This window comes from Paraburkholderia sp. MM5496-R1 (assembly GCF_050436205.1).
In the GTDB taxonomy this organism is placed as follows: Bacteria; Pseudomonadota; Gammaproteobacteria; order Burkholderiales; family Burkholderiaceae; genus Paraburkholderia; species Paraburkholderia tuberum.
This window is the reverse complement of record NZ_JBNDLT010000002.1, coordinates 2,800,771-2,857,353: the sequence shown is the minus strand read 5'-3', so window position 1 is coordinate 2,857,353 and position 56,583 is coordinate 2,800,771. Positions and strand designations below refer to the sequence as shown.

General features: G+C 60.1%; 58 protein-coding genes, 4 tRNA genes and 2 rRNA genes (1 of these 64 only partly in view). 6 read left to right on the top strand and 58 right to left on the bottom strand.

The features are described from left to right. Nucleotides 1-258, bottom strand: partial view of a pilus assembly protein PilM gene (gene pilM / locus OKW38_RS20185; RefSeq protein WP_090802137.1) — the beginning only. It extends 732 nt beyond the left edge of the window; the window shows 258 of its 990 coding nt (coding positions 1-258); it begins with the start codon at nt 256-258; its stop codon lies off the left edge, out of view. Between the two features lie 270 nt (nt 259-528). Here pilM and OKW38_RS20180 point away from each other — a divergent pair, with 270 nt between their 5' ends. Then, nucleotides 529-2,925, top strand: a complete 2,397-nt coding sequence (locus OKW38_RS20180; RefSeq protein WP_090802139.1) for a penicillin-binding protein 1A — start codon at nt 529-531, stop codon at nt 2,923-2,925. A gap of 94 nt (nt 2,926-3,019) precedes the next feature. On the opposite strand, the gene cyaY is transcribed toward OKW38_RS20180, so the two are convergent. Next, nucleotides 3,020-3,340, bottom strand: a complete 321-nt coding sequence (gene cyaY, locus OKW38_RS20175) for an iron donor protein CyaY (RefSeq protein WP_429362813.1) — start codon at nt 3,338-3,340, stop codon at nt 3,020-3,022. A gap of 35 nt (nt 3,341-3,375) precedes the next feature. Between cyaY and lptM the strand changes: the two genes are divergently transcribed. Then, the gene (gene lptM / locus OKW38_RS20170; RefSeq protein WP_429335407.1) at nt 3,376-3,720 is read left to right on the top strand and encodes an LPS translocon maturation chaperone LptM; all 345 of its coding nucleotides are present in this window, start codon (nt 3,376-3,378) and stop codon (nt 3,718-3,720) included. A gap of 9 nt (nt 3,721-3,729) precedes the next feature. Next, nucleotides 3,730-4,992, top strand: coding sequence for a diaminopimelate decarboxylase (gene lysA / locus OKW38_RS20165; protein WP_429362812.1), 1,263 nt, complete (start codon nt 3,730-3,732; stop codon nt 4,990-4,992). A gap of 111 nt (nt 4,993-5,103) precedes the next feature. Here lysA and msrQ read toward each other — a convergent pair whose 3' ends face one another. From msrQ to OKW38_RS20140, 5 genes are all read right to left on the bottom strand, one after another. Further along, nucleotides 5,104-5,805, bottom strand: coding sequence for a protein-methionine-sulfoxide reductase heme-binding subunit MsrQ (gene msrQ / locus OKW38_RS20160; RefSeq protein WP_090802144.1), 702 nt, complete (start codon nt 5,803-5,805; stop codon nt 5,104-5,106). 10 nt (nt 5,806-5,815) lie between these two features. Next, nucleotides 5,816-6,811, bottom strand: coding sequence for a protein-methionine-sulfoxide reductase catalytic subunit MsrP (msrP, locus tag OKW38_RS20155; protein WP_429362810.1), 996 nt, complete (start codon nt 6,809-6,811; stop codon nt 5,816-5,818). Between the two features lie 206 nt (nt 6,812-7,017). Beyond that, the gene (ccsB, locus tag OKW38_RS20150) at nt 7,018-8,229 is read right to left on the bottom strand and encodes a c-type cytochrome biogenesis protein CcsB (RefSeq protein ID WP_090802147.1); all 1,212 of its coding nucleotides are present in this window, start codon (nt 8,227-8,229) and stop codon (nt 7,018-7,020) included. A gap of 4 nt (nt 8,230-8,233) precedes the next feature. After that, entirely contained in the window at nt 8,234-10,444 is a 2,211-nt protein-coding gene (locus OKW38_RS20145) for a cytochrome c biogenesis protein ResB (RefSeq protein ID WP_429362808.1), read from the bottom strand. 118 nt (nt 10,445-10,562) lie between these two features. Continuing rightward, nucleotides 10,563-11,216 carry a c-type cytochrome gene (locus OKW38_RS20140; protein ID WP_429362807.1) on the bottom strand — a complete coding sequence of 218 codons (654 nt, stop codon included), beginning with the start codon at nt 11,214-11,216 and terminating at the stop codon, nt 10,563-10,565. A gap of 220 nt (nt 11,217-11,436) precedes the next feature. Here OKW38_RS20140 and yihA point away from each other — a divergent pair, with 220 nt between their 5' ends. Together yihA and hemB are read left to right on the top strand one after the other, a co-directional pair. Continuing rightward, nucleotides 11,437-12,099 (top strand): ribosome biogenesis GTP-binding protein YihA/YsxC, encoded by a 663-nt coding sequence (gene yihA / locus OKW38_RS20135; RefSeq protein WP_429362805.1) that lies wholly within the window; start codon nt 11,437-11,439, stop codon nt 12,097-12,099. 313 nt (nt 12,100-12,412) lie between these two features. Then, on the top strand, nt 12,413-13,378 hold the full coding sequence (hemB, locus tag OKW38_RS20130) for a porphobilinogen synthase (RefSeq protein WP_429363787.1): 966 nt from the start codon (nt 12,413-12,415) through the stop codon (nt 13,376-13,378). A 123-nt stretch (nt 13,379-13,501) separates the two neighbouring features. Here hemB and dsbD read toward each other — a convergent pair whose 3' ends face one another. The 36 genes from dsbD to recQ all read right to left on the bottom strand — a co-directional run bounded on the left by dsbD (nt 13,502) and on the right by recQ (nt 37,288). Beyond that, nucleotides 13,502-15,382: a protein-disulfide reductase DsbD gene (dsbD, locus tag OKW38_RS20125; protein ID WP_429362804.1), complete on the bottom strand. Its 1,881-nt coding sequence runs from the start codon at nt 15,380-15,382 to the stop codon at nt 13,502-13,504. Next, nucleotides 15,375-15,707 (bottom strand): divalent-cation tolerance protein CutA, encoded by a 333-nt coding sequence (cutA, locus tag OKW38_RS20120; protein ID WP_429335412.1) that lies wholly within the window; start codon nt 15,705-15,707, stop codon nt 15,375-15,377. Before cutA ends, dsbD begins: the two co-directional genes overlap by 8 nt. Nucleotides 15,708-15,896: 189 nt before the next feature. Then, complete coding sequence (gene rplQ / locus OKW38_RS20115; protein WP_013090750.1) at nt 15,897-16,289, bottom strand: 50S ribosomal protein L17; 393 nt, start codon at nt 16,287-16,289, stop codon at nt 15,897-15,899. Between the two features lie 191 nt (nt 16,290-16,480). Then, a complete protein-coding gene (locus tag OKW38_RS20110; RefSeq protein ID WP_007730697.1) occupies nt 16,481-17,458 on the bottom strand; it encodes a DNA-directed RNA polymerase subunit alpha in 978 nt (325 codons plus the stop codon). A 124-nt stretch (nt 17,459-17,582) separates the two neighbouring features. Further along, the gene (rpsD, locus tag OKW38_RS20105; protein WP_090802157.1) at nt 17,583-18,206 is read right to left on the bottom strand and encodes a 30S ribosomal protein S4; all 624 of its coding nucleotides are present in this window, start codon (nt 18,204-18,206) and stop codon (nt 17,583-17,585) included. Between the two features lie 148 nt (nt 18,207-18,354). Beyond that, nucleotides 18,355-18,759 (bottom strand): 30S ribosomal protein S11, encoded by a 405-nt coding sequence (rpsK, locus tag OKW38_RS20100; RefSeq protein ID WP_006052224.1) that lies wholly within the window; start codon nt 18,757-18,759, stop codon nt 18,355-18,357. A 28-nt stretch (nt 18,760-18,787) separates the two neighbouring features. Further along, a complete protein-coding gene (gene rpsM / locus OKW38_RS20095) occupies nt 18,788-19,153 on the bottom strand; it encodes a 30S ribosomal protein S13 (protein WP_013589830.1) in 366 nt (121 codons plus the stop codon). Between the two features lie 41 nt (nt 19,154-19,194). After that, nucleotides 19,195-19,311 carry a 50S ribosomal protein L36 gene (gene rpmJ / locus OKW38_RS20090; protein WP_004199844.1) on the bottom strand — a complete coding sequence of 39 codons (117 nt, stop codon included), beginning with the start codon at nt 19,309-19,311 and terminating at the stop codon, nt 19,195-19,197. A gap of 20 nt (nt 19,312-19,331) precedes the next feature. Next, nucleotides 19,332-19,550, bottom strand: a complete 219-nt coding sequence (infA, locus tag OKW38_RS20085) for a translation initiation factor IF-1 (protein WP_004521905.1) — start codon at nt 19,548-19,550, stop codon at nt 19,332-19,334. An 8-nt stretch (nt 19,551-19,558) separates the two neighbouring features. Further along, nucleotides 19,559-20,905: a preprotein translocase subunit SecY gene (gene secY / locus OKW38_RS20080; protein WP_090802158.1), complete on the bottom strand. Its 1,347-nt coding sequence runs from the start codon at nt 20,903-20,905 to the stop codon at nt 19,559-19,561. Between the two features lie 46 nt (nt 20,906-20,951). After that, nucleotides 20,952-21,386, bottom strand: a complete 435-nt coding sequence (gene rplO / locus OKW38_RS20075) for a 50S ribosomal protein L15 (RefSeq protein WP_018420156.1) — start codon at nt 21,384-21,386, stop codon at nt 20,952-20,954. A 29-nt stretch (nt 21,387-21,415) separates the two neighbouring features. Further along, entirely contained in the window at nt 21,416-21,598 is a 183-nt protein-coding gene (gene rpmD / locus OKW38_RS20070; RefSeq protein WP_008923335.1) for a 50S ribosomal protein L30, read from the bottom strand. A gap of 11 nt (nt 21,599-21,609) precedes the next feature. After that, nucleotides 21,610-22,128, bottom strand: coding sequence for a 30S ribosomal protein S5 (gene rpsE / locus OKW38_RS20065; protein WP_075303262.1), 519 nt, complete (start codon nt 22,126-22,128; stop codon nt 21,610-21,612). A 14-nt stretch (nt 22,129-22,142) separates the two neighbouring features. Beyond that, the gene (gene rplR, locus OKW38_RS20060) at nt 22,143-22,508 is read right to left on the bottom strand and encodes a 50S ribosomal protein L18 (RefSeq protein ID WP_134169729.1); all 366 of its coding nucleotides are present in this window, start codon (nt 22,506-22,508) and stop codon (nt 22,143-22,145) included. A gap of 12 nt (nt 22,509-22,520) precedes the next feature. Next, on the bottom strand, nt 22,521-23,051 hold the full coding sequence (gene rplF / locus OKW38_RS20055; RefSeq protein WP_090802160.1) for a 50S ribosomal protein L6: 531 nt from the start codon (nt 23,049-23,051) through the stop codon (nt 22,521-22,523). Between the two features lie 18 nt (nt 23,052-23,069). Continuing rightward, nucleotides 23,070-23,465 carry a 30S ribosomal protein S8 gene (rpsH, locus tag OKW38_RS20050; RefSeq protein ID WP_006052216.1) on the bottom strand — a complete coding sequence of 132 codons (396 nt, stop codon included), beginning with the start codon at nt 23,463-23,465 and terminating at the stop codon, nt 23,070-23,072. 14 nt (nt 23,466-23,479) lie between these two features. Next, nucleotides 23,480-23,785, bottom strand: a complete 306-nt coding sequence (gene rpsN / locus OKW38_RS20045; RefSeq protein WP_090802162.1) for a 30S ribosomal protein S14 — start codon at nt 23,783-23,785, stop codon at nt 23,480-23,482. A 7-nt stretch (nt 23,786-23,792) separates the two neighbouring features. Next, complete coding sequence (gene rplE, locus OKW38_RS20040) at nt 23,793-24,332, bottom strand: 50S ribosomal protein L5 (protein WP_090802163.1); 540 nt, start codon at nt 24,330-24,332, stop codon at nt 23,793-23,795. A 16-nt stretch (nt 24,333-24,348) separates the two neighbouring features. Next, nucleotides 24,349-24,657, bottom strand: coding sequence for a 50S ribosomal protein L24 (rplX, locus tag OKW38_RS20035; RefSeq protein ID WP_008923340.1), 309 nt, complete (start codon nt 24,655-24,657; stop codon nt 24,349-24,351). Between the two features lie 9 nt (nt 24,658-24,666). Continuing rightward, a complete protein-coding gene (gene rplN / locus OKW38_RS20030; RefSeq protein ID WP_006998478.1) occupies nt 24,667-25,035 on the bottom strand; it encodes a 50S ribosomal protein L14 in 369 nt (122 codons plus the stop codon). 290 nt (nt 25,036-25,325) lie between these two features. Next, nucleotides 25,326-25,598, bottom strand: coding sequence for a 30S ribosomal protein S17 (gene rpsQ, locus OKW38_RS20025; protein ID WP_007180129.1), 273 nt, complete (start codon nt 25,596-25,598; stop codon nt 25,326-25,328). After that, nucleotides 25,595-25,789, bottom strand: coding sequence for a 50S ribosomal protein L29 (gene rpmC, locus OKW38_RS20020; RefSeq protein ID WP_007180130.1), 195 nt, complete (start codon nt 25,787-25,789; stop codon nt 25,595-25,597). The genes rpsQ and rpmC overlap by 4 nt, the downstream gene beginning before the upstream one ends. Nucleotides 25,790-25,799: 10 nt before the next feature. Then, the gene (gene rplP, locus OKW38_RS20015; protein WP_008923342.1) at nt 25,800-26,216 is read right to left on the bottom strand and encodes a 50S ribosomal protein L16; all 417 of its coding nucleotides are present in this window, start codon (nt 26,214-26,216) and stop codon (nt 25,800-25,802) included. A gap of 2 nt (nt 26,217-26,218) precedes the next feature. Further along, the gene (gene rpsC / locus OKW38_RS20010) at nt 26,219-27,016 is read right to left on the bottom strand and encodes a 30S ribosomal protein S3 (RefSeq protein ID WP_074766158.1); all 798 of its coding nucleotides are present in this window, start codon (nt 27,014-27,016) and stop codon (nt 26,219-26,221) included. Between the two features lie 11 nt (nt 27,017-27,027). Then, nucleotides 27,028-27,357 (bottom strand): 50S ribosomal protein L22, encoded by a 330-nt coding sequence (rplV, locus tag OKW38_RS20005; protein WP_004199272.1) that lies wholly within the window; start codon nt 27,355-27,357, stop codon nt 27,028-27,030. 12 nt (nt 27,358-27,369) lie between these two features. Then, nucleotides 27,370-27,645: a 30S ribosomal protein S19 gene (gene rpsS / locus OKW38_RS20000; protein ID WP_006998484.1), complete on the bottom strand. Its 276-nt coding sequence runs from the start codon at nt 27,643-27,645 to the stop codon at nt 27,370-27,372. A 10-nt stretch (nt 27,646-27,655) separates the two neighbouring features. After that, nucleotides 27,656-28,483, bottom strand: coding sequence for a 50S ribosomal protein L2 (gene rplB, locus OKW38_RS19995; RefSeq protein ID WP_018420149.1), 828 nt, complete (start codon nt 28,481-28,483; stop codon nt 27,656-27,658). 2 nt (nt 28,484-28,485) lie between these two features. Continuing rightward, on the bottom strand, nt 28,486-28,800 hold the full coding sequence (gene rplW / locus OKW38_RS19990) for a 50S ribosomal protein L23 (protein ID WP_008923345.1): 315 nt from the start codon (nt 28,798-28,800) through the stop codon (nt 28,486-28,488). Further along, on the bottom strand, nt 28,797-29,417 hold the full coding sequence (gene rplD / locus OKW38_RS19985; RefSeq protein WP_090802165.1) for a 50S ribosomal protein L4: 621 nt from the start codon (nt 29,415-29,417) through the stop codon (nt 28,797-28,799). The genes rplW and rplD overlap by 4 nt, the downstream gene beginning before the upstream one ends. Further along, nucleotides 29,417-30,076: a 50S ribosomal protein L3 gene (gene rplC, locus OKW38_RS19980; protein WP_090805499.1), complete on the bottom strand. Its 660-nt coding sequence runs from the start codon at nt 30,074-30,076 to the stop codon at nt 29,417-29,419. The genes rplD and rplC overlap by 1 nt, the downstream gene beginning before the upstream one ends. A 201-nt stretch (nt 30,077-30,277) precedes the next feature. Continuing rightward, the gene (gene rpsJ / locus OKW38_RS19975) at nt 30,278-30,589 is read right to left on the bottom strand and encodes a 30S ribosomal protein S10 (RefSeq protein WP_006998489.1); all 312 of its coding nucleotides are present in this window, start codon (nt 30,587-30,589) and stop codon (nt 30,278-30,280) included. A 127-nt stretch (nt 30,590-30,716) separates the two neighbouring features. Continuing rightward, nucleotides 30,717-31,907: an elongation factor Tu gene (gene tuf, locus OKW38_RS19970; protein ID WP_090802167.1), complete on the bottom strand. Its 1,191-nt coding sequence runs from the start codon at nt 31,905-31,907 to the stop codon at nt 30,717-30,719. 48 nt (nt 31,908-31,955) lie between these two features. Further along, the gene (fusA, locus tag OKW38_RS19965) at nt 31,956-34,058 is read right to left on the bottom strand and encodes an elongation factor G (RefSeq protein ID WP_090802169.1); all 2,103 of its coding nucleotides are present in this window, start codon (nt 34,056-34,058) and stop codon (nt 31,956-31,958) included. Between the two features lie 131 nt (nt 34,059-34,189). Further along, nucleotides 34,190-34,660 (bottom strand): 30S ribosomal protein S7, encoded by a 471-nt coding sequence (gene rpsG / locus OKW38_RS19960; RefSeq protein ID WP_006053291.1) that lies wholly within the window; start codon nt 34,658-34,660, stop codon nt 34,190-34,192. A 181-nt stretch (nt 34,661-34,841) separates the two neighbouring features. Next, nucleotides 34,842-35,222 carry a 30S ribosomal protein S12 gene (gene rpsL, locus OKW38_RS19955; protein ID WP_006053290.1) on the bottom strand — a complete coding sequence of 127 codons (381 nt, stop codon included), beginning with the start codon at nt 35,220-35,222 and terminating at the stop codon, nt 34,842-34,844. 218 nt (nt 35,223-35,440) lie between these two features. Next, nucleotides 35,441-37,288, bottom strand: a complete 1,848-nt coding sequence (gene recQ / locus OKW38_RS19950) for a DNA helicase RecQ (RefSeq protein ID WP_429335413.1) — start codon at nt 37,286-37,288, stop codon at nt 35,441-35,443. 248 nt (nt 37,289-37,536) lie between these two features. Between recQ and OKW38_RS19945 the strand changes: the two genes are divergently transcribed. After that, on the top strand, nt 37,537-38,913 hold the full coding sequence (locus OKW38_RS19945) for an IS4 family transposase (RefSeq protein WP_090800641.1): 1,377 nt from the start codon (nt 37,537-37,539) through the stop codon (nt 38,911-38,913). Nucleotides 38,914-39,048: 135 nt separating this feature from the next. Here the strand turns inward: OKW38_RS19945 and rpoC are convergent, their stop codons facing one another. From rpoC to OKW38_RS19870, 15 genes are all read right to left on the bottom strand, one after another. After that, the gene (gene rpoC, locus OKW38_RS19940) at nt 39,049-43,287 is read right to left on the bottom strand and encodes a DNA-directed RNA polymerase subunit beta' (protein WP_090802172.1); all 4,239 of its coding nucleotides are present in this window, start codon (nt 43,285-43,287) and stop codon (nt 39,049-39,051) included. Nucleotides 43,288-43,308: 21 nt separating this feature from the next. Next, nucleotides 43,309-47,415: a DNA-directed RNA polymerase subunit beta gene (gene rpoB / locus OKW38_RS19935; protein ID WP_090802173.1), complete on the bottom strand. Its 4,107-nt coding sequence runs from the start codon at nt 47,413-47,415 to the stop codon at nt 43,309-43,311. 369 nt (nt 47,416-47,784) lie between these two features. After that, the gene (rplL, locus tag OKW38_RS19930; protein ID WP_018420143.1) at nt 47,785-48,162 is read right to left on the bottom strand and encodes a 50S ribosomal protein L7/L12; all 378 of its coding nucleotides are present in this window, start codon (nt 48,160-48,162) and stop codon (nt 47,785-47,787) included. Nucleotides 48,163-48,225: 63 nt separating this feature from the next. After that, the gene (gene rplJ, locus OKW38_RS19925) at nt 48,226-48,729 is read right to left on the bottom strand and encodes a 50S ribosomal protein L10 (protein ID WP_062129470.1); all 504 of its coding nucleotides are present in this window, start codon (nt 48,727-48,729) and stop codon (nt 48,226-48,228) included. Between the two features lie 303 nt (nt 48,730-49,032). Then, nucleotides 49,033-49,731, bottom strand: a complete 699-nt coding sequence (rplA, locus tag OKW38_RS19920) for a 50S ribosomal protein L1 (RefSeq protein WP_090802175.1) — start codon at nt 49,729-49,731, stop codon at nt 49,033-49,035. Further along, nucleotides 49,732-50,163 carry a 50S ribosomal protein L11 gene (gene rplK, locus OKW38_RS19915; RefSeq protein WP_008922976.1) on the bottom strand — a complete coding sequence of 144 codons (432 nt, stop codon included), beginning with the start codon at nt 50,161-50,163 and terminating at the stop codon, nt 49,732-49,734. Nucleotides 50,164-50,324: 161 nt separating this feature from the next. Next, the gene (gene nusG / locus OKW38_RS19910; protein WP_075303275.1) at nt 50,325-50,882 is read right to left on the bottom strand and encodes a transcription termination/antitermination protein NusG; all 558 of its coding nucleotides are present in this window, start codon (nt 50,880-50,882) and stop codon (nt 50,325-50,327) included. Nucleotide 50,883: 1 nt separating this feature from the next. After that, the gene (gene secE, locus OKW38_RS19905) at nt 50,884-51,264 is read right to left on the bottom strand and encodes a preprotein translocase subunit SecE (RefSeq protein WP_090802176.1); all 381 of its coding nucleotides are present in this window, start codon (nt 51,262-51,264) and stop codon (nt 50,884-50,886) included. Between the two features lie 34 nt (nt 51,265-51,298). Beyond that, a tRNA-Trp gene (locus OKW38_RS19900) sits at nt 51,299-51,374 on the bottom strand. Nucleotides 51,375-51,438: 64 nt separating this feature from the next. After that, a complete protein-coding gene (tuf, locus tag OKW38_RS19895; RefSeq protein WP_090802167.1) occupies nt 51,439-52,629 on the bottom strand; it encodes an elongation factor Tu in 1,191 nt (396 codons plus the stop codon). A 62-nt stretch (nt 52,630-52,691) separates the two neighbouring features. Beyond that, nucleotides 52,692-52,766 (bottom strand) — tRNA-Thr (locus OKW38_RS19890). A gap of 16 nt (nt 52,767-52,782) precedes the next feature. Continuing rightward, nucleotides 52,783-52,856: transfer RNA gene (locus OKW38_RS19885), tRNA-Gly, on the bottom strand. A 40-nt stretch (nt 52,857-52,896) separates the two neighbouring features. Continuing rightward, nucleotides 52,897-52,982, bottom strand: a tRNA-Tyr gene (locus OKW38_RS19880). Between the two features lie 156 nt (nt 52,983-53,138). Beyond that, a 5S ribosomal RNA gene (gene rrf / locus OKW38_RS19875) occupies nt 53,139-53,252 on the bottom strand. 227 nt (nt 53,253-53,479) lie between these two features. Next, nucleotides 53,480-56,361, bottom strand: a 23S ribosomal RNA gene (locus tag OKW38_RS19870). Nucleotides 56,362-56,583: the final 222 nt, after the last annotated feature.

Here is a 56,583-nt window from a genome sequence, read left to right as displayed (position 1 = left end):
GTGCGTCGCGCATACGCGCGGCAAACCGGCGAACGCATCGCGCAACGCCCGCGCGACGGCCTGCCGATCGACGATCTCGGCGCCCGCCATGGTGCCGGCCGCGAACGGCACCGTGCTCATATGTTCGAGATGCAGCGCGCCTCGGGCGCGTTGACTCACCACGACGAGACGCACGTTTTGCGAACCGACATCGATGCCGGCGGCGAAACGCTGCCGGCCCTCCCGCACCGCCTGAAGCCACGAATTTTTATAGGCCATACCGCCCTCCCTCTGACTCACGCGACGAACCATTCGAACGCGAGTAACGAGGGATCATTGTCGGCAGACGCACGTCCTAACGACATTCAGCCGAATGGCTAACGCGGATGCGAAGCCGCCCCGAGCGACATCAAAGCGACTACAGTTGGGACTACAGCGAAGTCATTCCCGCGCCGCCTGGCGTGTGCCGATTGCGCGTCATTCGTAAGCTTGTCGAAAGCAGAAAAACCCTGGCGGCTATAATCGCGGGACTGTTTTTCCGGTACTCCTATGCAAGCCACGTCTCCTACGTCCCCGCCGCCCGCGCCGAAACGGCGCAAACGTCCGTTATGGCTGAAGCTGATCCTCGGCTTTGTCGGGTTGATCGTGGCGGGCATCGTATGCGTGGCGCTGGTGCTCGGCTATGCGCTCGTCGTCGCGACGCCGAACCTGCCGTCACTCGATGCATTGACCGACTATCAGCCCAAAGTGCCGCTGCGAATCTATACGGCCGACCACGTGCTGATCGGCGAATTCGGCGCGGAGCGGCGCGACATCGTGCACATCCAGGACGTGCCCGACAGCCTGAAGAAAGCGATTCTCGCGATCGAGGACGCGCGCTTCTATGAGCACGGCGGCGTCGACCTCACCGGCATCGCGCGAGCCGGCTTCGTCGCGCTGACCAACGGTCATGCGACGCAAGGCGCGAGCACGATCACGATGCAGGTCGCGCGCAACTTCTTTCTGTCCAGCGAGAAGACGTACACGCGCAAGATCTACGAGATGCTGCTCGCGTACAAGATCGAGTCGAAGCTGAGCAAGGATCAGATTCTCGAGGTGTACATGAATCAGATCTATCTCGGTCAGCGCGCGTACGGTTTCGCGAGTGCCGCGCGCGTGTACTTCGGCAAGGATCTGAAGGACCTGACGCTCGCCGAATCGGCAATGCTCGCCGGTCTGCCGAAGGCGCCCTCCGCGTATAACCCGGTCGTCAATCCGAAGCGTGCGAAGGTGCGCCAGGAGTACATCCTGCAGCGCATGTACGAATTGCACTACATCACTCAGGAACAGTACGACGAGGCGAGCCGGCAGCGGCTCGTCGTGAAGGGCATGGGCAAGGAGTACAGCGTGCACGCGGAATACGTCGCGGAAATGGTGCGGCAGATGATGTACGCGCAGTATCGCGAGGAAGCCTACACGCGCGGCCTGAACGTCGTGACCACGATCGACTCGGCCGATCAGGACGTCGCCTACCACGCGGTGCGCAAAGGCTTGATGGACTACGAGCGCCGTCACGGCTATCGCGGCCCGGAGGCGTTCATCGATCTGCCGGCCGACGCCGACGAGCGCGAGCAGGCCATCGACGACGCGCTGCTCGAACATCCCGACAATGGCGAAATCATCGCGGCCGTCGTCACGGCGGCGAGCCCGAAGCAGGTCCAGGCGGCGTTCATCGACGGCAATGTCGCGACCATTCAGGGCGACGGCCTGCGCTATGCGCAGTTCGCGCTCGGCCCTCGCGCGCAGCCGAATCAGCGCATCCGGCCCGGCGCGATCGTGCGGCTCGTGAAGAACGACGAGGGCGACTGGTCGATCACGCAATTGCCCCAGGTGGAAGGCGCGTTCATCTCGCTGGTGCCGCAGGACGGTGCGATCCGCTCGCTGGTCGGCGGCTTCGACTTCAACAAGAACAAGTTCAATCACGTGACGCAGGCGTGGCGTCAGCCGGGCTCCAGCTTCAAGCCGTTCATCTATTCGGCGTCGCTCGAAAAGGGCCTCGGGCCCGCCACGATCATCAACGACGCGCCGCTCTTCTTCAGCGCCGCCGAAACCGGCGGCCAGGCGTGGGAGCCGAAAAACTACGGCGGCGGCTTCGACGGTCCGATGACGATGCGCACCGCGCTGCAGAAATCGAAGAACCTCGTGTCGATCCGCATCCTGAACCAGATCGGCCCGAAGTACGCGCAGCAATACATCACGCGGTTTGGCTTCGACGCGGACCGCCATCCCGCCTATCTGCCGATGGCGCTTGGCGCGGGCCTCGTGACGCCGCTGCAAATGGCCGGCGCGTTCTCGGTGTTCGCCAACGGCGGCTATCGGATCAATCCGTATCTGATCGCCGAAGTCACCGATCAGCGCGGCATCGTCGTCGCGCACGCGCAGCCGCTCGTGGCCGGGCAAAGCGCGCCGTTCGCGATCCAACCGCGCAACGCCTACGTGATGAATAGCCTGCTGCAAAGCGTCGCGCAGCACGGCACCGGGGCGAAGAGCAACGTGCTCAAGCGCACCGATCTCGCCGGCAAGACCGGCACGACCAACGATTCCCGCGACGCGTGGTTCGCCGGCTATCAGCACACGCTCACCGCGATCGCGTGGATCGGCTACGACAACCCGCGCAGCCTCGGCGACAAGGAAACCGGCGGCGGCCTGGCGCTGCCGGTGTGGATCGAGTACATGGGACGCGCGCTGAAGGGGGTGCCCGAGTACAAGATGCCACGCCCCGACGGCGTCAGCGAAATCGGCTCGGAGCTTTATTTCGACGAGTTCACGCCGGGCCACGGCTTCATCGCGACGGTCGGCGTCAGTCAGGCGACGCTCGATGCGGAGGCGAGCGCGGCAGCCGCCGCTCCGGAACAGGTTGGCGAACAGGAAAAGCAGGACATCATGAATCTGTTCCGCGGGCACTGAGGCTGCGTCGATGTCCCGCTAGAAAAGAAAAAACCGCCGCGTTCGTTACGCGGCGGTTTTGTTTTGAGAGCGTCTCGCGCTGATTACACCGCGCTCATAGCGCGGCGATCCGCACCGGGTCGCCAGCCTGCTGCGTCGCATACTGCGACAGCGCCGCGAAAAACTCCGCGCCGCTGCGCGTGTCGCGCCATTCACCGTCGACGAAACGGAAGTGGAAACCACCGGCTTTGGCGGCGATCCAGATCTCGCTCATCGGCGGCTGAAGGTTGACGATGATCTTCGTGCGGTTCTCGAATTCGAGCGTCAAAACGTTGCCGCTGCGCTCGAGCTCGATGTCGGCGTCGATGTCGTCGAGCGCGCTCTCGATGGCGGCCAGCACGGCTTCCGCACGGGTCAGGTAATCACTATCGGACATGCTAAACTCCATCGATTATTCATTCAGGGACAGTCATGCGAGTCGTAACTCGGATGCGCGCGGCAGCGCCCGGCCGCGCGATTGTAGCGGTTTTAGTCATTCTCGCAGGTTGTGCGCTTACCGGCTGCGGCCAACGCGGCTCACTCTATCTGCCGACCGTACCGCCGATGCCTGCCCCGCCGGCTCACCGCACGCAAACGCCATCGACCGATCGAAGCCAACCGGCTAGCGGCAGCGCGGCCGACACGGGTTCGATCCCGGACACCTCGGGCACGCCGCTCACGCTCGCCCCCGAAGACCAGCTCGCGGCGCCGCCCGCTTCGGCGGCATCGGCTCCCGCAGTGCCGCTGCCCGCCTCTGCCGTCCCTTCCGTTCAATAAGACTTTCGCATGACTCGATCCGCATTTGACTACGTCGACGGCGTATTGCACGCCGAAGGCGTGTCCGCCGTTTCCCTCGCCGAGCAGTTCGGCACGCCGCTCTACGTCTATTCACGCGCCGCGCTCACCGCTGCGTGGAACGCCTATGCGGGCGCCTGCGCGGGGCGTCGCGCGAGCGTGCACGTGGCCGTCAAGGCCAACAGCAATCTCGCGGTGCTGAACGTGTTCGCGCGCCTCGGCGCGGGCTTCGACATCGTGTCGGGCGGCGAGCTCGCGCGCGTGCTCGCGGCTGGCGGCAAAGCGGAAAACACCGTGTTTTCGGGCGTTGGCAAGCAGGCAAGCGAAATGCGCGACGCGCTCGCGGCGGGCGTCAAATGCTTCAACGTCGAATCGATTCCCGAACTCGACCGCCTCAATTCGGTGGCGGGCGAGATGGGCAAGAAAGCGCCGGTGTCGCTGCGCGTGAATCCCGATGTCGATGCGAAAACGCATCCGTACATTTCCACCGGACTCAAGACCAACAAGTTCGGCATCGCGTTCGAAGATGCGCGTGCCACCTACCAGGCGGCCGCGGCGATGTCGAATCTCGAGGTGATCGGCATCGACTGCCATATTGGCTCGCAGATCACTGAAGTCGCGCCCTATCTCGACGCGATCGACAAGGTGCTGGAACTCGTCGAGCAGATCGAGCAGGACGGCGTGTCGATTCGCCATATCGACGTCGGCGGCGGTCTGGGCATCACCTACGACGACGAAACGCCGCCGGAAATCGGTGAGTTCGTGCGCACGGTGCTCGATCGCATCGAAGCGCTCGGCCACGGTCACCGCGAAGTCTATTTCGAGCCGGGCCGCTCGCTGGTCGGCAATGCGGGCGTGCTGCTCACACGTCTTGAGTTTCTGAAGCCGGGCGAGGACAAGAACTTCGCGATCGTCGACGCGGCGATGACCGATCTCGCGCGCCCCGCGATGTACGACGCCTATCACGCCATCGAGCCGGTCGTGAAGCGCGACGTCCCCGCGCATGTGTACGACGTGGTCGGCCCGGTCTGCGAAAGCGGCGACTGGCTCGGCCGCGAGCGGCTGCTCGCGATCGAACCCGGCGATCTGCTCGCGATCCGCTCGGCCGGCGCGTACGGCTTCGTGATGAGCTCGAACTACAACACCCGTGCGCGCGCCGCCGAGGTGATGGTGGATGGTACACAGGCGCATGTGGTTCGCGCGCGCGAAGAGGTCAAGCAGCTGTTTGCGGATGAAACGATACTGCCGGCGTAAACGTCAGTCCCTGCGGCAGAGCGCGAAGGTCGAGCGCAGCAACGAAAATGGCGATGCCACGGTGGCATCGCCATTTTTATTTGAAACAGCGTGACGCCAATAAACTCGCCATCATCGTCGGCGCGTTCCCATCCTCCGCTCACGTATCCACACCACCAGTCGCCATCCCAGCAACGCGATCATCACCGCGCCGTAGATCTTCGGCAGCAGCAGGTCGTGCTTGCCCGCCTTCATCCACCAGAAATGCAGGATCGCGAGCACGCCGATCGCATAGATCGCGCGATGCAGCGTCTGCCAGCGACGTCCGAGCTTGCGCACCATCGCGCGCGGCGACGTGACCGCGAGCGCGATCAGCAGCACGAACGCGGCGAAGCCCACCGTGATGAACGGCCGCTTGCCGATGTCCTTCAGAATCTCGGCAACATCGAACCACTTGTCGAACCACAGGTACGTGGTGAAATGCAGCGTCGCGTAGAAGAACGTGTAGAGCCCGAGCATGCGGCGCAAACGCACGAACGCGGCGACGCCGGTCAGACGGCGTAGCGGCGTCACCGCGAGCGTGATGCACAGGAACACGAGCGTCCACAGGCCGGTCGAGCGCGTGATGAATTCAATCGGATTCGCGCCGAGCCGGTCGGTCAGGCCGAACAGCACGAGGCGCGCGAGAGGATAGAGCGCCGCGATGAAGACCGCGACTTTGGTGGGCACGACCCAGCGCGCGCCGCCGGTGGAACGCGGCTTCGCCGCCGACGCCGACGAGGTCCGCCGCGTCGCAGGCTCGGTGCGGGTGACAGTTTGCGTATCGGAAACCATCGCGCTCGCCCTAGAAGTTCTTCGTCAGGTCCATGCCCTGATAGAGCGACGCGACCTGATCGCCGTAACCGTTGAACATCAGCGTCTTGCGTTTCGGCGTGAAAAAGCCGTCTTCGCCGATGCGCCGTTCAGTGGCTTGACTCCAGCGCGGATGATCGACATTCGGATTCACGTTCGAATAAAACCCATATTCGTTCGACGCGTACGTGTTCCAGCTCGTCGGCGGCTGCTTCTCGACGAAGCGGATTTTTACGAGCGACTTCGCGCTCTTGAAGCCGTACTTCCACGGCACCACGACGCGCACCGGCGCGCCGTTCTGATTCGGCAGCACCTGGCCGTAGAGGCCCATCGTCAGTAGCGTCAGCGGATGCATCGCCTCGTCCATCCGCAGGCCTTCGGAGTAAGGCCAATCGAGTATGGGTGCCGACAACCCTGGCATCTGCGACGGATCGGCGAGCGTGATGAACTGCACGTACTTTGCATTGCCGGTCGGTTCGACGCGTTTGATCAGCTCCGACAGCGAGACCCCGATCCACGGCACCACGATCGACCAACCTTCGACGCAGCGATGCCGGTACACACGCTCCTCGAGCGGCGCGAGCTTCAGCAGATCGTCGATGTCGTACACCTTCGGATTCTTGATCTCGCCCTCGACGCTCACCTTCCACGGATGCGGCCGCAACGTGCCCGCGCGCTGCGAGGGGTCGGATTTACCGGTGCCGAACTCGTAGAAATTGTTGTAGGTTGTGATGTCCTTGTACGGCGTGATCTTGTCGAGCGCGACGAACCTGGTGTTGGTTTTCGCCGCGAGCTTCTGCGCCTTCGGATCGGGCGACGAGTAGGTCGCGAGCGCCTCGCCGCTCACGCCGATCAGGCCGCCGAGCGCCATCGCGCCCGCCGCCTGCAGGATGCGTCGCCGGTTTTCGAACACGTGCCGCGGCGCGATTTCGCTGCGCGCGATGTCATCGCCGGTCAGTTGAATTCTGTCGCTTCGCTTGATCCACATCGTGCTACTCCTTGCCGGCCCGCCGCGTCGCGCGCGTTGCGGAGCCTTATTGATGATCGCCCCTTTGGGGGCGTCTGTCATCCACGGGTAGTTGCTCAGGTGCTCGACTGGCGAACACCGGGGAGCAACGAATATTCCATCGGCCATAAAAAAACCGCCGGTGCGAAAGCACGCGGCGGTTCTTAGTCGGTTCAGCGCGGCGGATCTTACAGCTTGCCGTAGCTATGCAAGCCCGACAGGAACATGTTCACGCCGAGGAACGCGAAGCTCGTGACCAGCAGCCCGGTCAGCGCCCACCACGCGGCGAGCGCGCCGCGCAGGCCCTTCATCATACGCATGTGCAGCCAGGCCGCGTAGTTCAGCCACACGATCAGCGCCCACGTCTCCTTCGGGTCCCAGCTCCAGTAGCCGCCCCAGGCTTGGGCGGCCCACAGCGCGCCGAGAATCGTCGCGATCGTGAAGAACGCGAAGCCGACCGCGATCGACTTGTACATCACGTCGTCGAGCACGTCGAGCGCCGGCAGACGATCCGCGAGCACGCCGCGTTCCTTCGCCAGATATGCGACGCCGACCATCGCCGACAGCGCGAAGCTGCCATAGCCGATGAAGTTCGCCGGCACGTGAATCTTCATCCACCAGCTTTGCAGCGCCGGCACGAGCGGCTGGATCTGCTGCGCGTCGCGCGCGACCGAGTACCACATCAGGAAGCCGACGGCTGCGCTGATCACGAGCAACACGAACGCGCCGAGCGCGCGCGTGTTGTAGTGCTGCTCGTAGTACAGATAGAACAGCGCGGTGATCAGGCTGAACAGCACGAACACTTCATAGAGGTTCGAAATCGGAATATGGCCAACGTCCGCGCCGATCAGATACGACTCGTACCAGCGCACCATCATGCCGACGAAGCCCATCAGCACCGCCGCCCACGTCATCTTCGAGCCGATCGCGGCGCCGGTCGGCGAGCGCGACAGCAGCGCGATCCAGTAGAACCCGGTCGCGAATACGAAGAGCGCGCTCATCCACAGGATCGCGGACTGGCTCGACAGGAAATACTTGAGGAAGAAAGCGTTGTCGGCGCGGCTCAGATCGCCGTGGTAGATCTGGATTGCGAGCAGCGACAGCGCGGCGATTCCCACCATCAGCGGACGCACCGGCTTCCAGCGCCAGCCGAGCACGACGAAAACCGGCACCGAGCACATCAGCACCAGTTTGTCGTAGTAGTTCATGAACGGGTAATAGCGCGACAGCGCGAACCCGGCGCCCCCGACGAGCGCGAGCGCGAACAGCCAGTCGACGATACCCAGGCGTTTCAGGAACGGCCGTTCGTCGAAGTTCGGGAGTTCGGGCGTGCTGCTCGCAAACGCCTTGTCGGCGCGTGAAGCAGAAGAAGAGGAGGAGGAAACCTGAGTCAAGTCCATGATCTTACCGGGTCGAATCCTGTGAGCTTGCCGACGCAGCGGCGGCCTGGCCGGCCGGGCTGGCATCGGCTGCTTCGATGAGTTTCGCGCCCAATGCGGCGCTCACGGCGGCCCGCGTCTGGACGAACTCTTTCTCGAAGTCTAGCGTCTTACGCGCGCTCGACATCGCCATTACGACGCTCGTGCCGTGGTCCGTGTCCTTGAGCCAGAACCACAGACGCCGTTCGCGAACGTAGAACATCGAGAAGATGCCCAATACGAGAAGCAGGCTGCCAAGATACACGACTTTTTTGCCCGGCGCGCGCGTCAACTGAAATACCGAAGCTTGCACCTGCTTGAATGAGTCAAGCTGCAAATAGACCGGCGATCCATACAGAAAGCTGTCGGAAATCGCATTAAGCGAACTCTGGATGAAGCGGCTCGTGTCCGCATCGGCCGGCGCGGCGGGCTCGCCGAGCCGCTGGCGCGACAGTTGCCACAAGTCCCACGTCACACCTTCGAGCATGCGAAGCAGCAGGCCCGCGGCCTTTTCCTGCTCGCCCTTCGGTACCGAGCGGTCGATAAACCCAGCGACCGCCTGGAAGCCGCCGAGCGTTTCGCCATTCGGCATCTTCATGCTGCCGTCGGCGCCCGCAAAAAGGGTCAGCACCCGCAAGGCGCTTTCCTGCAGATGTTGCTGCAACTCCGCATTTGAACCCGGCACCGAACGCTGCGCGAATTGATGAGCGGCGATGGCCCGTTGGTTCGGGTCTTCCAGCGTGGCGCGCAGATTCATCCATTCCTTGAGCGTGCCGCCGCTATCGGCGGGAATTCGCAGATAGCGGAACGGGTCATCGGGATTCAAGCGCATGCCGGCGAGGAACATTTTCTCGCCGTTCACGTCGACGGGCAGCATGTAGTTGTTGTACTCGCGCGCCTGGCCATCCTTGCCGCGAATCTTGTACTGCACCGACGGGCCGACGTTGTGCAGATCGAGCGGCTTCGACGTTTTCGCGCCGGAGCCGAGGCGCTCGTCGAACGCTTCCTTCAGCGAGTGCTGCGCGACAACCCCGCGCGCATCGTTCTGCCCGTTGCCGTTCGAGATGTTTTCGACGTTGATCGCGCGGAAGTCGGTGAATTCGACGGTCTGGCCATCGGCCAGCGGCGTGGCCGAGCTCAACGGCGCGCTGCCGCCGATCGTGCCGCCAAACGGCGCGGGCTTTGCACTCGGGCCGGACATCGGGAAGGCAGTCATCTGCATCTGCGAGCCGCCGTCCTGGAAGCTCGATTGATAAATCGACACGCCGTCGTATTCGAACGGCTTGTTGACCTCGACGCGCGCCGGCACGCGCGCGCCGGTCTTGTGATCGATCACGACGATGTCGCTCGCGAACAGCTTCGGCATGCCTGTCGAGTAGTAATCGACGATGAACTTGTTGAGCTCGATCGAAAACGGCAGGTCCTGGATCAGCGAACCATTGGGCTGATTCAGGATCGCGGTCGACACGTGCTGCCCCTCGGGTACCCACGCGTAGCCGCGGAACGTCGGGTTCGATTGCGACAGCCGATGCTCGGGCGAAATCTCGTTGATCACCGTGTTCGAGTTGATCGGCGACTTGTCGAACAGCCACATTTGCAGCTTGATCGGCAGATTGCTGTCGAGCAGGCCGCCGAGGCAGATCACGACGATCGCGAGGTGCGCGGAGATGTAGCCGAACTTCGTCAGCGCGCCACGCTTCGCGGCGATCAACGTCGCGCCGTCCGACTCGCGCGTGACGAACTTGTAGCCGAGCTTCGCCGACAACCTTGCGAGCACCGCCGCCGACTGCGCGCGCGTGCCGTGCACCGCGAACTCACCCTTGTGATGGAACGCGCGCAGGCTGCCTTCTCGAACCTTGTCCTTCCAGCTCTTCACGTCGGCGACCATCTTCGGCGCATTTCGGATCACGCAGAGCAACACAGACACCATCAGGAAGCCGAGAATCAGCATGAACCACCACGAGCTGTACACCGTGTAGAGGCTCAGCGCGCGGAAGATGTCCGCCCAGAACGGACCGAACTGGTTGACGTAGTTGGGATACGGATCGTCCTGCGTGAGGACGGTACCGATGATGCTGGCGATCGACAGAATGACGAGCAGCGCAATGGCGAAACGCATCGAGCTCAGGAGCTCGATGGCGCTGCGCATGACGCGATTGCCCGACTTCGACTGCAGACCCGACGTGGTGACGCTCATTCAATCTCCGACTGAACAGCAAAAAAGGGTGAAGGGCTGTCGTAGCGACGACACCCTCACCCTTTTCTTGTTTTTCACCGGCCTCGCCGGGCCGGTTGGATTTGCGCGGACGAAGCGCTTAATGCAGGCCCGCGATGTAGTCGGCAACCGCTTTGATTTCGTTGTCCGACAGACGCGATGCTATCGCATGCATCGCGTCGTTGTTATTACGAGCGCCCGGACCTTGCGTGAACGCGGTCAATTGCGTGACCGAGTACTCGGCCCACTGCCCCGACAGGCGTGGATACTGGATCGGAATGCCCTGCCCCGTGGGCCCGTGACAGGCCGCGCAGGCCGGCACCCCGCGGTCAGCAATCCCACCGCGATAGATCTGCTGCCCCACCGCGACGGTCTTCTTGTTGTGCGCATAGCCTGGCTTGGGCGTCTGCGTCGAGAAGTAAGCCGCGACGTTGATCATGTCCTGATCGGAAAGCGCGGCGGCCATGCCCGCCATGATCGCATTGTTGCGCGCGGCCTGTTTGGCGCCCGGCTGCGGCTTGAAATCTCTGAGCTGCTTGACGAGGTACTCAGGATGCTGGCCCGCCAGTTTCGGGTATGCGCCGCCGGCACTGTTGCCGTCTGCGCCGTGACATGACGCGCATACCTGTACCGCGATTGCCTGCCCCCGATTGATGTCCGGCTTTGCCGGATCTGCTGCTCGTGCCTGAATTGCCAAACCTGAAAGAGCTGCCGTTACATGAAGCACCATCAGAGTCTTGCACAGTCGATTCATTCGCACACCCTGTCTCGTCTTGTGGGATTTTAGATGTTCTGCAAAGTACGACGACGGCGACCGAGTGACCGCCAGGAGCCGCCAAGGCACGTGGGGCGGCCTCCTAAGGTTTTCAGTAAACCATCGTATTGTACAATAACTCGCTAATCGCTTAGACGCCAGTCGGGCTTGACCCCGTTCCCGCTGCGGGCTCCGCAGCTTCTCCAATCTGGCTTCCACCATGCCCTTCCTGCTCCACGAATCCCGCTTCTATACCACCGTCAATCATCTGCGCGACCTGCCGTCCACCGCGCAGCCCGAGATCGCTTTCGCGGGACGCTCGAACGCGGGCAAATCGACCGCGATCAACGTGCTCTGCAATCAGAAGCGACTTGCATTCGCAAGTAAGACGCCTGGCCGCACGCAGCACATCAATTATTTTTCGGTTGGCAAGGCGGATGAGCCGACCGCCTATCTGGTCGACCTGCCGGGCTACGGTTATGCGGAAGTGCCGGGTACGGCGAAGGCGCACTGGGAAGCGCTGCTGTCCACGTATCTGCAATCGCGCTCGCAACTGCGCGGCATGATCCTCATGATGGATTCGCGCCGCCCTCTGACGGATCTAGATCGGCGCATGATCGAGTGGTTCGCGCCGACCGGCAAGCCGATCCACACGCTGCTCACCAAATGCGACAAATTGACGCGCCAGGAAAGCACGAACGCGTTGCGCACCGCGCAGAAGGGACTGGCCGAATATCGGGCTGCGGGCTATCGCGGCGAACTCACCGCGCAACTGTTTTCGGCGCTCAAGCGAACGGGGCTCGATGAAGCGCATGAGCTGATCGAGAGCTGGCTGATCCCGGAGGCAGCGGGCGAAACAGGCGAAACGCCGGCCGCGGGCTGAACGCATATCAATGCAGGAATCCCGCGGCACGCGTGATATGCCTGTAAAACCCGCGTCAGAGCGCGTTTGCGGCCGCGCATAAAAAAACCCGCCGCTTGAACGGCGGGTCAAACAGCCTAATCGAAAAACGACAGGCACCCGCTCAGGGAGGAGAAGCGGGGAGGTCAGCGCTAGGCGCCTTGCTCGATCGGTATGATATACCATTGTCTCGAAAAGTTTCCGGGAGCGGAGCTAGGTGCTATTTGTCCACTCCACCTATCCACGATCTTCGATTCGATATGAGCTTCTACCCGCGCACTACCGTCCGCGCCGCATGCGCCGTGACGACTTCTCGCGTCGCATGATGCGCGAAAACATCCTCACGACCAACGATCTGATTTACCCCGTATTCATCGTCGAGGGAACCAACGTGCGGCAAGCCGTGCCGTCGATGCCGGGCGTCGAGCGTGTGTCGGTCGATCTGCTGATGGGCGTCGCCGGGCAGTGCGTCGAACTGGGCGTGCCGGTGTTGTCTCTGTTTCCCGCGATCGAGCCCTCGCTGAAAACACCCGAAGGCCGTGAAGCGGCCAACCCCGCGGGCCTGATCCCGCGCGCGGTGCGCGAGTTGAAGAAGAATTTTCCGGGGCTCGGCGTGCTCACCGACGTGGCGCTCGATCCGTATACGAGCCATGGTCAGGACGGCGTGCTCGACGAAGCCGGCTACGTGATCAACGACGAAACCGTCGAGATCCTCGTCGAGCAGGCTCGTGCGCAGGCGGAAGCCGGCGTCGACATCGTCGCGCCGTCGGACATGATGGACGGACGCATTGGTGCGATCCGCGAAATGCTCGAGAGCGAGGACCATATCCACACGCGCATCATGGCGTACGCGGCGAAGTACGCTTCGGCGTTCTACGGCCCGTTCCGCGATGCCGTCGGTTCCGCGACGAACCTCGGCAAGAGCAACAAGATGACCTACCAGATGGACCCGGCAAATTCCAACGAGGCGCTGCGCGAAGTGCAGGCCGACATCAACGAAGGCGCGGACATGGTGATGGTCAAGCCGGGCATGCCGTATCTGGACATCGTGCGTCGCGTGAAGGACGAGTTCCAGTTCCCCACCTACGTGTACCAGGTAAGCGGCGAATACGCCATGCTGAAGGCCGCCGCGCAGAATGGCTGGCTCGATCACGACAAGGTGATGATGGAATCGCTGCTCGCGTTCAAGCGTGCAGGCGCGGACGGCGTGCTGACGTATTTCGCGCTGGATGCCGCGAAGATCCTGCGTTCGCGGAAGTAAGCCAGGCGCGGTTTAGCGCGCGGCTGTCGAGAAAAAAACGGAGGCGAACCTTAGGGTTTCGCCTCCGTTTTTTTGTGCTGCCGTTTGCGAAGCGGCGGTCTTGCAACGCCCCGCGGCCTTCGATTACACCCCCGATGCACTCGCCCGATCCAGTGTGCGCAGGAATTTGTCCGCCGATTCGTAGCCGACCTCCCGCAACACTTCCTTGCCACCCTGATCGAAAAAAATAATCCCCGGCGGCCCGAACAGATTGAAGCGCTTGAGCAGCGCCTGGTCGTCGGTATTGTTCGCAGTGACGTCGGCGCGCAGCAGATTCATCTGCTTCAGCTTCGCCTGAACGCGCGGGTCGCTGAAGGTGAATTTCTCCATCTCCTTGCAGCTCACGCACCAGTCCGCGTAAAAATCGAGCATGGCTGGCTGCGCCGCCGTTTTGACGGCCTGGTCGAGCTGATCCGATGAACGTACCGGCGCGAACGTCAAATCGCTTTGCGGCGCCGGCGCGGCCGCGCTGGAGCAATCCTTCGCGATGCTCGCCTGATTGCCGACGCGAGCCGCGAGCACCGCCAGCGGTCGCAGCGGATCCAACGATCCCGCCGCGAGGCCAACTAGAAGCGCGGCTGCCCAAACCGCCATCACGACGCCGACCGCCCGCCCAAGCCGGTGCCATATCGAGGCGCCCGCAACCGACTTGGAAAACAGGCCGAGCGCAACCGCGGCGATCAGCAGCCAGAGGGCGCTCAACAGCATCGACGCCGCCCCGCCGAGCACCGGCCAAACAATCCACAGCGCCGCGGCCAGCAGAACGACGCCAAAGAACACTTTTACGCTGTCCATCCACTTGCCCGCGCGCGGCAGCAGTGTACCCGCGCCGAGGCCAATGATCAGCAGCGGCAGCCCGAGCCCGATGCCCATCGAGAACAGTGCCGCGCCACCGAGCACGGCGTTGCCGGTATGCGCGATGAACGCGAGCACCGCAAAAAGCGGCGCGGTCATGCAGGCGCCGACCACCAGCGCCGACAGCGCGCCCATCACGGCGACCGCGGTAAATTTGCCACCTGAGCGTCGCGCTGACCCGCTCGACATGCGATCGCGCCAGCGCGGCGGCAGTTCGAGATCCACACCGGCGATCAGCAGCAGCGCGAAAATCGTCAGAAGCCCGCCGAACGCGCCGAGCACCCACGGGTTCTGCAGCCATGCGCCGAGACTCTGCCCGACGAGTGCCGCCACGACACCCAGCACCGTGTACACGAGCGCCATCCCGACTACATACGCGAGCGACAGCGCGAAGCCACGCCTGCGCGTGACGCGCGCTCCCTCACCGATGATGATCGCCGACAGAATCGGAATCATCGGATACGAGCACGGCAGCAAGCTCAGAATGGCGCCGGCAACGAAATAAAGCCCGACGATCGCAAAAAAACCGCCACGCTGCAGCAGCGACTGCGCGTAATCGGCGCTGGTGGCGCGTTCGTACCAGGGTTCGTCGTCAGCGGCGGCGGATTGTTGCGCGGTTGGGGTCGCCGTCCCGCTGCCAGCCAGCTGCAGCGCCTCGCTGCTCACGTGGTACACGCGCTCCATCGGGGGGTAGCAGATGCCCGCGTCGGCGCAGCCCTGCGACGTCACCGCAAGATCGAACGGTCCGGCAGCCTGCTTGACCGGAATACGAATCGTCAGCTCGTTGCGATACGTCTCGACATTCTTGTTGAATGTCTGATCGAACTTCACATGACCGCCTGGCAGTTCAGGCTCGCCAAGCGTCGCCGTGCCGTTGCGGGTCGCGAACGCGAAGCGCTCGCGGTACATGTAGTAGCCGTCCGCAATCTTGTAGGTGACGACGACTTGGCCGGGGGCCTCGGTCGCGCTGAACCGGAACGCGACGGACGGGTCGAGGAAGTCGTCCGCAGCGCGCGCGAGCGTGGCGACTTGCGCGAGGAACACGCAGCCGAGCAGAAAGAATGCGGTGCGCAGCGCAGCGCGCGCGCGCCGGTCGAGACCGTTAAACATGGACAGGGCGTTGGGTTTCAGCAGTGATCCACTGGCCGTAGGCGGCGGAGGCCGTCGCTTGCCATGAGAGGATTTCCGGCGTGCCGTAGGGATGATGAGCCTGAATGTATTGCTCCAGTTCGAGCGCGCGAGCGGCGCTGGTCTTGAACAGCAGCTGGATTTCCTGCGCGGTTTCGATCGCGCCCTGCCAGTGATAGCTCGACTGCACGCTTCCTAGCTGGGTGACGCACGCGCAAAGGCGAGCGGCGAGCGCTTCGGCTGCGAGCTTTTGAGCGCCGGCCGCATCCGGCACCGTTGTCAGCACCAAGGTCACATTCACACTCACACCAAGCTCCGGCGGCGCAGGATTTCGATCCCCATATCGTATCACCTGGCCCTGTCGCCCTGCAGGGCGCCACGCGGTGCGGCCGCGACATTTGGTCACTGCGAAGCGGCTTTCGCTATCAATGAAAAATCCGCCGCAGAAAACAAAAAAGCCAGGCGATGCGCCTGGCTTTTTGTCGAAGCAGAAAGCTTACTCAGCTTCTTGCACTTCCGTTTCTTCAACTTCCGGACGGTCGAGCAGTTCGACCAGTGCCATCGGCGCATTGTCACCAACGCGGAAGCCGAACTTCAGCACGCGCAGGTAGCCGCCCGGACGGTTTGCGTAGCGCGGGCCGAGCACGTCGAACAGCTTCGTGACCGAGTCACGATCGCGCAGGCGGTTGAACGCCAGACGACGGTTTGCGAGCGACGGCTTCTTGCCGAGCGTGATCAGCGGCTCGACGACTTTACGAAGTTCCTTGGCCTTCGGCAGCGTGGTCTTGATGACTTCGTGCTCGATCAGCGAGTTGGACATGTTACGGAGCATTGCCAAACGGTGGCTGCTCGTGCGGTTCAGTTTCCGCAGACCATGACGGTGACGCATGTTAATTCCTTCAGTTCAAAGTTTTGGTCCAGCTCTTCTATCGCACTCGTTCTGCAGCATCGCCTACAAACAGTGAGCGCACGGGCCGGTAGTGACAAAAGACAAGACGCGGATTTTAAAGGAAAATCCGCGCCTTTGCCAGTACAGTACAGCGGTGCAATTCGCGGGTCACACCCAACCGAGTTGTCCGCTTACTTGTCGAGACCAGCCGGCGGCCAGTTTTCGAGCTTCATGCCGAGCGTCAGCCCACGCGATGCCAGAACTTCCTTGATCTCGTTCAGCGACTTGCGACCCAGATTCGGAGTCTTGAGCAGTTCGTTCTCGGTACGCTGGATCAGGTCGCCGATGTAGTAGATGTTCTCGGCCTTCAGGCAGTTCGCGGAACGAACCGTCAGTTCGAGATCGTCGACCGGACGCAGCAGGATCGGATCGATCTGCGGTGCGCGCGACGGCGCTTCCGCCGCTGCTTCGGTACCTTCCAGCGCCGCGAACACCGACAACTGATCCACCAGAATGCGCGCCGATTGTCGGATCGCTTCTTCCGGCGAAATCACACCGTTGGTCTCGATGTTCATCACGAGCTTGTCGAGGTCGGTGCGCTGCTCGACGCGAGCGCTTTCGACCGCGTAGCTCACGCGACGAACCGGCGAAAACGAGGCGTCCAGCACGATCCGGCCGATGATCTTGGCCGACTCTTCACCGTAACGACGCACATTGCCCGGCACATAGCCGCGGCCCTTTTCGACCTTGATCTGCACGTCGAGCTTGCCACCCTTCGACAGATGCGCAATCACGTGATCGGGATTGATGACTTCGCAATCGTGTGCGAGTTCGATATCGCCGGCCGTGACCACGCCTTCGCCTTCCTTCCGCAGCGTAACCGTCACTTCGTCACGATTATGCAGCTTGAAGACGACGCCCTTCAGGTTCAACAACAGGTTGACCACATCCTCTTGCACACCGTCGAGCGTCGAATACTCGTGCACGACGCCTGCAATCGTCACCTCGGTCGGGGCATAGCCTACCATCGACGACAACAGCACGCGCCGAAGCGCGTTGCCCAAGGTGTGGCCATAACCGCGTTCAAACGGCTCCATGACCACTTTCGCGTGGCTTTCGCCAAGCGATTCAACTGCAATAATCTTGGGCTTCAACAAACTGGTTTGCATAGGTTTTCCTTTTCAATACCCTCGGCTCGTTACACCGATAAGGCTGACCGGTAACAACCTGAAAATAAACAGCCGAGACGCCCCCTTGCGCAACGCAATCAGGGCGCCCCGGCCATCAATCCGATTACCGCGAATACAATTCGACGATCAGGCTTTCGTTGATGTCGCCAGCGATGTCGCTGCGTTCCGGCTTCTGCTTGAAGGTACCTTCGAACTTCTTCGCGTCGACCGCGACCCAGCTCGGCATGCCGCCTTGCTCAGCGAGCGACAGCGCCTCAATGATGCGAGCCTGCTTGCGCTTCTGTTCGCGCACGGCGACGACGTCCCCAGCCTTCACTTGCATCGACGGGATGTTCGTCACGACGCCGTTCACCGTGATTGCCTTGTGGCCAACGAGCTGACGTGCTTCAGCGCGCGTCGAGCCAAAGCCCATGCGATACACGACGTTGTCCAGACGCGATTCGAGCAGTTTCAGCAGGTTCTCACCCGTGTTGCCCTTCAGGCGGTCTGCTTCAGCGAAGTAGCGACGGAACTGGCGCTCGAGGACACCGTAGATACGCTTTACTTTTTGCTTCTCGCGCAGCTGAGTGCCATAGTCGGACGTACGTGCGCCCGAGGTACGGCCGTGCTGGCCGGGCTTGCTGTCAAGCTTGCACTTGTCAGCGAGCGAACGGCGCGCGCTCTTCAGGAAGAGGTCAGTGCCTTCACGGCGGGACAGCTTGGCCTTGGGGCCGATATAACGTGCCACGTTAATTCCTTCTGTGATTTGTCACGCGAATGCTTCCACTCGCGCTAGTCCGAACCCTTTGAGTCGAACGGTGGGCTTAGTCAATTCAAATAACACGCGCAGCCCGCCACCGCGCAAGGCGGCAACAGGCGCTCGAAATACCAGCGTCTTAGATACGACGACGCTTCGGCGGACGGCAGCCGTTATGCGGGACCGGCGTCACGTCGGAGATCGCGGTGATCTTGATGCCAAGACCATGCAGCGCGCGCACCGCCGATTCCCGGCCAGGACCGGGGCCCTTGATCCGCACTTCGAGGTTCTTCACGCCGTATTCCATCGCCACGCGGCCAGCTGATTCAGCTGCGACCTGAGCTGCAAACGGAGTCGACTTACGCGAACCCTTGAAGCCCTGACCGCCCGACGTTGCCCAGGCAAGCGCGTTGCCTTGACGGTCGGTGATCGTGATGATGGTGTTGTTGAACGACGCGTGAACGTGAACCACGCCCTCGGCGACGTTCTTCTTGACCTTCTTGCGAACGCGTTGCGCCGCGGAGTTGTTCGAAGCCTTAGCCATTACGTTTTCCTGTAACTGTCAGTTCCGCTTACTTCTTCAGCGATTGCGCTGCACGACGCGGACCCTTGCGCGTACGGGCATTCGTACGCGTACGCTGGCCGCGCAGGGGCAGACCCTTACGATGCCGCACGCCACGATAGCAGCCGAGATCCATCAGGCGCTTGATGTTCATCGTCGTTTCACGGCGCAGATCGCCTTCAACGATGAACTTGCCGACTTCTTCACGCAGCTTTTCGAGGTCTGCGTCAGTCAGGTCTTTGACCTTCTTCGAAAATGCCACACCAGCAGCGACGCAAATGTCGCGCGAGCGCGTGCGACCGACACCGTAAATAGCCGTCAGGCCGATTTCAGTATGCTGGTGATTCGGGATGTTAACCCCTGCGATACGAGCCATTGTTTTTCCTCAAACAAAAAGCGCAAGCAAAAGCGCGGCGTTCAGCCTTGACGCTGTTTGTGGCGCGGATCAGAACTGCAAATCACGCGCACAACGCCTTTGCGCTTGATGATCTTGCAATTGCGGCAAATGCGCTTAACCGATGCCATCACTTTCATGATATTACCCTTTTTTCAAATCACTTCGCCCGGAACACGATCCGCGCACGCGACAGATCGTAAGGCGTCAATTCAACCGTCACCTTGTCGCCCGGCAAGATCCGGATGTAGTGCATCCGCATTTTGCCGGATATGTGTCCCAACACGACATGGCCGTTTTCCAGCTTCACCCTGAAGGTAGCATTAGGCAGGTTCTCGATTACTTCGCCCTGCATCTGGATAACATCGTCTTTGGCCATAAGTCCTTTCAACGCATCGGGACGCCGCCGCCTTTGAAATTAGCTTTCTTCAGCAGCGATTCATACTGTTGCGACATAACGTACGACTGCACCTGCGCCATGAAATCCATTGTGACGACGACAATGATCAGCAGCGACGTTCCACCAAAATAAAACGGCACGTTCCAGCGTAGCACCAGAAATTCAGGCAGCAGGCAAACGAACACGATGTAGATCGCACCGGCAAGCGTCAAACGCGTGAGGATGCGGTCGATATATCGCGCCGTCTGATCGCCCGGGCGGATACCTGGGACGAAAGCGCCGCTCTTTTTCAGGTTGTCGGCCGTTTCCCTGCTGTTAAACACCAGTGCAGTGTAAAAGAAGCAGAAGAAGACGATCGCCAACGCGTACAGCAACACATACACCGGTTGACCGGGCTTCAGGGCTTCGGCAACGTTGTGCAACGTGTCTGCGAACCAGCTGGTACGCGAACCCGAACTGAACCAGTTCAGGATAGTTGCCGGGAAGAGAATGATCGACGATGCGAAGATCGGCGGAATCACCCCCGACATATTCAGCTTCAGCGGCAAATGCGAAGACTGGCCGCCGTAAATCTTGTTGCCCACCTGCCGCTTCGCATAATTCACAAGTATCTTGCGCTGGCCGCGTTCGATGAACACCACCACATAGGTCACAGCAGCAATCAGCGCGACGACGATAATCGCCGAGATGATGCTCATCGAGCCGGTTCGCACCAGTTCAAAGAGACCACCGATTGCGTTCGGGAAACCCGCCGCAATACCGCCGAATATGATGATCGAAATACCGTTGCCAAGCCCGCGCTCCGTGATCTGCTCACCCAGCCACATCAGGAACATCGTGCCGGTCACCAGCGTAACGACCGTCGTCAAGCGGAAAACCATCCCCGGATCGATCACGAGGCCCGGCTGATTTTCCAGAGCGACGGCAATACCGAACGCCTGGAACGTCGCCAGCACAACCGTGAAGATCCGCGTGTACTGCGTAATCTTTCGCTGACCTGCCTGCCCTTCCTTTTTCAGCGCTTCGAGCTGCGGCGAAACAATCGCCAGCAACTGCATGATGATCGACGCCGAAATGTACGGCATGATCCCCAGCGCGAAAATCGTGAACCGCGAAAGTGCGCCACCCGAGAACATGTTAAACATGCCAAGGATGCCGCCCGACTGGCTTTGGAACAGTTTCGCCAGTTGGTCCGGGTCGATACCCGGCACCGGAATATGCGCGCCGATACGGTAGACGACTAGCGCCAGCAGCAGGAACACTGCTCGCCGGCGCAGATCGCCAAACTTCGCCGCGCTGCGACCGGGTTTTGCGAGACTCGGGCTGTTAGCCAAGTACCTTCTCCGATGCAAGTGCTAGTGACGGCAATTAACTTGCGCGTTACTCGGCAAAAGAGCCACCGGCTGCCTCGATAGCAGCACGTGCGCTCTTCGTCGCACCCAGACCCTTCACAACGACCTTGCGCTTGAGCTCGCCCGTTGCAATGATCTTGGCGCTACGGATCAGCTCGCCGACGAGGCCGGCTTGCTTGAGAGCCAGCAGATCGATTTCGTCGACCGGCAGCTTCTCCAGATCCGAGAGACGTACCTCACCGACGAATTCCTTCGTCAGCGAGGTGAAGCCACGCTTCGGCAGGCGACGTTGCAGCGGCATTTGACCGCCTTCAAAGCCGACCTTGTGAAAGCCGCCCGAACGCGACTTCTGACCCTTGTGACCACGGCCAGCGGTCTTGCCGAGGCCGGAGCCGATGCCGCGACCAACGCGGCGCTTTGCGTGCTTCGCGCCTTCGGCCGGCTTCAGGTTATTCAATTCCATTATCAACTCCTTGAGTCCTGGTCAGCCGCTTAGCTGATGACCTTAACGAGGTACGAAACCTTGTTGATCATGCCGCGCACAGCCGGCGTATCCTGCAACTCGCTAACCGAGTTGAGTCGGCGCAGGCCCAAGCCACGCACCGTTGCACGGTGCGATTCACGGGTGCCGATCAGGCTCTTGACGAGCTGGACCTTGACAGTTTTATCAGACATGGTGTCCACCTTTAGCCCAGAATTTCTTCGACGGACTTGCCACGCTTCGCAGCGATGTCGGCCGGCGTGGACTGCTTGCGCAGGCCATCGAGCGTCGCACGAACGAGGTTGTACGGGTTCGTCGAGCCGTGGCTCTTGGCCACAACGTTCTGCACGCCCATCACGTCGAACACGGCGCGCATCGGGCCGCCCGCGATCACGCCGGTACCGTCTTTCGCCGGAGCGAGGAGGACCGTCGATGCGCCGTGCTTACCGTGCACTTCGTGTTGCAAGGTACCGTTCTTCAACGGCACCTTGAACATGTTGCGGCGAGCCTGTTCCATCGCCTTCTGGACAGCGACCGGCACTTCCTTCGCCTTGCCCTTGCCCATACCGACGCGGCCATCACCGTCGCCAACCACGGTCAGTGCAGCGAAGCCGAGAATACGGCCACCCTTCACGACCTTGGTCACGCGGTTAACCGCGATCATTTTTTCACGAAGGCCGTCGTCGCGTTCGTCAGCCTGAACTTTAGCTTGCATCTTTGCCATGACGAATTCTTCCCTTAGAACTTGAGTCCGGCTTCGCGCGCCGCGTCAGCCAGCGCTTTCACGCGGCCGTGGTAACGGAAACCCGAACGGTCGAAGGCGACGGATTCGATGCCGACAGCCTTAGCCTTTTCTGCAATGCGCTTGCCGATCAGGGTGGCAGCAGCAACGTTGCCGCCCTTTCCCGATTGATCGGCCAGTTGCGCACGCACTTCGGCTTCGAGCGTCGACGCGCTAGCGAGCACCTTGGTGCCGCACGGCGAGAACACTTGCGCATAGATGTGCGTGTTCGTGCGATGCACGGCGAGACGCGCGACCTGCAGCTCAGCGATCTTGATACGCGTCTGACGAGCGCGGCGCAGGCGAGATTGAGTCTTATCCATGATTGCGCACCCTTACTTCTTCTTCGTTTCTTTGAGGATCACAACCTCATCGGCGTAACGCACGCCCTTGCCCTTGTAGGGCTCCGGCGGACGGTAGCCGCGCACTTCTGCAGCGACTTGACCGACTTGTTGCTTGTTGATCCCCTTGATCACGATTTCGGTTTGCGACGGGGTTTCTGCCTTGACGCCAACCGGCATCTGGTGCACCACCGGGTGCGAGAAACCCAGCGACAGGTTCAGCTTGTCGCCTTGCGCTTGTGCGCGATAACCGACGCCAACCAGCGTCAGCTTGCGCTCGAAACCCTTCGTCACGCCGTGCACCATGTTCGCAACCAGCGCGCGCATCGTGCCCGACATCGCATTCGCCTCGCGGCTTTCATCGACCGGTTCGAACTTCAGCGTGCCGCTGTCGTTCACTACCTTCACGAGGCTGTTGGCAGCCTGCGAAATTGTACCCAGCGGACCCTTGACAGTAATGCTGTCGGCGCTCAGGGCCACTTCCGCGCCTTGCAGCGCGATTGGGCTCTTACCTACTCGAGACATGTTTCTCTCCTTTCGGCCTTAAGCGACATAGCAGATGACTTCGCCGCCAACGCCCGTTGCACGTGCCTTGCGGTCCGTCATCACGCCCTTCGGCGTCGACACGATTGCCACGCCCAGGCCATTCATGACCACGGGGATGTCGTTACGGCCGCGGTACACACGCAGACCAGGCTTCGAGACGCGTTCAATGCGCTCGATGACCGGACGGCCAGCGTAATACTTCAACACGATGTTCAATTCCGACTTCGCACCTTCGGACTTCACTGCGAAATCGTCGATATAACCTTCGTCCTTCAGGACCTGCGCAATCGCAACCTTGACTTTCGACGAGGGCATAGTCACCGAAACCTTCTCGACCATCTGCGCATTGCGGATGCGAGTCAGCATATCGGCGATAGGATCACTCATGCTCATTTATGTTTCTCCTATTACCAGCTCGCCTTGGTCAGGCCAGGGATCTCGCCGCGGAACGCGATTTCGCGAATCTTGTTACGCGCCAGCCCGAATTTACGGAACGTGCCGCGCGGACGACCGGTAATTGCGCAACGGTTGCGCTTACGGGTCGGATTAGAGTTTCGCGGCAGTTGCTGCAGTTCCAGGCGTGCTGCGTAATGCTCTTCTTCCGACTTGCTCGTATCGCCAATGATTGCCTTCAATGCTGCACGCTTGGGAGCATACTTGGCGGCGAGGCGAGCACGCTTCTTTTCACGTTCGATCAGTGCCAGTTTAGCCACGGTAACCTCAGTTTCTGAACGGGAACTTGAAGCTGGCGAGCAGAGCCTTTGCTTCGTCGTCAGTCTTCGCAGTCGTCGTGATGCTGATGTTCAGCCCACGCAGTGCGTCGATCTTGTCGTAGTCGATTTCGGGGAAAATGATCTGCTCTTTCACACCGACGTTGTAGTTGCCGCGACCATCGAACGCCTTGCCCGACACGCCACGGAAGTCGCGCACACGGGGGAGCGCAACCGTCACGAAACGGTCCAGGAATTCGTACATTGCCTGGCCACGCAGCGTGACCATTGCACCGATCGGATAGCCCTGACGGATCTTGAAGCCAGCGATTGCCTTGCGTGCCTTCGTGATCACCGGCTTCTGGCCCGCGATCTTCGTCAGATCGCCAACGGCGTTTTCGATGATCTTCTTGTCAGCGACGGCTTCGCCAAGGCCCATGTTCAGGGTGATCTTGGTGATGCGCGGCACTTCCATCACGGACTTGTAACCGAACTTCTCGATGAGGCCGGGTACAACCTTCTCTTTGTAAAACTCTTGCAAACGAGCCATTTTTTACTCCGCAGCGTCAGGCGCTCAGTACGGCACCGGTCGTCTTCAGGAAACGGACCTTCTTGTCCCCTTCGACCTTGATGCCTACACGCGATGGCTTGCCATTCGCGTCCACCAATGCGACGTTCGAAATTTGCAGCGGCATCGTCTTGGCTTCCACGCCGCCCGTCGTACCCTTCATCGGGTTCGGCTTGACGTGCTTCTTGACGAGGTTGATGCCCTCGACAGTCACGGTCTCGCCGTGAACGGCCAGCACCACGCCACGCTTGCCCTTATCTTTGCCGGTGATGACGATAACTTCGTCACCCTTGCGAATCTTGTTCATCGCGACTCCTTACAGCACTTCAGGCGCCAGCGAAACGATCTTCATGAATCGTTCGCTACGCAACTCGCGCGTGACAGGCCCAAAAATACGGGTACCGATCGGTTCGAGCTTGGTGTTGAGCAACACAGCCGCGTTGCCGTCGAACTTGATCAGCGAGCCGTCCTGACGACGCACGCCCTTGGCGGTGCGAACCACCACGGCGTTGTAGATTTCGCCTTTCTTCACGCGCCCGCGCGGCGTTGCCTCTTTGACAGTCACCTTGATGATGTCGCCAATGCTGGCATAACGACGCTTCGAGCCGCCGAGCACCTTGATGCACATGACTTCACGTGCACCCGTGTTGTCGGCCACTTCAAGCCGAGTTTCGGTCTGGATCATGGTTTATCTTTCCCAACTTAATCCGGTCACACCACCATGGCGCTTCCCGGTCAGTCTTGGTCCCGTCAGCCGATCGGCTGCTTGGGTTAGAACAGCAGCGACGGCAAACGAAACCCGCCATCGCAATCCGGTGAATCCTTCGGTCTAGGCTGGCGCCCGAACCGCTTCCCCCACCAACTTCGCCCGCGACGGGGCTCCCATAAAGAGGGAAGACCGAGATTATATCAAATAATCTCGGTCTTGCAAGCGAAACTTACTGCGATTTCAACTACTTCTACAGCTTTGCGACATTAGATGACGCGAGCAGCCTCGACCAGGCGAGCCACAACCCAAGCCTTCGTCTTCGAAATCGGACGAGTTTCCTGGATTTCAACGAGGTCGCCCTCGTTGTACGTGTTCGCGTCGTCATGCGCGTGGTACTTCTTCGACCGCACGACGTACTTGCCGTAGATCGGGTGCTTCACGCGGTGCTCGACCAGCACGGTAACCGTCTTGTCCATCTTGTTGCTGACGACCTTGCCGACCAGCGTCCGCTTGAGCGAGGTTTTTACGCTATCGTTCATTTCTGGTTCGCCTTCTCAGTCAGGACGGTCCGCACACGCGCGATGTCGCGACGGACCTTCTTCAGCTGGCTCGTGTTCGTGAGCTGCTGGGTCGCGAGTTGCATGCGCAGGCCGAATTGCGCCTTCAACAGGTCCGACAGCTCCTTGTTGAGCGCGGCCTGATCTTTCTGGTGAAGTTCGGAAGCCTTCATCATTTGCTCCTTAGGCGCCGAGCTGACGCACGATAAACGTCGTCTTCAGCGGCAGCTTCGCTGCAGCCAGACGGAACGCTTCGCGCGCCAGTTCTTCGGTTACGCCGTCCATTTCGTACAGCATCTTGCCCGGTTGAATCTCAGCGACGTAGTACTCCGGGTTACCCTTACCGTTACCCATACGCACTTCCGCCGGCTTGGTCGAGATCGGCTTGTCCGGGAAGATCCGGATCCAGATGCGGCCACCGCGTTTGATGTGACGCGTCATTGCACGACGCGCCGCTTCAATCTGGCGCGCGGTCAGACGGCCACGACCGACAGCCTTCAGGCCGAACTCACCGAACGACACCGCGTTGCCGCGGGTAGCAACGCCGGTGTTACGACCTTTCTGCTCTTTGCGATACTTTCTGCGTTTCGGTTGCAGCATCGTTATTCTCCAGTCTTCCCGTCGCCGCCGGCACGTCGGGGAGCGCCACGGCGTGCACCTGCCGGGCCACCACCTTCACCATCACGACGCGGACGGCGATCGCCACCCGGACGTGCGTTGCGGCGCGGACGCTTTTCTTCGGCGACTTCTTCGACCACCGGTGCGTCGTTGCGGCCGAGCGTGTCGCCCTTGTAGACCCACACCTTCACGCCGATGATGCCGTACGTCGTCTTTGCTTCCGACGTTGCGTAGTCGATATCCGCACGCAGCGTATGAAGCGGCACGCGACCTTCGCGATACCATTCCGTACGGGCGATTTCGATACCGTTCAGACGGCCAGCGCTCATGATCTTGATGCCTTGAGCACCCAGACGCATCGCGTTCTGCATCGCACGCTTCATCGCGCGGCGGAACATGATCCGGCGCTCGAGCTGTTGCGTGATCGAATCAGCGATCAGTTGCGCGTCCGTTTCCGGCTTGCGGATTTCTTCGATGTTGACGTGAACAGGAACGCCCATGCGCTTTTGCAGCTCGGACTTCAGCAGTTCGATGTCTTCACCCTTCTTGCCGATCACGACACCCGGACGCGAGCTGAAAATCGTGATACGCGCGTTCTTTGCAGGACGCTCGATCACAACGCGGCCGACGGACGCGTTCTTCAGCTTCTTCTTCAGGTATTCACGAACACCGATGTCTTCCTGCAACATCGCCGCGAAATTGTTGTTGTTCGCGTACCAACGCGAAGCCCAATTGCGGCTGACGGCCAAACGGAAGCCAGTCGGATGAATTTTCTGTCCCATCGTATGACCCCTTAATTCCCGACCGTCACAGTGATGTGACAGGATTGCTTCTCGATGCGGTTACCGCGGCCTTTAGCGCGCGCGGTGAAACGCTTCAGCGATGCTGCCTTGTCGACATAGATGCTCTTGATCTTGAGCTCGTCGATATCGGCGCCTTCATTGTGCTCCGCATTCGCGATCGCCGACAGCACGACCTTTTTCACGATCCCCGCAGCCTTCTTCGGCGAGAACGTCAGAACGTTCAGCGCCTTGTCGACCGGCAAACCGCGGATCTGGTCAGCCACAAGGCGCGTTTTCTGCGCCGAGATGCGGGCACCGCGATGAATTGCTTTCACTTCCATCTTGACTGCCCCTTATTTCTTGGCCTTCTTGTCGGCCGCGTGTCCCTTGAACGTACGGGTCAGTGCGAACTCGCCAAGCTTGTGGCCGACCATGTTTTCCGTGACATACACCGGAACGTGTTGACGGCCGTTGTGAACGGCGATCGTCAGGCCGATGAAGTCCGGCAGGATCGTCGAGCGACGCGACCAGGTCTTGATCGGTTTCTTGTCACGCGATGCTGCAGCCGCCTCAACCTTCTTCAGCAAATGGGCGTCGCAGAACGGACCTTTCTTAATAGAACGTGCCATTGCCTACTCCTTAACGCTTGTGACGGCGCTGGACGATCATGCTCGTCGTGCGCTTGTTGCTGCGGGTGCGATAGCCCTTCGTCGGCGTGCCCCACGGGCTCACCGGATCGCGGCCTGCCGCAGTCTTGCCCTCGCCACCACCGTGCGGGTGGTCGACCGGGTTCATTGCAACGCCACGCACCGTCGGGCGGATACCGCGCCAGCGGTTCGCACCAGCCTTACCGATTTGACGGAGGCTATGCTCTTCGTTGCCTACTTCACCGATCGTTGCGCGGCATTCAACGTGAACGCGGCGGATTTCGCCCGAACGCAGACGAACCTGCGCGTAGATGCCTTCGCGAGCCAGCAGCATCGCCGACGTACCCGCCGAACGCGCCATTTGGGCGCCCTTGCCCGGCAGCATTTCGATGCAGTGAATCGTCGTACCGACCGGGATGTTGCGGATCGGCAGCGTGTTACCTGCGCGGATCGGCGCCTCCGAACCCGACATCAGCTGTTGACCGACGGTAATACCCTTCGGAGCGATGATGTAGCGGCGCTCGCCGTCTGCGTACAGAACCAGCGCGATGTTCGCGCTACGGTTCGGGTCGTACTCGAGACGCTCGACCTTTGCGGGAATACCATCCTTCGTGCGACGGAAGTCGACGACACGATAGTGATGCTTGTGACCACCACCCTTGTGACGCGTGGTGATGTGACCGTTGTTGTTACGGCCGGCGGTCGACGACTGCGTGTCGAGCAGCGCTGCGAACGGCTTGCCCTTGTGCAGTTCCTTGTTGACCACCTTGACCATCGCGCGGCGACCCGGCGAAGTCGGCTTAACTTTCACGATTGCCATGATTACTTGGCCTCCGCTTCAAAGTTGATTTCCTGGCCGGGCTTCAGGCAGACGTACGCCTTCTTCACGTCCTTGCGCTTGCCCATGAAGCGACCAAAGCGCTTGGCTTTGCCCTTCGCGACCAGCACGTTGACGGAATCGACTTCCACCTTGAACAGCAGCTCGACTGCAGCTTTCACTTCCTGCTTCGTGGCATCCGGCGCGACTTCGAACACAACCTGTTCGTTCTTGTCGGCCACCAGCGTCGCCTTTTCGGAGACCACCGGCGCGAGCAGGACCTGCATCAAACGATGATCGTTCTTGCGAATCTCGCTCATGACAGCAACTCCTCGATCTGGGCGACCGCAGCCTTCGTGATCAGGATCTTCTTGAAGTAGATCAGCGACAGCGGGTCGGCGTAACGCGGCTCCACAACCGCCACATGGGCGAGGTTGCGCGACGCGAGGTACAGGTTTTCGTCAACCGTGTCGGTAATCACCAGCACGGAATCGAGACCCATCGCCTTGAATTTTTCGGCCAGCAGCTTCGTCTTCGGCGCTTCGAGCGTCAACTCGTCGACCACTGAGATGCGGCCTTCGCGGGCCAACTGCGAGAAGATCGAGCAGAGACCTGCACGATGCATCTTCTTGTTGACCTTGTGCGAAAAGTTTTCTTCCGGCGAATTCGGGAAAATACGGCCACCGCCGCGCCACAGCGGGCTCGACGACATACCGGCACGGGCGCGGCCCGTACCCTTCTGGCGCCACGGCTTCTTGGTCGTGTGTTTGACCTGCTCACGATCCTTCTGCGCGCGGTTGCCGCTACGGGCATTCGCCTGGTACGCAACCACCACCTGGTGAATCAGGGCTTCGTTGTAGTCGCGGCCGAACACGACGTCCGACGCGCTAACGCCTGCACTTTCCTGACCATTGGCATTCAGGAGCTTAAGTTCCATTATTTCGCTCCTTTCACGGCACGCGTCTTCACGGCCGGCGTAACGAATACCTTGCCACCCTTCGCACCCGGAACGGCGCCCTTGACCAGCAGCAGCTTGCGGTCAGCATCGATACGAGCGATTTCGAGGTTTTGCACCGTTACCTTCTCATCACCCATGTGACCGGTCATGCGCTTACCCGGGAAAACACGACCCGGATCCTGCGCCATACCGATCGAGCCCGGCACATTGTGCGAGCGCGAGTTACCGTGGGATGCACGGCCAGACGAGAAGTTATAACGCTTGATGGTACCGGCGTAGCCTTTACCGATCGACACGCCTTGCACGTCGACCTTCTGGCCCACTTCGAACAGCTCGGGACCAACCACGGCGCCGCTCGACAGTTCGGCAGCCTTAGCGGCATCGATCTGGAATTCTTTGAGGATTTCACCGGCTTGAACACCGGCTTTGGCGAGATGACCTGCCAACGGCTTCGTCACGCGGGATGCACGGCGCGTACCGAAGGCAACCTGCACGGCCGTGTAGCCGTCGGTTTCAACAGTCTTGATCTGCGTCACGCGGTTGTCGGACACGTCCAGCACGGTGACGGGAATTGAATCCCCTTCAGCCGTGAAGATACGGGTCATGCCAACCTTGCGACCTACGAGTCCAAGGCTCATCGTTTTCTCCATTCCCGACTGCGATTGGTCGGGGCTAATTTACAAAATGCCGGCACCGCTTCGGGCATGAAACCATGCTGCAGGACGCCGACTTTTTTACGCAAATGCGCGAAAAGCTCAATAGTATAGCGAGCCTTTTCGTTTTCCGCAAGCAATCAATGACTTAGCGTTGCCCGGGTGGCCGGGCAAGGGCTGGAAGCCTTACTGCAGCTTGATTTCAACGTCCACGCCAGCCGGGAGATCCAGCTTCATGAGCGCGTCGACGGTCTTGTCCGTCGGGTCAACGATGTCCATCAGACGCTGGTGGGTGCGGATTTCGAGCTGGTCACGCGACGTCTTGTTGACGTGCGGCGAACGCAGGATGTCGAAGCGTTGAATGCGGGTCGGCAGGGGTACGGGACCACGAACAATCGCGCCGGTCCGCTTTGCCGTATCGACGATTTCAGCTGCCGATTGGTCGATCAGGCGATAGTCGAAAGCCTTCAGGCGAATGCGAATTTTCTGGTTCTGCATGACAAATTCCTTGAAAAGAGCGAGGCGATATTGCACCGCCGATTAGAAAAAGAACGTAGGCTCGGACGCTCGCGCAAAGCGAGTGCCCGAGCCCGGGCGCTACAAACTGCTACAGCAATCGTCGATTTTACTCGATGATCTTGGCGACGACACCAGCGCCGACCGTACGGCCACCTTCGCGAATTGCGAAGCGCAGACCTTCTTCCATCGCGATCGGGTTGATCAGTTTCACCGTGATCGACACGTTGTCGCCCGGCATCACCATTTCCTTGTCCTTCGGCAGCTCGATCGAGCCCGTCACGTCCGTCGTACGGAAGTAGAACTGCGGACGGTAGTTGTTGAAGAACGGCGTGTGACGGCCGCCTTCGTCCTTGCTCAGCACGTACACTTCAGCCGTGAAGTGCGTGTGCGGGTTGATCGAACCCGGCTTGGCCAGAACCTGACCACGCTCCACGTCTTCACGCTTCGTGCCGCGCAGCAGGATACCAACGTTGTCGCCTGCCTGACCCTGGTCGAGCAGCTTGCGGAACATTTCCACGCCCGTGCAGGTCGTCTTGGCCGTTGCGCGGATACCGACGATCTCGATTTCCTCGCCAACCTTGATCACGCCGCGCTCGACGCGACCCGTCACCACCGTGCCGCGACCCGAGATCGAGAACACGTCTTCCACCGGCATCAGGAACGCACCGTCAACCGCGCGCTCCGGCGTCGGGATGTACGTGTCCAGCGCATCGGCCAGGTTCATGATCGCCACCTCGCCCAGCTCGCCCTTGTCGCCTTCCAGCGCCAGCTTGGCCGAACCCTTGATGATCGGCGTCTCGTCGCCCGGGAAGTCGTACTTCGACAGAAGTTCGCGAACTTCCATCTCGACGAGCTCCAGCAGCTCGGCGTCGTCCACCATGTCGCACTTGTTCAGGAACACGATGATGTACGGAACGCCAACCTGACGCGCCAGCAGGATGTGCTCACGCGTTTGCGGCATCGGGCCGTCGGCAGCCGAGCACACCAGGATTGCGCCGTCCATCTGCGCCGCGCCCGTGATCATGTTCTTCACGTAGTCTGCGTGGCCCGGGCAGTCGACGTGTGCGTAGTGGCGGTTAGCCGTTTCGTACTCGACGTGCGCGGTGTTGATGGTAATGCCACGCGCCTTTTCTTCCGGCGCCGCGTCGATCTGGTCGTACGCCTTCGCTTCGCCGCCAAACTTCTGCGTCAGGACCGTCGTGATCGCTGCCGTCAGCGTGGTCTTGCCGTGGTCAACGTGACCGATCGTGCCCACGTTCACGTGCGGCTTGGTCCGCTCGAATTTACCTTTAGCCATGTTTCTCTTCTTTCAGAAAGTTAATCGTTGAATGACTTTGCCGCGCGATTACTTCGACTTCGCGTTGATGATCGCTTCCGACACGTTACGCGGAGCTTCAGCATAGTGCTTGAACTCCATCGTGTACGTTGCACGGCCTTGCGTCAGCGAACGCAGAGACGTCGAGTAGCCGAACATTTCCGACAGCGGCACTTCGGCGCGAACGATCTTGCCGCCGCCAACCATGTCATCCATGCCCTGAACAATACCGCGACGGCCAGAGAGGTCGCCCATCACGTTGCCCATGTAGTCTTCCGGCGTTTCGACTTCGACAGCCATCATCGGTTCGAGAATGACCGGCTGTGCCTTGCGCATCGCTTCCTTGAACGCCATCGAACCGGCCATGCGGAACGCGTTTTCGTTCGAGTCGACATCGTGGTAGGAACCGAACGTCAGGTGAACCTTCACGTCCACGACCGGGAAGCCCGCCAGCACGCCGGCCTTCAGCGTTTCCTGGATACCCTTGTCGACTGCCGGGATGTATTCACGCGGAATCACACCGCCCTTGATCTCGTCCAGGAACTCGTAGCCCTTGCCTTGCTCGTTCGGCTCGAGCGTGATGACCGCGTGGCCGTACTGGCCGCGACCACCCGACTGCTTGACGAACTTGCCGTCAACGTCTTCCGCCTTGCCGCGAATCGTTTCGCGGTAAGCCACCTGCGGCTTGCCAACCGTTGCTTCGACGCCGAACTCACGCTTCATCCGGTCGACCAGAATTTCCAAGTGGAGCTCGCCCATGCCCGAAATAATGGTTTGACCCGATTCTTCGTCCGTTTGAACGCGGAACGACGGATCTTCCTGCGCCAGACGGTTCAGGGCCAGACCCATCTTTTCCTGGTCCGGCTTCGTCTTCGGCTCAACAGCCTGCGAAATCACGGGTTCCGGGAAAACCATGCGCTCGAGCACGATCGGGCTCGTCGGATCGCACAGCGTGTCGCCCGTGGTCGCGTCCTTCAGGCCGACCGCAGCGGCGATGTCGCCTGCGCGCACTTCCTTGATTTCTTCACGCTGGTTCGCGTGCATCTGCAGAATACGGCCCAGACGTTCCTTCTTGTCCTTGGTCGCGTTCAGCAGGGTGTCGCCCGAATTCACAACGCCAGAGTAGACACGGAAGAAGATCAGTTGGCCGACGAACGGGTCGGTCATGATCTTGAATGCCAGTGCCGAGAACTTTTCGTCGTCAGCAGCGCGGCGCTCACCCTTTTCACCGTTTTCCAGCTCGCCGGTAACCGGCGGGATGTCGATCGGCGACGGCAGGAAGTCAAGCACGGCGTCCAGCATGCGCTGCACACCCTTGTTCTTGAACGCGGTGCCGCACAGCATCGGCTGGATTTCGCAAGCGATCGTACGGTCGCGCAGACCCTTGATGATTTCCTCTTCGGTCAGCTCACCCGACTCGAGGTACTTGTTCATCATGTCTTCGTTCGCTTCCGCCGCGGCTTCGACCATCTTTTCACGCCATTCGTTGCATGTGTCGACGAGCTCTGCCGGGATGTCTTCGTACGAGAACTTGGTGCCTTGCGACGCGTCGTCCCAAATGATCGCCTTCATCTTCATCAGATCGACGACGCCCGTGAAGTTCTCTTCCGCGCCGATAGGCACGACGACCGGAACCGGGTTCGCCTTCAGACGCAGCTTGAGCTGGTCGTAGACCTTGAAGAAGTTCGCGCCGGTACGGTCCATCTTGTTGATGAACGCGAGACGGGGAACCTTGTACTTGTTAGCCTGACGCCACACGGTTTCCGACTGGGGCTGCACGCCGCCCACAGCGCAGTACACCATGCACGCGCCGTCGAGCACGCGCATCGAGCGCTCGACTTCAATCGTGAAGTCGACGTGACCCGGGGTGTCGATGATGTTGATGCGGTGTTCGGCGCGGTCGCCCGCCATGCCCTTCCAGAATGCCGTGGTAGCAGCGGAAGTAATCGTGATGCCGCGCTCCTGTTCCTGCTCCATCCAGTCCATGGTGGCAGCGCCGTCGTGAACTTCACCAATCTTGTGGTTCACGCCCGTGTAGAACAGAATGCGCTCGGTCGTCGTCGTTTTGCCGGCGTCGATGTGAGCGCTAATACCGATGTTACGGTAGCGCTCGATAGGAGTCTTGCGAGCCACTTTGATCCTCTATTGGGATGACGCGATGCGAGAGATGCCCATCGCGCTGTAACACAAACGGGCGAGGCGCCTTTGAAGCGCACCCGCCCGGAATTTCTTTCCGTTTTCAGCTAATCCCGGGGTGGGGAAGCTTAGAAACGGAAGTGCGAGAACGCCTTGTTGGCTTCTGCCATCCGGTGAACTTCGTCGCGCTTCTTCATCGCGCCGCCACGGCCTTCGGCCGCTTCGGAGAGCTCACCTGCCAGACGCAGGGCCATCGACTTCTCGCTGCGCTTCTTCGCGGCTTCACGCAGCCAACGCATCGCCAATGCCATACGACGCGACGGGCGCACTTCGACCGGAACCTGATAGTTCGCACCACCAACGCGGCGGCTCTTCACTTCGACCACCGGCTTGACGTTGTTGAGCGCCACCGTGAACACTTCCAGCGGGTCCTTGCCACCCTTGGTCTGGATCTGTTCGAAAGCGCCGTACACGATACGCTCGGCAACCGACTTCTTGCCGGAGAGCATCAGCACGTTCATGAATTTTGCTACATCAACGTTGCCAAACTTCGGATCCGGCAACACTTCCCGCTTGGGGACTTCGCGACGACGCGGCATGTTTCTTCCTTTACTTTTCAGTTGGAGCTGTTTACAGCCCCGCGGCCACCAACTAACCCGATTCATCCGTAAGACTAACCAGCCTGGTCGGGTGACCACTTACTCGATAGCACCGGCGATTCCGGCACCATCGCTATTACCGCCTTTGCAGGCGACCTGAAACTGCGATCGACCGGCTAAATTACTTGCCAGCCTTGGCACGCTTCGCACCGTACTTCGAGCGAGCCTGCTTACGATCCTTGACGCCCTGGGTATCCAACGAGCCGCGAACCATGTGGTAACGCACACCCGGCAAGTCCTTCACACGGCCGCCGCGAATCAGCACGACCGAGTGTTCCTGCAGGTTGTGGCCTTCGCCACCAATGTACGAAATGACTTCGAAGCCGTTCGTCAGACGAACCTTGGCGACCTTACGGAGTGCCGAGTTCGGCTTCTTCGGCGTCGTGGTGTACACACGGGTGCACACGCCCCGACGCTGGGGGCAGTCCTGCAAAGCCGGGCTCTTGCTCTTCGTCGTTTCCGACGTGCGGCCTTTGCGAACCAGTTGATTGATGGTTGGCATTGATTATTCCTGAAATTGAACAAAATCGACGCATCGGTTTCCGGGCAAAGCGGAAACGCCCGCGCATCGAACTTCCGGCTGGCCCGCTCACGCACGAACTGAAGTTGCGCGTAGGCATTCCAAGAACCGGAACCTAACATAATATTCCGAAAATACTAAGGGAGTCAACAGGTTGCGGTGTTTCGCCCGTGTCAATCCGGCTCAACAGCCAGACGACGTCAGTCTGCCGCTACGACGTGCAGCAATTCGTCGCCGAAACGGTCCAGTTTACGCGCCCCCATGCCCGGAATCCCGCGCAGACCGTCGATCGAATCGGGGCCGAGACGGGCGATTTCCGCGAGCGTCGCGTCATGGAAAATCACATAAGCCGGCACTCCGTCGCTCTTCGCGGTTTCTGTGCGCCACATGCGTAGGCGCTCCCAGCGGGCCCGCTCGCGAGGGCCCATGCCAATGGTCGGATCGGCGCGCTCGCTCGTACGACCCGACGATTGACGCGTGCGTGTCGGCTTGACGTAGCGACGCATCGTCACCTTCTGCTCGCCCTTGAGCACCGGCTTGCTCGCCTCCGTCAGCACGAGCGAACCGAAGCCCTCGTGGTCGACCGTCAGGTAACCGAACGCGACGAGTTGGCGAAAGATCGCACGCCACTCCGGCTCACCGAGCGCCGCGCCGATACCGAACGTGGTCAGCTTCTCGTGGCCGCGCTGCAGGATTTTTTCGCTGCGGTTGCCACGCAAAATATCTATCAGGTGTCCGGCTCCGAAATGAAAGCCGCTCGCACGCTGCGCGCGAAACACGCACGACAGCGCCATCTGAGCCTCGCGCGTTGCATCCCAGGTCGGCGGCGGCTCGAGGCAGTTGTCGCAGTTGCCGCACGGCTGGCTCGTTTCGCCGAAGTACGCGAGCAGGCGCACCCGCCGGCAAGTCGCCGTTTCGCACAAACCGAGCAGCGCGTCGAGCTTGCCGGTCTGGACGCGCTTGTGCGCGTCGTCTGCTTCGGATTCGTCGATCATCTTGCGCTGCTGCACGACGTCGCCGAGCCCGTAGGCCATCCACGCGTTCGACGGCAGTCCGTCGCGGCCCGCGCGGCCGGTCTCCTGGTAGTACCCTTCCACGCTCTTGGGCAAATCCAGATGCGCGACGAACCGCACGTCGGGTTTGTCGATGCCCATGCCGAACGCAATCGTCGCGCACATCACGATGCCTTCCTCGCGCTGGAACATCTCCTGATGTTTCTGGCGCACCTCGAACTCCATGCCGGCGTGGTACGGCAGCGCGCGCATGCCCTTTTCCTTCAGCCACTCCGCGGTTTCCTCGACCTTGCGGCGCGACAGGCAATAAACGACGCCCGCGTCGGTCGTACCGTCGGCTTTCGTATGCTCGGCGCGGATGAAGTCGAGCAGTTGCGTGCGCGCGTTGTCTTTTTCGGCGATGCGATAGCGGATGTTCGGCCGATCGAAACTCGACACGAACACGCGCGCGTCTTCGAGCGCGAGACGGTGGATGATTTCGTCGCGTGTGATCGCGTCGGCGGTCGCCGTCAGCGCGATGCGCGGGACATTCGGAAAGCGCTCGTGCAGCACCGACAGCTGAATATATTCGGGCCGGAAATCGTGTCCCCATTGCGACACGCAGTGCGCTTCGTCGATCGCGAAAAGACCGATGCGCGTGCGTTCGAGCAGTTCCTGGAAGCGCGGCGTCATCAGCCGCTCCGGTGCGACGTAGAGCAGATCGATGTCGCCGTCGCGGAGCGCCCGCTCGGTGGCCACCGCCTCCGCGCTCGACAACGTTGAGTTCAGGTACGCGGCCCGCACGCCGACTTCGGTCAGCGCGGCCACCTGATCCTGCATCAGCGCGATCAGTGGCGACACCACGATGCCGGTGCCAAAGCCGCGTTCGCGCCGCACCAGCGACGGGATCTGATAGCACAGCGATTTGCCGCCGCCCGTCGGCATCAGCACAAGGCAATCGCCACCGTCGGCGACGTGCTCGACAATTTCGCCCTGCTGCCCTCTGAACGCGGGATAACCAAAGACTTCATTGAGGATTTCGAGCGGTCGGGACATGTATTTGAGAGAGACGGCGAAAGGAACGGCACGCAGGCGGTGAGACGAATTTTACCAACCCATTCGTGCCGCGCCCGCGCTTTGCGACAACGTTAGCCATCGGGCCTAGGACGAATGGCACTTACTTAAGCCTACATGGAGGAGAAGACGCGGGTAAGTGCTTGAAGAGAAAGGGAGGGGGCTGATCCAGGGATTGATACGATGGTTGTTACCAGGCAAACACCGTCTCATTCCAAAGATCAGCCCCCATGGATCGTAATGCACGAAGTCATCACAGGCAAACACGAAGCAGGGTTCAAAGCCGGGCGTGCAGGGCCCAGGCGGTAGACTACTTCAACATACTGACGAGCCCGGGGCTGTTGGGCATAACGGAAGCGTATTTGCCAGAACATCGGGAACGGCTGTATCCGCCGACGGTGACACTGTCGATGTTCATGCGCCAGGCGCTGGAAGAGGACGCCTCCTGTCAGAAGGCAGTCAACGGGTGGGCGGCGCAGCGAGCTGCCGATGGGCTGCGGCCCATGAGTGTGCGTACGGGAGGCTACTGCCGCGCTCGCCAGAGACTGCCGCTGACGATGGTGCGGGAGTTGGCGCGCGAGACGGGGCGCCAACTGCATGAGCAGGCCGAGCCTGCCTGGAAGTGGCGCGGGCGCCCGGTCAAGCTGGTTGACGGCACCGGGATCTCGATGCCCGATACGCCGTCGAACCAGGCCCGTTTCCCGCAGTCCAGTGCTCAGGCCGAAGGAGTGGGCTTTCCATTGGCCTATCTGGTTGCGGTGATCTGTCTGGCAAGCGGCGCAGTACTGGAGTCGGCGGTCGGAACTTACGCGGGCAAAGGCAGCGGGGAGCTGACGGCGTTTCGCATGCTGCAAGGCACGTTTCGCAAAGGTGACGTGATCGTCGCCGATGCCTTGTACTGCCACTACTTTCTGATGGCCTCAATGATCGCCGCCGGGGTGGACGTCGTGATGGAACAGCATGGGGCACGCCGCACCGACTTTCGGCGAGGCCGGTCCCTGGGCACGCGCGATCACATTGTGACGTGGCCCAAACCCCGGCAGCGTCCTGACTGGATGACGCATGAGCAGTACCAGGCCTTCCCCGATGAACTGATGGTGCGCGAGTCCAGGCTGCATCACCGGGTGCTGGTCACCACGATGCTTGATGCACGCAAGACCAGCAAACAGGACCTCTCGCAGTTGTACGCCAGGCGCTGGAACGTGGAACTGGATCTACGTAACATCAAGACGACGATGGGCATGGATGTGCTGCATTGCCAGACTGCCCACATGAACGAAAAGGAGATCTGGGTCCATCTGCTGGCCTACAACGTGATTCGGCTGCTGATGGCTCAGGCCGCCAGTCACCATGCCACTGACCCGAGAACACTGAGTTTCAAACACACGGTGCAGTTATGGACTGAATGGCTGGCCAGAGGTCTGACGGCAACTCACAACCAGAGTCTCCTGTTCAACCTGATCACGCAGTCTTGCGTTGGGAGTCGCCCCGGTCGCATCGAACCACGAATGCGCAAACGAAGACCGAAGTCCTACCCATGGCTGAAAGAGCCTCGTCACATCGCACGTGAGCGCGTCCAAAAATATGGGCACGCTCCACGGGCTTAAGTAAGTGCCATTCGGCCTAGGACTGCTCCGGCACTTGGCACCCATGCACGCGCAAAAAGAGCAAAAAAAAACCGCTCAGTCGAAACTGAGCGGCCTTCGTGGCTCGTAAGGCAAGGCGGCTTGCGCCGCCAGCACTTACTCGCCCGAGTGTTGCTGTTCGGCAGCCGGCGTTTCCGGCGTACCGAATTCGAACGACTCTTCCGCTGCGATCTGATCGAAACGCTCGCGGTCGGCCAGTTCCTTGCTCTTGCGCGCCTTGTGGAACGCGAGACCCGTACCGGCCGGAATCAGGCGGCCGACGATCACGTTTTCCTTCAGGCCACGCAGGTCGTCGCGCTTGCCCATGATCGCCGCTTCGGTCAGCACGCGGGTCGTTTCCTGGAACGACGCCGCGGAGATGAACGAATCGGTCGACAGCGACGCCTTCGTGATACCGAGCAGCACGTTTTCGTACGTTGCCGGACGCTTGTCTTCCGCGATCATACGGTCGTTCTCGTCGAGCATGTCCGACCGCTCGACCTGTTCGCCCGGGATGAAACGCGTATCGCCGTTGTCCGAAATCTGCACGCGGCGCAGCATCTGACGGACGATCACTTCGATGTGCTTGTCGTTGATCTTCACGCCTTGCAGACGGTACACGTCCTGCACTTCGTCCACGATGTAGCGCGACAGCGCCTCGACGCCCTGCAGACGCAGGATGTCGTGCGGATCCGCCGGTCCGTCGACGATCATTTCGCCCTTGTTGACGACCTGACCATCGTGCACCAGAACCTGCTTTTCCTTCGCGATCAGGAACTCGTGCTGGTTGCCCTCGAGGTCCGTGATAACGAGACGCTGCTTGCCCTTCGTGTCCTTACCGAACGACGTCGTACCCGTGACTTCCGCCAGGATACCCGCGTCCTTCGGCGAACGTGCTTCGAACAGTTCCGCCACACGCGGCAGACCACCGGTAATGTCACGCGTCTTCTGCGATTCGGTCGGGATACGTGCGAGCACTTCGCCGACCTGCACCTGCTGACCGTCCTTCACGGTGATCAGCGCGCCGACCTGGAAGCCGATCTGCACCGAGTGCTCGGTGTTCGGGATCTTCACTTCCTCGCCGTTCGCATCCAGCAGCTTGACCTGCGGACGCACCGTCTTCGACGCCTGCGAACCACGACGCTTCACGTCGATCACGACGAGCGTGGACAGACCCGTCACGTCGTCGATCTGTTTCGCGACCGTCACGCCTTCCTCGACGTTCTCGAACTTCACCGTACCACCGTACTCGGTGATGATCGGACGCGTCATCGGATCCCACGTGGCCAGTTGCGTGCCAGCCTTGATCTGCGCACCGTCGAGCTGCAGCAGCGTGGCGCCGTACGGCACCTTGTGACGCTCGCGCTCGCGGCCGTGATCGTCGGTGATCATCGCTTCACCCGAACGCGAGATGACGATCTGCTCGCCCTTCGCATTCGTGACGTAACGCATCGTCGACGTGAAACGCACCGTACCGTTCGACTTCGCTTCGACCGACGATGCCACCGCCGCACGCGACGCCGCGCCACCGATGTGGAACGTACGCATCGTGAGCTGCGTGCCCGGTTCACCGATTGACTGCGCCGCGATCACGCCGACCGCTTCGCCGACGTTCACCAGCGAGCCGCGGCCGAGGTCGCGACCGTAGCAGGCCGCGCACAGACCGTAGCGCGTTTCGCAGGTCAGCGGCGTGCGTACCCGCACTTCGTCGATGCCGAGGCGTTCGATGTCTTCGACCGCGTCTTCGTCGAGCAGTGTGCCCGCTTCGAACAGCGTTTCCTGCGATTCCGGGTTGACGATGTCAGCCACGGCCACGCGACCCAGGATACGGTCACGCAGCGCTTCGACCACTTCACCGCCTTCCACGAGCGCCTTCATCGCCACGCCGTTCGACGTGCCGCAATCTTCCTCGACGACGACCAGATCCTGCGTCACGTCGACGAGACGACGCGTCAGGTAACCCGAGTTCGCGGTCTTCAGTGCCGTATCAGCCAGACCCTTACGTGCACCGTGGGTCGAGATGAAGTACTGCAACACGTTCAGACCTTCGCGGAAGTTCGCCGTAATCGGCGTCTCGATGATCGAGCCGTCCGGCTTCGCCATCAGACCGCGCATACCGGCCAGCTGACGGATCTGAACCGCGGAACCACGAGCGCCTGAGTCCGCCATCATGTAGATGGAGTTGAACGACTCCTGACGCGTCTGGTTGCCGTCGCGGTCCGTGACCGGTTCCGTCGACAGCTGCTCCATCATTGCCTTGCCGACCGCTTCCGACGTCGCCGACCAGATGTCGACCACGTTGTTGTAGCGCTCCTGCGCAGTGACGAGACCCGACATGTACTGACGGTCGTATTCCTTCACCTTCTTCGCGGCGTCGCCAACGATGGTTTCCTTCTGCGGCGGTACGAGCATGTCGTCGACGCAAATCGAAATACCAGCGCGCGTTGCCAGACGGAAGCCCGACTGCATCAGTTGGTCGGCGAAAATCACCGTCTCACGCAGACCGCACTTGCGGAACGCGGTGTTGATCAGACGCGAGATTTCCTTCTTCTTCAGCGGCTTGTTCAGCACCGAGAACGGCAGACCCGGCGGCAGGATTTCCGACAGGATCGAGCGGCCAACCGTGGTCGCATACAGCGTGATCTTCGGTACGAACGCCGGGCCGCCTTCCGACTTGTCTTCGTTGTGGACCATTTCGGTGATCCGCACGTTGACGCGCGAGGCCAGTTCGACTTCCTTGTTCTCGTACGCGCGCAGCACTTCCGACACGCCCGTGAACGTCAGGCCTTCGCCCTTGCCGTTCACCGCTTCACGCGTCGCGTAGTACAGGCCGAGCACGATATCCTGCGACGGCACGATCGACGGATCGCCGTTAGCCGGGAACAGTACGTTGTTCGACGCGAGCATCAGCGTGCGCGCTTCCATCTGCGCTTCGAGCGACAGCGGCACGTGAACGGCCATCTGGTCACCGTCGAAGTCGGCGTTGAACGCCGCGCAAACGAGCGGGTGCAGCTGGATTGCCTTACCTTCGATCAGCACCGGCTCGAAAGCCTGGATGCCGAGACGGTGCAGCGTCGGCGCACGGTTCAGCATGACCGGATGTTCGCGGATCACCTCTTCGAGGATGTCCCACACCACCGGTGTCTGGTTCTCGACCTCCTTCTTCGCAGCCTTGATGGTGGTAGCGACACCCATCACTTCGAGCTTGTTGAAGATGAACGGCTTGAACAGTTCGAGCGCCATCAGCTTCGGCAGACCGCACTGATGCAGCTTCAGCGTCGGGCCGACCACGATCACCGAACGGCCCGAGTAGTCGACACGCTTACCGAGCAGGTTCTGACGGAAGCGACCGCCCTTACCCTTGATCATGTCCGCGAGCGACTTTAGCGGACGCTTGTTCGCACCGGTCATCGCCTTGCCGCGACGGCCGTTGTCGAGCAGCGAGTCGACGGCTTCCTGCAGCATCCGCTTTTCGTTGCGGACGATGATTTCAGGCGCCTTCAGCTCGAGCAAACGCTTCAACCGGTTGTTACGGTTGATCACACGGCGATACAGGTCGTTCAGATCCGACGTCGCGAAACGGCCGCCGTCGAGCGGGACGAGCGGACGCAGTTCCGGCGGCAGCACCGGCAGCACTTCGAGGACCATCCAGTCCGGCTTGATGCCCGAACGCTGGAACGCCTCGAGCACTTTCAGGCGCTTGGCGTACTTCTTGATCTTCGCTTCCGAGCCGGTGTTCTTGAGCTCCGTGCGCAGCAGCTCGACCTGCTCGTCGATGTTGATCGCGCGCAGCAGTTCGCGAACACCTTCCGCGCCCATTTCGGCACGGAATTCGTCGCCGTATTCCTCGACCTTGTTGTAGTAATCCTCTTCGGTCATGATCTGCCGCGCTTTCAGCGGCGTCATGCCCGGATCGATCACCACGTATGCTTCGAAGTACAGCACGCGCTCGATGTCGCGCAGCGTCATGTCGAGCACCATGCCCAGACGCGACGGCAGCGACTTCAGGAACCAGATGTGCGCGACCGGCGAGGCCAGCTCAATGTGGCCCATTCGCTCACGACGCACCTTCGCGAGCGTCACTTCGACGCCGCACTTCTCGCAGATCACGCCGCGGTGCTTCAGGCGCTTGTACTTGCCGCAAAGGCATTCGTAGTCCTTGATCGGACCGAAAATCTTCGCGCAGAACAGACCATCGCGCTCCGGCTTGAACGTGCGGTAGTTGATGGTTTCCGGCTTCTTGACTTCACCGAACGACCACGAACGGATCTTGTCCGGCGAGGCCAGACCGATCTTGATCGCGTCGAAAACTTCAGGTTGTTGGACTTGCTTGAATAGATCGAGCAAAGCTTTCATCGCTTCTCTCCAGTAGTCCGATTAGTTCCGGTCCAGGTCGATGTCGATACCCAGCGACCGGATTTCCTTCACCAACACGTTGAACGACTCAGGCATGCCGGCATCGATCACGTGATCGCCCTTGACCAGGTTCTCGTAAACCTTGGTCCGGCCCGTCACGTCGTCCGACTTCACCGTCAGCATTTCCTGCAGCACGTACGATGCGCCGTACGCTTCGAGCGCCCACACTTCCATTTCACCGAAACGCTGGCCACCGAACTGCGCCTTACCGCCCAACGGCTGCTGCGTGACGAGCGAGTACGGGCCCGTGGAACGCGCGTGCATCTTGTCGTCGACCAGGTGATGCAGCTTCAGGTAGTGCATGTAGCCGACCGTCACCGTACGTTCGAACATCTCACCCGTGCGACCGTCGAACAGACGCACCTGGTTCTTCGACGGCGTCATGCCGAGGTTTTCAGCGATGTCGTCCGGGAACGCCAGATCCAGCGCACGGGACATTTCTTCTTCCGTCGCACCGTCGAACACCGGCGTTGCGAACGGCACGCCTTCGCGCAGGTTCTTCGCCAGTTCGAGGATTTCGTCGTCGCTGAAGCTGTCCAGCTCTTCGGCGCGGCCCGATTCGTTGTAGATCTTGATCAGGAATTCGCGCAGTTCAGCGATCTTCGCCTGACGCTGCAGCATTTCGCCGATACGCCAGCCGAGACCCTTCGCGGCCCAACCCAGATGCACTTCGAGAACCTGACCCACGTTCATCCGCGACGGCACGCCGAGCGGGTTCAGAACGACGTCAGCCGGACGGCCGTCGGCCATGTACGGCATGTCTTCGATCGGCACGATCTTCGACACGACACCCTTGTTACCGTGACGGCCTGCCATCTTGTCGCCAGGCTGCAGACGGCGCTTCACCGCCAGATACACCTTGACCATCTTCAGCACGCCCGGCGGCAGTTCGTCGCCTTGCGTGAGCTTCTTGCGCTTCTCTTCGAACGCGAGGTCGAACTGGTGACGCTTCTCTTCAATCGAGTTCTTGATCGCTTCGAGCTGGGCCGCTGCTTCTTCATCCGCGAGGCGGATGTCGAACCAGTGATAGTGGTCCAGATCTTCGAGGTAAGCGCGGTCGATCTTCGTGCCCTTCGCGAGCTTCTTCGGACCGCCGTTCACCACCTTGCCTTCGAGCATGCGTGCGAGACGCTGGAACGCATCGCCTTCCACGATACGCAACTGGTCGTTCAGGTCGAGACGATAGCGCTTCAGTTCATCGTCGATGATCTGTTGCGCGCGCTTGTCGCGCTGGATGCCTTCACGCGTGAATACCTGCACGTCGATCACAGTGCCGCTCATGCCCGACGGCACGCGCAGCGACGTGTCCTTCACGTCCGACGCCTTCTCACCGAAGATCGCGCGCAGCAGCTTTTCTTCCGGCGTGAGCTGGGTTTCGCCCTTCGGCGTGACCTTGCCGACCAGCACGTCGCCCGCCTCGACTTCCGCGCCGATGTACACGATGCCCGACTCGTCGAGACGGCCAAGCTGCACTTCGGCGAGATTCGAGATGTCGCGCGTGATTTCTTCCGGTCCGAGCTTCGTGTCGCGTGCAACGACGTTCAGTTCTTCGATGTGAATCGACGTGTAACGGTCGTCCGCAACGACCTTCTCCGAAATCAGGATGGAGTCTTCGAAGTTGTAGCCGTTCCATGGCATGAACGCGATCAGCATGTTCTGGCCGAGCGCGAGCTCGCCCAGATCGGTCGATGCGCCGTCAGCCAGCACGTCGCCGCGCGCAACCTTGTCGCCCATCTTCACGATCGGACGCTGGTTGATGTTCGTGTTCTGGTTCGAACGCGTGTACTTGATCAGATTGTAGATGTCGACGCCGACTTCACCCGCGACCGCTTCGTCGTCGTTCACGCGAATTACGATACGGCCCGCGTCGACGTAATCGACCACACCGCCACGCAGTGCCTGAACCGTCGTGCCCGAGTCGACCGCCACGGTGCGTTCGATACCCGTACCGACGACCGGCTTTTCCGGACGCAGACACGGGACGGCCTGACGCTGCATGTTCGAGCCCATCAATGCGCGGTTCGCGTCGTCGTGCTCGAGGAACGGAATCAGCGAAGCTGCGACCGACACGATCTGCGACGGCGCCACGTCCATGTACTGAATGCGGTCCGGCGTGACCATCAGCGTTTCGCCCGCTTCACGCGACGACACGAGTTCGTCGGTCAGCGTGCGGTCGTCGGCCACCGCCGCGTTCGCCTGAGCGATCACGTAACGGCCTTCTTCGATCGCCGACAGATAGTCAATCTGGTCGGTCACCTTGCCGTCCGCCACCTTGCGATATGGCGTTTCGAGGAAGCCGTATTCGTTCAGGTGCGCGTACAGAGCGAGCGAGTTGATCAGACCGATGTTCGGACCTTCCGGCGTTTCAATCGGGCACACACGGCCGTAGTGAGTTGGGTGCACGTCGCGGACTTCGAAGCCGGCGCGCTCACGAGTCAGACCGCCCGGGCCTAGTGCAGAAACACGACGCTTGTGCGTGATTTCCGACAGCGGATTGGTCTGGTCCATGAACTGCGACAGCTGCGACGACCCGAAGAACTCGCGAATCGCCGACGAGATCGGCTTCGAGTTGATCAGGTCGTGCGGCATCAAGTTTTCGCTTTCGGCCTGGCCGAGGCGTTCCTTCACAGCACGTTCGACACGCACGAGGCCCGCGCGGAACTGGTTCTCAGCGAGTTCGCCGACGCAGCGCACACGACGGTTGCCGAGGTGGTCGATGTCGTCCACTTCGCCCTTGCCGTTGCGCAGCTCGACGAGGATCTTGATCGTCGCGAGAATGTCGTCGTCCTGCAGCGTCATCGGACCGACGATTTCATCACGGCCGACGCGCCGGTTGAACTTCATACGACCCACCTTCGACAGGTCGTACGCTTCTTCGCTGTAGAACAGACGGTTGAACAGTGCCTCGACCGCTTCTTCCGTCGGCGGCTCGCCCGGACGCATCATGCGGTAGATCGCGATACGTGCGGCCATCTTGTCGGCCGTTTCGTCGATACGCAGCGTCGACGAGATGTACGGACCTTGGTCCAGATCGTTCGTGTAGAGCGTCTGGATGTCCTTGATCTTCGCTTCGCGCAGCTTCTCGAGCACGGATTCGGTAATTTCGTCGTTGGCGTTCGCGATGACTTCACCCGTATCGCCGTCGATCACGTTCTTCGCGAGCACGCGGCCGAGCAGATAATCTTCCGGCACCGAGATGAACTTGGTCTTCGCGTTATCGAGGTCGCGAATGTGCTTGGCGTTGATCCGCTTGTCCTTCTGGACGATCACGTTGCCATCGCGGTCCGTGATATCGAAGCGCGCGACTTCACCGCGCAAACGCTCCGGCACGAATTCCATCTGCGCGCCTTCCGGCATCAGCGTGAAATTGTCGAACACGAAGAAGTTTGCGAGGATCTGTTCCGGCGTCAGGCCGATTGCCTTTAGCAGGATCGTAACCGGCATCTTACGACGACGGTCGACGCGGAAGTACAGCACGTCCTTCGGGTCGAACTCGAAGTCGAGCCACGAGCCACGGTAGGGAATGATACGTGCCGAAAACAGCAGCTTGCCCGAGCTGTGCGTCTTGCCCTTGTCGTGTTCGAAGAAAACACCCGGCGAACGGTGCAACTGCGAAACGATCACACGTTCCGTGCCGTTGATGACGAACGAACCGGTCGGCGTCATGAGCGGGATTTCGCCCATGTACACTTCCTGTTCCTTCACTTCTTTGACGACCGGCTTGCTCGGTGATTCTTTGTCGAGCAGCACCAGACGCACCTTGGCGCGCAGCGCCGAGCAGTACGTCAGACCGCGCTGCTGGCATTCCTTGATGTTGAATGCCGGCGGCGACAGCATGTAGCTGACGAACTCAAGGCGCGCGAAGCCGTTGTGCGAAACGATCGGAAAAACGGAAGTAAACGCGGCCTGCAAGCCTTCCGGCTTGCGTTGCGTAGATGACGTATCTGCTTGCAGAAACGTGCTGAATGATTCAAGCTGGGTAGCCAGCAGGAAAGGTACTTGGTGAACGATGGGGCGCTTCGCAAAACTCTTGCGAATACGCTTCTTCTCGGTGAAGGAATATTGCATACGATCTCCGAATCACGGCGGGCATAGTTGTCGAGGCAGGATACCTTGATGAGACAACCCGAGTGTTCACCGACTGAGACCCGATGGCCGTCCGATGGCTTGAACGAGCCTAGAAGCTTGGTGGTTGGCCGCTACCAACCGCTGGCTGACGGCAGCGGATGCCTGTGTTGCCCGCTACCCGACCAAACTTGCCTTCTGCAGTCGCTTCAGAAGACAAAGAGAAATGCCGGTCAAAATTACCGTGGGCGTTTTTCTTTGGCTTCTGGGAATCACATTCCTGCCGGCATACGCCCGCAAAAACGCGTCCTCCACAAAGCACAAAAAGGCCGGCGGTGAAAAACCGCCAGCCTTCGCACAGCGCGTTGAAGCTTACTTGATTTCAACCTTCGCGCCGGCTTCTTCCAGCTTCTTCTTGGCTTCTTCAGCAGCAGCCTTGGGCACCGCTTCCTTAACGGGCTTCGGTGCACCGTCGACCAGATCCTTCGCTTCCTTCAGGCCGAGACCCGTCAGTTCGCGAACAGCCTTAATGACCGAAACCTTGTTTGCACCGGTTTCAGCCAAGATGACCGTGAATTCGGTCTGCTCTTCAGCAGCAGCAGCGCCGCCGGCTGCACCTGCCGGGCCAGCCACTGCAACAGCAGCTGCCGAGACGCCAAACTTTTCTTCGAACGCCTTGACCAACTCGTTCAGTTCCAGAACCGACATCGAGCCTACGGCTTCGAGGATGTCTTCTTTTGCGATTGCCATTTGAAATACTCCTAAATTGAATTCGGATACAGCCAGCGATCAATCACGCTCGACTGAAGTGCATTACGCAGCGGCTTCTTCGCCTTGCTTCTTTTCTGCCAGCGCGGCCAGAGCGCGCGCGAAGCCAGAAACAGGTGCCTGCATAACGTACAACAGCTTGGAGAGCAGTTCTTCGCGGCTCGGGATGCTTGCCAGCGCTTGCACGCCCGCCTTGTCCATCACCTTGCCTTCGTAGGAACCAGCCTTGATGACCAACTTGTCATTGCTCTTGCTGAAGTCATTGACGACCTTAGCAGCAGCAATCGCATCTTCCGAGATGCCGTAGATCAGGGGGCCAGTCATCTGCTCTGCCAGCGGAGCAAACGGGGTACCCTCGACGGCGCGACGCGCCAGCGTGTTCTTCAACACGCGAAGGTAAACCTGTTGCTCACGCGCTTTCGCGCGCAGCTTGGTCAGATCGCCAACCGCGATTCCACGATACTCAGCCAGAACCACGGTCTGAGCTTTCGCGACTTGCGCGGCAACCTCAGCGACGACGGCCTGCTTGCTTTCTTTGTTTAGTGGCACGGTTAACCTCCAGATTCGATACACGCAGCGTGCGCCTTGTGTACCGCATTCAATAACGGCGTCCGACCAGTCAGGAGTATTTCGACCGTCAAAAATCCGTATCGCTACAGACATCGAACGGCTTCATCACTACAAAACCTTTTCGGGTTCGCCATCTGCGTTGGCTTTACATTAAGGACCCGCCTACTTGCTGCGTGCCCACCAACGGTCTTTGACAACCGGTCGCGCGATGCAGACTGCCACCTCGCAACCGCCCAAAGCCCTTAGAAGCCGCCCCAACTCGCGCCGGAGCGGCGAAATTCATTACTGGGCAGCGATCGACGTCTGGTCGACACGAACACCAACACCCATCGTGCTCGACAGAGCGACCTTGCGCAGATACACGCCCTTGCTCGTTGCCGGCTTCGCCTTCTGCAGCGCTTCGATCAGCGCATTCAGGTTGTTGCGCAGTGCTGCCGGTTCAAACGAAGCGCGGCCGATCGTTGCGTGGATAATGCCGGCCTTGTCGACACGGAATTGCACCTGACCAGCCTTGGCGTTCTTGACCGCGGTCGCGACGTCCGGCGTGACCGTGCCAACCTTCGGGTTCGGCATCAGGCCACGCGGGCCGAGAATCTGCCCGAGCGTACCGACGATACGCATCGTGTCCGGCGAAGCGATCACGATGTCGAAGTTCAGGTTCCCGGCCTTGACCTGTTCGGCCAGGTCTTCCATACCGACGACGTCAGCACCAGCGGCACGAGCCTGCTCAGCCTTTTCGCCCTGCGCGAACACAGCGACGCGGACCGACTTACCGGTACCAGCGGGCAGCACGACCGAGCCGCGAACCACTTGATCCGACTTCTTTGCGTCAATGCCGAGTTGCACGGCGACGTCGATCGACTCGTCGAACTTCGCGCTTGCGCATTCCTTCACGAGCGACAGAGCGTCTTCGATCGGGTACAGCTTCTGACGATCCACTTTGGCTGCAAATGCTTGCAGACGCTTCGAAAGCTTAGCCATTTACACGCCCTCCACGGTGATGCCCATCGAGCGGGCGCTACCAGCGATCGTACGAACCGCTGCGTCCAGATCAGCAGCCGTCAGATCGGGCATCTTGGTCTTGGCGATATCTTCAGCTTGAGCGCGGGTGATCTTGCCCACTTTGTCGGTATGCGGCTTGCTCGAACCCTTATCGAGCTTCGCTGCCTTCTTGATCAGAACCGTAGCCGGCGGCGTCTTCAGAACGAACGTGAAGCTCTTGTCCGCGAATGCCGTGATCACGACAGGAATCGGCAGACCCGGTTCCATCGCTTGAGTCTGCGCGTTGAACGCCTTGCAGAACTCCATGATGTTCAGGCCGCGCTGACCCAGTGCCGGACCAACCGGCGGCGACGGATTGGCTTTACCTGCAGGAATCTGCAGCTTGATAAAGCCGATAATTTTCTTTGCCATTTCGAGAACCTCTGTGGAACGCCGCCTTACGGGCGGACGCTCAGTGAGTAGTAGCGCGTGTTCGCCGACAAACTGGCTAGTTACGCTCCTCAACGGCCATTACGCGGACCGTAAGCGCGAAATACGGAACGCACCTAGCGGTGCGTTCCGTAAAATCTAGACTACAACTTTTCGACTTGGCCGAATTCCAACTCGACCGGCGTTGCGCGGCCGAAGATTGTAACGGAAACACGGACTCGCGACTTTTCGTAGTTCACTTCTTCGACGCTGCCGTTGAAATCTGTGAACGGGCCTTCTTTCACGCGCACCATCTCGCCCACCTCAAACAGGGTCTTCGGACGCGGCTTCTCCACGCCCTCCTGCATCTGCGACATGATCTTTTCAACTTCCCGAGGGGAGATCGGGCTCGGCCGATTACGCGCCCCGCCGACGAAGCCGGTCACCTTCGCCGTATTTTTGACGAGGTGCCACGTTTCGTCTGTCATTTCCATTTCGACTAAAACATAGCCCGGGAAGAAACGACGTTCGGTTACTGATTTGTGACCGCCCTTTACCTCAACAACCTCTTCCGTTGGAACGAGGATCTGGCCGAACTGATCCTGCATACCAGCCCGCTCGATGCGCTCCTGAAGCGCTCGTTGCACGCTCTTCTCCATACCGGAATATGCGTGCACTACGTACCAACGTTTGCCGCTCGGGGATGCCGGAGTATCACTCATATCATTTCCAACCCAGAATCGCCGAGAAAATCGCCCACTCAATGGATTTATCACAAACCCAGAGGAAGATAGCCATCACGACTACGAAGCCGAAGACCACGAGTGTTGTTTGGGTCGCCTCTTTGCGACTCGGCCAGACTACCTTGCGGACCTCTTTGTATGAGTCATTGGCGAAAGCGATGAAACCCTTGCCAGGCGCCGAGAGAAGACCGACTACGACACCCGCGATCGCACCAACAGCCAAGGCGGCTCCGCGGATGTACCATTCCTGGCCATTAAGCCAGAAGAACCCCACGAACCCGGCCAAGACCAGCAACACACCTGCGATCAACATCAACTTGTCGCCGGATGTATTTACAGTTTCGACGGAAGGATTCGCCATAACACCTTAACAAGCGCCACTACGGCGCGATAGTTGGCAGGGGCAGAGGGAATCGAACCCCCAACCTTCGGTTTTGGAGACCGACGCTCTGCCAGTTGAGCTATACCCCTAAACCATTTGGGGTTGACGACACCGCCAACCCCGATACAACCGATTGTCGAGAACTCTCTGGCGTTACTCGATGATCTTGGCGACGACACCAGCGCCGACCGTACGGCCACCTTCGCGAATTGCGAAGCGCAGACCTTCTTCCATCGCGATCGGGTTGATCAGTTTCACCGTGATCGACACGTTGTCGCCCGGCATCACCATTTCCTTGTCCTTCGGCAGCTCGATCGAGCCCGTCACGTCCGTCGTACGGAAGTAGAACTGCGGACGGTAGTTGTTGAAGAACGGCGTGTGACGGCCGCCTTCGTCCTTGCTCAGCACGTACACTTCAGCCGTGAAGTGCGTGTGCGGGTTGATCGAACCCGGCTTGGCCAGAACCTGACCACGCTCCACGTCTTCACGCTTCGTGCCGCGCAGCAGGATACCAACGTTGTCGCCTGCCTGACCCTGGTCGAGCAGCTTGCGGAACATTTCCACGCCCGTGCAGGTCGTCTTGGCCGTTGCGCGGATACCGACGATCTCGATTTCCTCGCCAACCTTGATCACGCCGCGCTCGACGCGACCCGTCACCACCGTGCCGCGACCCGAGATCGAGAACACGTCTTCCACCGGCATCAGGAACGCACCGTCAACCGCGCGCTCCGGCGTCGGGATGTACGTGTCCAGCGCATCGGCCAGGTTCATGATCGCCACCTCGCCCAGCTCGCCCTTGTCGCCTTCCAGCGCCAGCTTGGCCGAACCCTTGATGATCGGCGTCTCGTCGCCCGGGAAGTCGTACTTCGACAGAAGTTCGCGAACTTCCATCTCGACGAGCTCCAGCAGCTCGGCGTCGTCCACCATGTCGCACTTGTTCAGGAACACGATGATGTACGGAACGCCAACCTGACGCGCCAGCAGGATGTGCTCACGCGTTTGCGGCATCGGGCCGTCGGCAGCCGAGCACACCAGGATTGCGCCGTCCATCTGCGCCGCGCCCGTGATCATGTTCTTCACGTAGTCTGCGTGGCCCGGGCAGTCGACGTGTGCGTAGTGGCGGTTAGCCGTTTCGTACTCGACGTGCGCGGTGTTGATGGTAATGCCACGCGCCTTTTCTTCCGGCGCCGCGTCGATCTGGTCGTACGCCTTCGCTTCGCCGCCAAACTTCTGCGTCAGGACCGTCGTGATCGCTGCCGTCAGCGTGGTCTTGCCGTGGTCAACGTGACCGATCGTGCCCACGTTCACGTGCGGCTTGGTCCGCTCAAACTTACCCTTGGCCATTTTCGACTCCTAAGAGGATTTTCCGTACGTTGCGCCGGGCGCAAACAATCACCGATTACTTCTGGTGCCCATGGGCAGGATCGAACTGCCGACCTCTCCCTTACCAAGGGAGTGCTCTACCACTGAGCCACATGGGCGCTACCTCTGTGTTGCTGGAGCGGGTGAAGGGAATCGAACCCTCGTCGTAAGCTTGGAAGGCTTCTGCTCTACCATTGAGCTACACCCGCAAGGATCATGGATTCCCAACAACTGCTACATCGTGCATTCTGGTGGAGGAGGTTGGATTCGAACCAACGTAGGCGTAAGCCAACAGATTTACAGTCTGCCCCCTTTAGCCACTCGGGCACCCCTCCGCAGAGAACTGATGATTATGGGGGAACAATGTCTCTTTGTCAAGGGCTGCTTGACCGTTCCGATCCCAACGCTCTCACTTATATAGTGATTGGCTGTTAGCCGTTCGTAAACGCAAAAACCCCACCGCGGCGGGTGGGGTTTCTGACTGGAGGGGAGCCTGACGATTACCTACTTTCACACGGGCAATCCGCACTATCATCGGCGTGGAGTCGTTTCACGGTCCTGTTCGGGATGGGAAGGGGTGGGGCCGACTCGCTATGGTCATCAGGCATGACGGGTTGCTGCGTCGCAGGGCTGGAGTCAACCGGTTGCGCCACAGCCAATCGGGAAGAAGCGTAAAGGATTCGAGTGTGGGGGGTTGTGTTGTTTCTGGCACAACACTGAATCCCAACCGTGCGTTTCTGTGAGCTCCCGCGGGAGGTCACACAAATCCCCTTCGGGGATCGGACCCGCGTAAGTGCTGAAGCACTCACGCGGGTCGAGACACACCTGTTATAGGATCAAGCCTTACGGGCAATTAGTATCAGTTAGCTCAGTACATTACTGTACGTGCACACCTGACCTATCAACGTCCTGGTCTTGAACGACCCTTCAAGGGGCTCGAAGCCCCGGGGATATCTCATCTTAAGGCGAGTTTCCCGCTTAGATGCTTTCAGCGGTTATCTCTTCCGAACATAGCTACCCGGCGATGCCACTGGCGTGACAACCGGTACACCAGAGGTTCGTCCACTCCGGTCCTCTCGTACTAGGAGCAGCCCCCTTCAAATATCCAGCGCCCACGGCAGATAGGGACCAAACTGTCTCACGACGTTTTAAACCCAGCTCACGTACCTCTTTAAATGGCGAACAGCCATACCCTTGGGACCGGCTACAGCCCCAGGATGAGATGAGCCGACATCGAGGTGCCAAACACCGCCGTCGATATGAACTCTTGGGCGGTATCAGCCTGTTATCCCCAGAGTACCTTTTATCCGTTGAGCGATGGCCCTTCCATACAGAACCACCGGATCACTATGACCTGCTTTCGCACCTGTTCGACTTGTCAGTCTCACAGTCAAGCACGCTTATGCCATTGCACTATCAGCACGATTTCCGACCGTACCTAGCGTACCTTCGTACTCCTCCGTTACACTTTGGGAGGAGACCGCCCCAGTCAAACTGCCTACCATGCACTGTCCCCGACCCGGATCACGGGCCAAGGTTAGAACCTCAAACAGATCAGGGTGGTATTTCAAGGACGGCTCCATTGAGACTGGCGTCCCAACTTCATAGCCTCCCACCTATCCTACACAGACCGGTTCAAAGTCCAATGCAAAGCTGCAGTAAAGGTTCATGGGGTCTTTCCGTCTAGCCGCGGGGAGATTGCATCATCACAAACACTTCAACTTCGCTGAGTCTCGGGAGGAGACAGTGTGGCCATCGTTACGCCATTCGTGCAGGTCGGAACTTACCCGACAAGGAATTTCGCTACCTTAGGACCGTTATAGTTACGGCCGCCGTTTACCGGGACTTCAATCAGGAGCTTGCACCCCATCATTTAATCTTCCGGCACCGGGCAGGCGTCACACCCTATACGTCCACTTTCGTGTTTGCAGAGTGCTGTGTTTTTATTAAACAGTCGCAGCCACCAGTTTATTGCAACCCTTTCACCCTTCTGGCGCAGGCCAGTCAGGCTATGAGGGCGTACCTTATCCCGAAGTTACGGTACCAATTTGCCGAGTTCCTTCTCCCGAGTTCTCTCAAGCGCCTTAGAATACTCATCTCGCCCACCTGTGTCGGTTTGCGGTACGGTCACTGTGAAACTGAAGCTTAGAGGCTTTTCCTGGAACCCCTTCCAGTTGCTTCGCCACCGAAGTGGCTCGCCTCGCACCCTTGAATTCTGCGCCCGGATTTGCCAAAGCGCCTTCTCCAATGCAAGGACCGGGACTTCCAACACCCGGACAACCTTCCGCGATCCGTCCCCCCATCGCATTTCACAATGGTGCAGAAATATTAATCTGCTTCCCATCAGCTACGCATTTCTGCCTCGCCTTAGGGGCCGACTCACCCTACGCCGATGAACGTTGCGTAGGAAACCTTGGGCTTACGGCGAGGGGGCCTTTCACCCCCTTTATCGCTACTCATGTCAGCATTCGCACTTCCGATACCTCCAGCACACTTTCCAGTGCACCTTCGCAGGCTTACGGAACGCTCTCCTACCATGCACATTACTGTGCATCCGCAGCTTCGGTATATGGCTTAGCCCCGTTACATCTTCCGCGCAGGACGACTCGATCAGTGAGCTATTACGCTTTCTTTAAAGGGTGGCTGCTTCTAAGCCAACCTCCTGACTGTTTTAGCCTTCCCACTTCGTTTCCCACTTAGCCATATTTGGGGACCTTAGCTGGCGGTCTGGGTTGTTTCCCTCTTGACACCGGACGTTAGCACCCGATGTCTGTCTCCCGTGATTGCACTCTTCGGTATTCGGAGTTTGCTATGGCGTAGTAATCCGCAATGGACCCCACAACCATGACAGTGCTCTACCCCCGAAGGTGATACACGAGGCACTACCTAAATAGTTTTCGGAGAGAACCAGCTATTTCCAGGTTTGTTTAGCCTTTCACCCCTATCCACAGCTCATCCCCTAACTTTTCAACGTTAGTGGGTTCGGTCCTCCAGCACGTGTTACCGTGCCTTCAACCTGGCCATGGATAGATCACCTGGTTTCGGGTCTACACCCAGCGACTGGACGCCCTGTTCGGACTCGCTTTCGCTACGCCTGCCCTAATCGGTTAAGCTCGCCACTGAATGTAAGTCGCTGACCCATTATACAAAAGGTACGCCGTCACCCCTTCGCAGAGGCTCCGACTGTTTGTATGCATGCGGTTTCAGGATCTGTTTCACTCCCCTCCCGGGGTTCTTTTCGCCTTTCCCTCACGGTACTGGTTCACTATCGGTCGATCACGAGTATTTAGCCTTGGAGGATGGTCCCCCCATCTTCAGACAGGATTTCACGTGTCCCGCCCTACTTCTCGTACACCCAGTTCTTCCATGCTGTTTTCGTCTACAGGGCTATCACCTGCTATGGCCGCACTTTCCAGAGCGTTCGACTAACAATACAGATAACGTGTACCGGCTGATCCCATTTCGCTCGCCACTACTCTGGGAATCTCGGTTGATTTCTTTTCCTGCGGTTACTTAGATGTTTCAGTTCACCGCGTTCGCCTCACGTAGCCTATGGATTCAGCTACGGATACTCCATTAGGAGTGGGTTTCCCCATTCGGACATCTCCGGATCAATGCTCGTTTGCCAGCTCCCCGGAGCTTTTCGCAGGCTACCGCGTCCTTCATCGCCTGTGATCGCCAAGGCATCCACCACATGCACTTGTTCGCTTGACCCTATAACGGGTGTGTCTCTGTGTCGACCCACGTTAGCGCTTTAGCGCTTACGTGGGTCCCATCCCCGGAGGGGATAGACGCACTCGCTACAGGTTGAGTATTCGTGTTGCGCCGTATTCCAAAGCGATCTCTCGATCACCTTTAAAATACATCGATACAATCACAACCCTGATTCACCTACTCACACACCCATCTCCAGGTATGCTTTCGTGAATCTCTTTA

Bases quoted from the DNA above. Each gene is read 5' to 3' on its own strand.
- rpmD (WP_008923335.1), bottom strand. From the start codon at position 21,598: ATGTCTGATAAAACTGTCAAGGTCCAGCTCGTCAAGAGCCTGATCGGC.
- rplA (WP_090802175.1), bottom strand. From the start codon at position 49,731: ATGGCTAAGCTTTCGAAGCGTCTGCAAGCATTTGCAGCCAAAGTGGAT.
- recQ (WP_429335413.1), bottom strand. From the start codon at position 37,288: ATGTCCCGACCGCTCGAAATCCTCAATGAAGTCTTTGGTTATCCCGCG.
- rpsM (WP_013589830.1), bottom strand. From the start codon at position 19,153: ATGGCTCGTATCGCAGGGGTTAACATCCCGAATCACCAGCATACTGAA.
- tuf (WP_090802167.1), bottom strand. From the start codon at position 52,629: ATGGCCAAGGGTAAGTTTGAGCGGACCAAGCCGCACGTGAACGTGGGC.
- cyaY (WP_429362813.1), bottom strand. From the start codon at position 3,340: ATGTCCGATAGTGATTACCTGACCCGTGCGGAAGCCGTGCTGGCCGCC.
- msrP (WP_429362810.1), bottom strand. From the start codon at position 6,811: ATGTGGATCAAGCGAAGCGACAGAATTCAACTGACCGGCGATGACATC.
- rplW (WP_008923345.1), bottom strand. From the start codon at position 28,800: ATGAGCGAGATTCGCAAGAACGATCATCGTTTGATGCAGGTCCTGCTC.
- lysA (WP_429362812.1), top strand. From the start codon at position 3,730: ATGACTCGATCCGCATTTGACTACGTCGACGGCGTATTGCACGCCGAA.
- rpmC (WP_007180130.1), bottom strand. From the start codon at position 25,789: ATGAAGGCTTCCGAACTTCACCAGAAAGATCAGGCCGCGCTCAACAAG.
- rplV (WP_004199272.1), bottom strand. From the start codon at position 27,357: ATGGAAGTGAAAGCAATTCATCGCGGTGCCCGCATCTCGGCGCAGAAA.
- yihA (WP_429362805.1), top strand. From the start codon at position 11,437: ATGCCCTTCCTGCTCCACGAATCCCGCTTCTATACCACCGTCAATCAT.
- rplQ (WP_013090750.1), bottom strand. From the start codon at position 16,289: ATGCGTCACCGTCATGGTCTGCGGAAACTGAACCGCACGAGCAGCCAC.
- rplD (WP_090802165.1), bottom strand. From the start codon at position 29,417: ATGGAACTTAAGCTCCTGAATGCCAATGGTCAGGAAAGTGCAGGCGTT.
- rplC (WP_090805499.1), bottom strand. From the start codon at position 30,076: ATGAGCCTTGGACTCGTAGGTCGCAAGGTTGGCATGACCCGTATCTTC.
- OKW38_RS20110 (WP_007730697.1), bottom strand. From the start codon at position 17,458: ATGCAAACCAGTTTGTTGAAGCCCAAGATTATTGCAGTTGAATCGCTT.
- rplK (WP_008922976.1), bottom strand. From the start codon at position 50,163: ATGGCAAAGAAAATTATCGGCTTTATCAAGCTGCAGATTCCTGCAGGT.
- rpsK (WP_006052224.1), bottom strand. From the start codon at position 18,759: ATGGCTAAGGCTTCGAACAACTCCGCGGCGCAACGCGTTCGCAAGAAG.
- rplR (WP_134169729.1), bottom strand. From the start codon at position 22,508: ATGGATAAGACTCAATCTCGCCTGCGCCGCGCTCGTCAGACGCGTATC.
- rplE (WP_090802163.1), bottom strand. From the start codon at position 24,332: ATGGCTCGTTTGCAAGAGTTTTACAAAGAGAAGGTTGTACCCGGCCTC.
- rplX (WP_008923340.1), bottom strand. From the start codon at position 24,657: ATGAACAAGATTCGCAAGGGTGACGAAGTTATCGTCATCACCGGCAAA.
- rplP (WP_008923342.1), bottom strand. From the start codon at position 26,216: ATGCTGCAACCGAAACGCAGAAAGTATCGCAAAGAGCAGAAAGGTCGT.
- rpsL (WP_006053290.1), bottom strand. From the start codon at position 35,222: ATGCCAACCATCAATCAACTGGTTCGCAAAGGCCGCACGTCGGAAACG.
- rpsG (WP_006053291.1), bottom strand. From the start codon at position 34,660: ATGCCGCGTCGTCGCGAAGTCCCCAAGCGGGAAGTGTTGCCGGATCCG.
- OKW38_RS20140 (WP_429362807.1), bottom strand. From the start codon at position 11,216: ATGAATCGACTGTGCAAGACTCTGATGGTGCTTCATGTAACGGCAGCT.
- hemB (WP_429363787.1), top strand. From the start codon at position 12,413: ATGCGCCGTGACGACTTCTCGCGTCGCATGATGCGCGAAAACATCCTC.
- ccsB (WP_090802147.1), bottom strand. From the start codon at position 8,229: ATGGACTTGACTCAGGTTTCCTCCTCCTCTTCTTCTGCTTCACGCGCC.
- rpsQ (WP_007180129.1), bottom strand. From the start codon at position 25,598: ATGAACGATAGCGTAAAAACCTCGCTCAAGCGGACGCTGGTCGGCAAG.
- rplN (WP_006998478.1), bottom strand. From the start codon at position 25,035: ATGATCCAGACCGAAACTCGGCTTGAAGTGGCCGACAACACGGGTGCA.
- rplF (WP_090802160.1), bottom strand. From the start codon at position 23,051: ATGTCTCGAGTAGGTAAGAGCCCAATCGCGCTGCAAGGCGCGGAAGTG.
- rplO (WP_018420156.1), bottom strand. From the start codon at position 21,386: ATGGAATTGAATAACCTGAAGCCGGCCGAAGGCGCGAAGCACGCAAAG.
- secE (WP_090802176.1), bottom strand. From the start codon at position 51,264: ATGGCGAATCCTTCCGTCGAAACTGTAAATACATCCGGCGACAAGTTG.
- nusG (WP_075303275.1), bottom strand. From the start codon at position 50,882: ATGAGTGATACTCCGGCATCCCCGAGCGGCAAACGTTGGTACGTAGTG.
- rpsS (WP_006998484.1), bottom strand. From the start codon at position 27,645: ATGGCACGTTCTATTAAGAAAGGTCCGTTCTGCGACGCCCATTTGCTG.
- rpoB (WP_090802173.1), bottom strand. From the start codon at position 47,415: ATGCAATATTCCTTCACCGAGAAGAAGCGTATTCGCAAGAGTTTTGCG.
- rplL (WP_018420143.1), bottom strand. From the start codon at position 48,162: ATGGCAATCGCAAAAGAAGACATCCTCGAAGCCGTAGGCTCGATGTCG.
- rpsJ (WP_006998489.1), bottom strand. From the start codon at position 30,589: ATGCAGAACCAGAAAATTCGCATTCGCCTGAAGGCTTTCGACTATCGC.
- rpoC (WP_090802172.1), bottom strand. From the start codon at position 43,287: ATGAAAGCTTTGCTCGATCTATTCAAGCAAGTCCAACAACCTGAAGTT.
- rpsC (WP_074766158.1), bottom strand. From the start codon at position 27,016: ATGGGACAGAAAATTCATCCGACTGGCTTCCGTTTGGCCGTCAGCCGC.
- tuf (WP_090802167.1), bottom strand. From the start codon at position 31,907: ATGGCTAAAGGTAAATTCGAGCGGACCAAGCCGCACGTGAACGTGGGC.
- dsbD (WP_429362804.1), bottom strand. From the start codon at position 15,382: ATGTTTAACGGTCTCGACCGGCGCGCGCGCGCTGCGCTGCGCACCGCA.
- OKW38_RS20145 (WP_429362808.1), bottom strand. From the start codon at position 10,444: ATGAGCGTCACCACGTCGGGTCTGCAGTCGAAGTCGGGCAATCGCGTC.
- rpsH (WP_006052216.1), bottom strand. From the start codon at position 23,465: ATGAGCATGAGTGATCCTATCGCCGATATGCTGACTCGCATCCGCAAT.
- rpsE (WP_075303262.1), bottom strand. From the start codon at position 22,128: ATGGCAAAGATGCAAGCTAAAGTTCAGGCTGACGAACGCGACGACGGC.
- lptM (WP_429335407.1), top strand. From the start codon at position 3,376: ATGCGAGTCGTAACTCGGATGCGCGCGGCAGCGCCCGGCCGCGCGATT.
- OKW38_RS19945 (WP_090800641.1), top strand. From the start codon at position 37,537: ATGGATCGTAATGCACGAAGTCATCACAGGCAAACACGAAGCAGGGTT.
- msrQ (WP_090802144.1), bottom strand. From the start codon at position 5,805: ATGGTTTCCGATACGCAAACTGTCACCCGCACCGAGCCTGCGACGCGG.
- rpmJ (WP_004199844.1), bottom strand. From the start codon at position 19,311: ATGAAAGTGATGGCATCGGTTAAGCGCATTTGCCGCAATTGCAAGATC.
- rplB (WP_018420149.1), bottom strand. From the start codon at position 28,483: ATGGCAATCGTGAAAGTTAAGCCGACTTCGCCGGGTCGCCGCGCGATG.
- OKW38_RS20180 (WP_090802139.1), top strand. From the start codon at position 529: ATGCAAGCCACGTCTCCTACGTCCCCGCCGCCCGCGCCGAAACGGCGC.
- infA (WP_004521905.1), bottom strand. From the start codon at position 19,550: ATGGCCAAAGACGATGTTATCCAGATGCAGGGCGAAGTAATCGAGAAC.